This window comes from Microbulbifer harenosus (genome assembly GCF_005771435.1).
GTDB classification, from domain to species: Bacteria; Pseudomonadota; Gammaproteobacteria; order Pseudomonadales; family Cellvibrionaceae; genus Microbulbifer; species Microbulbifer harenosus.
The window spans coordinates 1-57,671 of the sequence record NZ_VANI01000008.1 but is presented as its reverse complement, the minus strand read 5'-3'; the positions used below and the strand labels follow the sequence as shown (position 1 = coordinate 57,671).

The window sequence follows — 57,671 nt, the reverse complement described above, 5'->3', positions numbered from 1 at the left end:
CGCCTCGGGGTGTGGCTGCACGGTGAGGCGGGCAACCGCGCCGCGGCGGCTGGCCAGCGCGGGTTGCTCGCCACGGATCTGCTGCCGCACGTCCGCGAGCTGGTGGACTGATGTCATGAGCAGGCAACCCGTGGAAAAAGCGTTGTACCTGGCCGACGAAGCGGCCACCGTTGCCGCCGGCGAGGCGCTGGGCCAGGCATGTATCGACACCGGTATGGCGGCGGGGTTGGTGATTTTTCTCGGCGGCCAGCTGGGCGCGGGCAAAACCACCTTCAGCCGCGGTGTGTTGCGGGCGTTTGGCCACCGCGGTGCGGTAAAGAGCCCCACCTACACTCTGGTGGAACCCTACGAATTTGCTGACTTCCGCGTGTATCACTTCGACCTTTATCGTCTGGGTGACGCGGAGGAGTTGGAGTACATGGGGGTGCGTGATTACTTTGGCCCCGGCAGCCTGAGCCTGGTGGAGTGGTCCGAGCGCGGCATTGGCGTGTTGCCGGTGGCAGACCTGCGGCTTGAGTTGCAATTGCAGGGCGAAGGGCGCGAACTAAAATTGATGGCGGGAAGTGACGCAGGGGCTGCGGTTTTGGCCGGCGCACACTTCGCGAAAATCTGAACCGCGCTTCACGGATTGAGGCCGGCCAACGAATCGACAGGGCAATAATAATGATCGGAGCAGGGTTGCCGGTGCGACTTTCAACCATTTTGTTCGCGTGGGCGCTCTTCATAGCGCTGCCGTCGTTTGCCGCGGAAGTGGAGGGCGTGCGCCTGTGGCGCGCCCCGGACCACACCCGTCTGGTATTCGATCTGGACGGCCCCGCGGAGCACAAGCTGTTTACCCTGCAGAACCCCGATCGGGTGGTGATCGACGTGAGCGGCGCAACCCTCGGCGCGTCGATGGACGATTTGCCCCTCGCGGAAACCCCCATCTCCGGCGTGCGCTACGCCACCAAAGACAAGCGCGATCTGCGCGTGGTGCTGGACCTCAAGCAGCCGGTCAATCCCCGCAGCTTCGCCCTGCGCCGCCACGAGTCTCTGCCTGATCGCCTGGTGATCGACCTGCACGACCGCGACAAGGTGGAAGAAAAGACCATCGAACAGGTGACTGACGAACGGAAAATCCTGATCGCCATCGACGCCGGCCACGGTGGCGAGGACCCGGGCGCGCTCGGCCCCGGCGGGGTGCGGGAAAAAGACGTGGTGCTGGCGATTTCCCGCGAACTGCACAGGGTCATTGGGCGCGAACCGGGTTTCACCGCAAAGCTGGTGCGCACCGGCGACTACTACATTCCCCTGCGCGACCGGGTGAAAAAGGGGCGTCAGCTGAAGGCGGACCTGTTTGTGTCCATTCACGCCGATGCTTTTACCCGCAAGGAAGCCCGCGGCGCCGGGGTGTATGTGGTTTCCTCCCGCGGCGCCACCAGTGAGACAGCGCGCTTTTTGGCGCAGCGGGAAAACGAGTCGGATCTGATTGGCGGTGCCGGCAGCCTGAGTCTCAGCGACAAGGACGATACCCTGGCCGGTGTGCTGCTGGACCTGGCGATGACTGCGACGATGAACTCGAGCCTGGATATTGGCAGCAGTGTGTTGAGCTCCATTGGCAGTTTTACCCATCTGCACAAGAAGAAGGTGGAGCAGGCGAACTTCTCGGTACTGCGCAACCCGGATGTGCCGTCGATCCTGGTGGAAACCGGTTTTATCACCAACCCGGACGAGGCGCGGCGTCTGCGCGATCCGTCGTTCCAGAAGCGCATGGCGGAAAAGCTCGGCGAGGGCATCGTGGCCCATTTCAGGTCGCGCCCGCCGGCGGGAAGCTGGCTCGCGTCCAATGGCAGTCGCACCGACCGCAAGCACACTATCGCCCGGGGTGATACCCTGTCCGGCATCGCGGCCCGCTACAACATTTCGGTAGGGGATCTGAAGAAGGCCAATGGCATGGAGACCTCTATGATTCGTGTGGGGCAGACGTTGACGATTCCTTCGGGTTAAGTCTGGTGGCCCCTTGCTGCGGCTCCGAGGCCTGTATCTTGCTGTCGTGGCGGCAGGCTGCTGGGTATGGGTTTTCAAAACCGCTGTGAACCCATCCCTGGGCGCTGCGGCGCAAACATCCTGTTTGCGACGCTTTTGAAAACCCATCCCCAGCATCCTACCTTCGCGTTGAAGTTAAGTAGTCGCAAGAAATTCGCATTTTTGTGCGAAGTACAGATATACAAAGTTAAGCAGGAGTGCCGGGTATCAGTTTTTGAAAGCGTCGGCGACAGGGACGTCGCCGACGCAGCGTACAGGGATGTATTCACAGCGGTTTCAAAAACTGATACCCGGTGCTCCGGCGCCACTGTAGAAATTCAGAACCTCGATTGCGTGGCCAGATCACGGCTTCGGGGTTAATCGTTAAACACCAAGACCCCGATGCCCGATAATATCCAGTTACTTTCCCCAAGACTCGCCAACCAGATCGCCGCCGGTGAAGTGGTCGAGCGCCCCGCGTCCGTGATCAAAGAGCTGCTGGAAAACAGCCTCGATGCCGGCGCCTCCAGGCTGGAAGTGGATCTCGACGGGGGCGGGGTCAAGCGCATCATGGTGCGCGACAATGGCAAGGGGATCGAGAAAGGCGACCTGCACCTCGCGCTCGCCCGTCACGCCACCTCCAAAATTCACGCGCTCGAAGACCTCGAAGCCGTTGCCACCCTCGGCTTCCGCGGCGAAGCCCTCGCCAGTATCTCATCAGTCGCCCGGCTCTCCCTCACCAGCAGCCGCGACGAAACCGGCAAAGGCTGGGTAGTGACCGCCGAAGGGCGCGAAATGGAAACCCAACTGGCGCCGGCGGCACACCCGCGCGGCACCACGGTCGAAGTGCGGGACCTGTTCTTCAATACCCCCGCGCGCCGAAAATTCCTGCGCACCGAAAAAACCGAATTCAGCCGCGTCGACGAAACCATCAAGCGCCTCGCGCTCTCCCGTTTCGATGTCTCCATCAGCCTGCGGCATAACGGCAAGGGTGTGCACAACCTGCGCGGTGGTACCACCAGGGCGGAAATGGAGCGTCGTGTGGCGCAGCTGTGCGGCCCCGCGTTTATGCAGAATGCCCTGCATATCGACATGGAGCGCAGTGGGTTGCGCCTGTGGGGCTGGGTCGCGGAACCGGCGTTTTCCCGCTCTCAGGCCGACCTGCAGTTTTTCTACGTCAACGGTCGTGCCATCCGCGACCGCGTGGTGAGCCACGCCGTGCGCCGTGCCTTTGCCGACGTGTTGTACCACGGTCGCCATCCCGCGTTTGTGCTGTATCTGGAACTGGACCCGGCGGCGGTGGACGTGAACGTGCACCCCACCAAGCACGAAGTGCGCTTCCGCGACAGCCGCCTGGTGCACGACTTCCTGTTCGGCTCCCTGCACCGGGCGCTGGCGGATGTACGCCCGGGCGATAGAGAAACCCAGCGTGAGGAGCAGGGCGAGGATCTCGTGCCGCAGACCTCCGGCATCGCCGCCGGTGAGTTCGCCGGGCAGGAGCGCATGGCGCTCGCGCCGGCATCCGGCACTCCATCGGAAACCGGTTTTGCAGGTTATCCACAGGGCGGTTTCGGCGAGCGCCGTTCGCCGGAGCGCATCCAGCAGCAGATGCAGGGGTACGGTGAGTTGCACAGGCCTTACGATGGCGGCGTGCGCGAGGCGCCGGTGCCGTCTGCTGCGTCTTGGTCGCAGTCCATGCCCGCCGAGTCCGCGAGCGGGACGCCGCCCCTGGGGTTCGCGGTAGCGCAGCTGCACGGTATCTATATCCTGTCCCAGAACGAACACGGCATGGTGGTGGTGGACATGCACGCGGCCCACGAGCGCATCGTGTATGAAAAGATGAAGGCCGCCCACGCCGCCGGTGGCATTCAGGCGCAACCGCTGCTGGTGCCGGTAAGCCTCGCGGTGAGCGAGCGCGAAGCGGACTGCTTTGAAGAGCGCGAGGAGGTGTTCACCGCGCTCGGCTTTGTGCTGCAACGCGCCGGCCCTGAAACACTCATGGTGCGCCAGGTACCTATTATGTTGCACGGCGCACCGGTGGAGCAGCTGGTGCGGGATGTACTCGCCGACCTGCTGGCGGAAGGCAGCAGCGACCGCATCGGCAATCGGATCAATGAGGTTCTCTCTACCATGGCTTGCCACGGTTCGGTGCGCGCCAACCGCAAGCTGAGCATTCCGGAAATGAATGCGCTGCTGCGGGATATGGAACGCACGGAGCGCAGTGGCCAGTGCAACCACGGCCGCCCTACATGGACGCAGGTCAAGCTGTCCGATATGGACAAATGGTTTATGCGTGGACAGTAAAAATCTACTGTGCGGGCACATGGCGGCGCCCATTCGCTACGGTTTGGAGATGTCAGGATGAGTTTGGGTGAGGTTCTTCCCCGTGCAATATTCCTGATGGGCCCCACTGCGTCGGGTAAAACCGATCTGGCCATGGCCATCAGCGAGCGCCTGCCGGTGGAGCTGATCAGTGTGGATTCCGCGCTGGTGTACCGCGGGCTGGATATCGGCTCCGCCAAACCCTCCCCGGAGGAATTGGCCCGCTACCCCCATCGCTTGATCGATATCTGCGATCCCGCTGAGAGCTATTCCGCCGGGCGCTTCCGCGAGGATGCGCTGGCGGCGATGGAGGAAATCACCGCGGCGGGAAATATTCCGCTGCTGGTGGGCGGAACCATGCTGTATTTCAAGGCTCTATTACAGGGCATGGCGGAATTACCACAGGCCGATCCGGCGTTTCGCGCGCTGATCGAGGCGCGTGCGGAGAAAGAGGGCTGGCCGGCGCTGCACCGGGAGCTGGAAAAAATCGACCCGGAACTTGCCGCCGAGCTGCACCCGAATCACTCGGTGCGCATCGAGCGCGCGTTGGAGGTCTACCACCTCACTGGCAAGACCATGACGCAATTGCGCGCGGAGCAGGAATGCACTTCACCACTTGCGCACTACCGGGTGCAGCAGCTGGCGATACTGCCGCGGGATCGCGCACTGTTGCACCAGCGTATCGCCCTGCGTTTTGAGCGTATGCTGGAGAGCGGTTTTATCGACGAAGTAAAAGCGCTGCGCGCGCGCGGCGACTTGCACAAGGATCTGCCGGCAATCCGCGCGGTGGGTTACCGCCAGGTGTGGGAATATCTGGACGGCGAGACCGATTTTGCACAGATGCGGGAGGCCGGCATTGCCGCCACCCGCCAACTGGCCAAGCGTCAGCTCACATGGCTGCGGGGCTGGCCGGAGCTGCATCCTATCTTTGCGCAGGACCCTGACGGTAAAATACGCAAATTCGATGAAATGTTGACAGAGGCCTTGAAATTTCTCGGTTGAGCAGCCATAACGTGAGGGAGCCGGTGAAGCCGGCCCAACTCAGTCAGTTATTCACAGAGCCTTGTTTATTTTTGGCTCTTTTTTATACGCCTCATTACCATGGCCGTCCTTAGTCCGCGGGATTCGCGGGCGCGATCGTGCGTCATCTGGCGGTTTATCTTTTGGCAAGGAGAAAAACGATGTCAAAAGGGCACAGCTTACAAGACCCTTACCTTAATGTTTTGCGTAAAGAGCGTATCCCGGTTTCCATCTATCTGGTCAACGGCATCAAGCTGCAAGGCCAGATCGAATCTTTCGACCAGTTCGTGGTGCTGCTGAAAAACACTGTGAGCCAGATGGTCTACAAGCACGCGATTTCCACCGTAGTACCCTCCCGCGCCGTGCGCGTACCGCTGATGAACCCGGCGGGTCCAGGTGAAGGCGCAGGTCCTGAGGCCGGCAGCGACACCTTCGGCTGAGATTGAATGCCGCGGTGTATCGGCCACCGGTGCTCATGTCGGGAAGCAAGAGGCGCCAAGGTATCCGAGCAGTGCGGTATTGACCTGAGCAGTGCAAATACAGACAGCGCCCCGGCTTGCCCGGGGCGTCTGTTGTTCGGTGCCGGTGACCTGGTGCTTTTTTGAACCCAAGAGAATAATCCTTGTTTTTTGATCGCCCGGAATCCGGTGAACTTGCGGTGCTGGTCCACCTGGAGCTATCCGCTATCGACAGCCCCGACGACCCCCGTGAATTTGAAGAATTGGCACTGTCTGCCGGTGCCGATCCGGTGGCCTTTATCTTCGGTACCCGCGCCACGCCAGATCCCAAAACCTTTGTCGGCAAAGGCAAGCTGGAAGAAATCAACGAGGTCGTGAAAAAGCACGGTGCCGAGTTGGTGCTGTTCGATCACACCCTGTCGCCGAGCCAGGAGCGCAACATCGAGCGCGAGCTGAAGTGTCGGGTGCTCGACCGCACCGGATTGATTCTCGATATTTTCGCCCAGCGCGCCCGCACCCATGAGGGCAAGCTGCAGGTGGAGCTGGCGCAGTTGCGGCACATGTCCACCCGCTTGGTACGGGGCTGGACCCACTTGGAGCGCCAGAAAGGGGGGATTGGTCTGCGCGGCCCCGGTGAAACTCAGCTGGAAACCGACCGCCGCCTGCTGCGCGCACGCATTGATGCCATTGAAAAACGCCTGGACAAAGTGCGTCGTCAGCGCGAGCAAGGGCGCCGCGCGCGCTCCCGCGCGGATGTCGCCACCGTCTCCCTGGTGGGTTACACCAACGCGGGAAAATCCACCCTGTTCAACCGCGTCAGCGATGCGGATGTCTATGTCCGCGACCAGCTGTTTGCAACCCTGGACCCGACCATGCGCCGGGTTGACCTGCCCAACGTGGGGGCGATGATCCTCGCCGATACCGTGGGTTTCGTCTCCCATCTGCCGCACCGGCTGGTAGAGGCCTTTCGCGCCACGCTGGAAGAGGCGGCAAGCTCCTCGCTGCTCCTGCACGTGGTGGATGCCGCGGCGGAGAACCGCCTGCACCTGATTGAGGAGGTGCAGCTGGTGCTTGAGGAAATCGGCGCGGCGGAACTGCCGCACCTGATGGTGTACAACAAAATTGATCTGCTGGCGGACATGGCGCCGCGCATCGACCGCGACGACCAGGGCGTGCCGCGCGCGGTATGGCTGTCGGCGGCCACCGGTGCCGGTTGTGACCTGCTGGTGGAGGCAATTGCCGAGCGCCTCGGCAACCAGATGGTAAGCGGAGCAGTGGTGATTCCACCGCAACACGCACGTCTGCGCGCGCAGCTGTTTTCGAGTAATGCAGTGCAGCGCGAGGATTATCGCGACAACGGCGACATTGAACTGCACGTGATGTTGCCGCGCTCTGAGCTACAGCGGTTGATGGCACCCTTTCGCGACGCCGCCAGTCCGCCTCAGTGGCTGCCGGAGAAACCGGAGCAGGAGCCCAAACCGGAAGACTGGGAAACCGGCTGAGAACGGACGTCGCGTAGAGACACTGCGTCGCGGGGGAAAATGCTAGAATTTCGCGACAGCTAACGATTGATAAATTGACAGAATTGGAGTGACCGATGGCCTGGAATGAACCGGGTGGTAATAACAAGGACCCCTGGGGTGGCGGCAATCGCAATAACGACGGCCCACCCGATCTGGACGAACTGCTGCGCAAGATGCAGCAGAAGTTGAATGGCCTGTTCGGTGGCAAGCCCGCCAGCGCGGACGACGGTCGCCCCGGCGGCGGCAGCTTCCCCTGGTCGCTGGTGCTTATCGTGCTCGCGGTGGTCTATGGCCTGTGGGGCTTCTATCAGGTGGATGCCAGCCAGTCCGCAGTGGTACTGCGCCTCGGTAAATATCACGAGACCGTTGGCTCCGGTCTGCACTGGAACCCGCCGCTGATCGACAATGTGACCAAGGTGAACATGACTGAGGTGCGCACCGAACGCACCACCGGCCAGATGCTCACCGAAGACGCCAGCATCGTAGATGTGGTGCTGCAGGTGCAGTGGCACATCGACGACGCGGAGTCCTTTGTGCTGCGCGTGGCCGATCCGCTGAAAAGTCTGCAGGAAGCCACTGACAGTGCTCTGCGCCACGTGGTGGGCTCCCAGACCCTGAACGGTGTTATTTCCCAGAACCGCAGCCAGGTTGCTGCAGATACCCAGCAGCGTCTGCAGGACTACCTGGATCTGTACCAGACCGGTATCCGCGTCGATGTCGTGAACCTCACCGACGCCAAGGCGCCGCGGGAAGTGCAGGACGCGTTCGATGACGTGGTGCGCGCGCGCGAGGATGAGGTGCGCCTGCAAAACGAGGCTCAGGCATATGCCAACCAGGTAATCCCGGTAGCCCGCGGTCAGGCCCAGCGCATGATCGAGGAGGCGGAAGCCTACAAATCCCGCGTTGTCGAGAGTGCTCGCGGTGAAGCTTCGCGTTTCGAGCAGCTCCTGACGGAGTACCAGCAGGCACCGGATGTCACCCGCGAGCGCATGTACCTGGACACGGTGCAGGATGTGATGAGCAATACCTCCAAAGTGATGGTGGATGTCGAGGGCGGCAATAACATGATGTATCTACCGCTGGACAAACTGGCCGAGGGCAGTGCCAGTACCGCCAGCCAGCGCACCCAGGTTTCTCCCCAGGTGATCGACGAGATTTCCCAAAGGGTCATCAACCAGCTGCGCACGGAAGTGAACAACACTCGCCGCGCCCGCGAAGTACGCTAAGGGAGACGAGCCATGAACAACAACAAGTCGCTTTTTGTCATCGCGCTGGTGCTGGTCGGCCTGCTGGTACTCTCCAGCAGCGCCTTCGTGGTCAAGGAGACCGAGAAAGCCGTGCTGCTGCGCTTCGGTGAACTGGTGCGCACCGACTATACCCCGGGCCTGTACTTCAAAATCCCCCTGGTGCATGAGCTGCGCAAGTTCGACGCCCGTATCCAGACTGTTGACTCCCAGCCGGTGCGGATGCTGAACAGCGAAAACAAGTTCATGATGGTCGACTCCTACGCCAAGTTCCGCATCGTCGACGTGGGCCGTTTCTACAAGGCTACCCGCGGTGACGAGCGCAACGCGGTGCGCCTGCTGGCAGAACAGATCAACAACCGCCTGCGCAACCAGTTCGGTGTGCGCGATCTGCACGAGGTGGTGAGCGGCCAGCGCGACCAGCTGATGGCCGACATCACCAAGAATCTGAACGAGACCGCACAGAAGGATCTGGGGGTGGAAATCGTCGATGTGCGCGTGAAGCGCATTGACCTGCCGCCGGAAGTCTCCGAATCCGTGTTCCAGCGGATGCGCACCGGCCGCGAACTGGAGGCCCGCGACCACCGCGCCAAGGGTCAGGAAGCCAGCGAGCGCATCCGCGCCAACGCCGATCGCCAGAAGGTGGTGATTGAGGCGGAAGCCTACCGCAAGGCGGAAGAGCTGCGCGGTGCCGGCGATGCCGAGGCGGCGCGGATCTACGCCGAGGCCTACAGCAAGAACCCCGAGTTCTACCGCTTCTCCCGCAGCCTCACCGCTTACCGGGAGTCCTTCAAGGACAAGAGCGATATGCTGCTGATGGCGCCGGACAGCGAATTCTTCCGCTACCTGAAAGACCCCGCGGGAAAATAAGCCGCATACCAATCCAGCCGGGACTGGCCACAGTCCCGGCAAATAGTGGTAAAATCCCTCAAACCGGGCCGGCGCCCGGTTTTTTTGTGTCGGTGCGGCGGACGCCAGTTTGCTGACTGCCCGGCCATTATGCCGTTCGCCGGGATTGAGGTTCCCGCGGTCGCCGAGACCGTGCTGTTATTTATCAAATACTGTCGAATGCCCACATCATGACCCAAGCTGAACGCTGGATGCTACCGGATGGCATCGCCGAGATTTTGCCCGCGGACGCCAAGCGGGTGGAAACCCTGCGCAGAAACCTGCTGGATCTCTACCATCGCTGGGGCTATGAAATGATCATTCCACCGATGGTGGAATTCGCAGACTCCCTGCTGATTGGCATGGGGCGCGATGTTGACCTCAGGACCTTCCGCGTGACCGATCAGCTTTCCGGGCGCAGTCTGGGTATTCGCGCGGACATCACACCGCAGGCGGCGCGCATCGACTCCCACAGCTTTCCCCGCAGCGGCGCCAACCGCCTCTGCTACGCGGGGCAGGTACTCTATACACGTCCGCGCTCGCCGATGGGGCCGCGCGCACCGATTCAGATCGGCGCCGAGCTCTACGGTGTGGAGAGCCTGCAGGGCGACATCGAAGTCATCAGCCTGATGCTCGAAACCCTTGGCACCGCCGGTATCCGCGAGATCCATCTGGACTTGGGGCACGTGGCGATCTTCCGCAGCCTCGCGGAAGCTGCGGCGCTCGACAGCGAGCAGCAGGCCGCGCTTATCGCGCTGCTGCAGAGCAAAGCGGTGGCGGATATCGAGCGCTGGGTGGAAGAGAATGTGGCCGACACGCAGGCGGCCAGCTGGCTGCGAGCCCTGCCGCGTCTCGCCGGCGGCTGCGAATGCCTGGCGCGCGCCCGCGAGCTGTTCAGCGGCGCGCCGCGGGCTCTGGTGAGCGCGCTGGAAGAATTGCAGCAGGTGGCCGATGCCGTGGCGCTCCGCTATCCGCAGGTGACCCTGTTTTTTGATCTCGGAGAGATGCGCGGTTACGACTACGAGACCGGGTTGGTGTTTGCCGCCTATTCCCCGGGTCACGGCCAGGCCCTGGCCAACGGCGGTCGCTACAATGGCATCGGCGCCGTGTTCGGGCGCGATCGCGCGGCCACCGGTTTCAGTACTGACTTGGTCGCCATCAACGCTCTGGGGCAGAATGGCGCCCCTGAAGCGGGAGCGATTCTCGCGCCCGCGAGCGATTGCGCCGAGCTGTGGCAGATCGTAGGCGCGCTGCGCGCCAGCGGTGAAGTGGTGATCAGCGCGATGCCCGGGGAGGGCAGCGACGACACCGAGACCCTGGCCCGCTGTGATCGCGAGCTGGTGCGGCAAGGTGACACCTGGGTGGTGGTGCCGCGCGCCTGAACCCTAGACTATCCAGTTGATTCAAGAATTCCAGGCCGCACGACGGGCGCGGCCGCTCTTTTCATCCGCCCGTCCAACGTTGAACTGACGACACGAGATTTACGCACATGGGCAAGAATGTAGTGGTGCTGGGCACCCAGTGGGGCGACGAAGGCAAGGGCAAGATTGTCGATCTGCTCACCGAGAAAGTCGCGCTGGTAGTCCGCTTTCAGGGCGGTCACAATGCCGGCCACACCCTGGTAATCAACGGTGAGAAAACCGTCTTGCACCTGATCCCCTCCGGCGTACTGCGCCCGGGCGTGGTCTGTCTGATCGGCAACGGCGTGGTGCTGTCCCCGGAAGCCCTGCTGAAAGAGATGGGCGAGCTGGAAGCTGCCGGTGTGCCGGTGCGCAAGCGTCTGCGCCTGTCCCCGGCCTGCCCGCTGATCCTGCCGGTGCACGTGGCCCTGGACCAGGCGCGCGAAAAAGCCCGCGGCGACAAAGCCATCGGCACCACCGGGCGCGGTATCGGCCCGGCCTACGAAGACAAGGTGGCGCGCCGCGGCCTGCGTCTCGGCGACCTGTGCAACTGGGACAACTTCTGCGCGCAGCTGAAAGAGCTGCTGGAGTACCACAACTTTGCCCTGACCCAGTACTACAAGGTCGAACCGGTAAGCTACGAGGATACCCTCAAGGTTGCCGAGACCTGGCGCGACGAGCTGGTGCCGATGATCACCGATGTGGCGGATCACCTGCACAAGGCGCGCGAGAACGGCGAACATATCCTGTTTGAGGGTGCCCAGGGCTCGCTGCTGGACATCGATCACGGCACCTACCCCTATGTAACCTCTTCCAACACCACCGCAGGTGGCACCGCCACCGGTTCCGGCTTCGGTCCCCTGTATCTGGATTATGTGCTGGGCATCACCAAGGCTTACACCACCCGTGTGGGCGGCGGTCCTTTCCCCACCGAACTGGGCTGCGATGTGGGCCGTCATCTGGGTGAAAAAGGTCACGAGTTCGGCGCCACCACCGGCCGCGCGCGCCGCACTGGCTGGTTCGATGCGGTGGCCGTGCGCCACGCGATTCGCATCAACAGTATTTCCGGACTGTGTCTGACCAAGCTGGACGTGCTGGACGGCCTGGAGGAAGTGAAGATCTGTGTCGGCTACCGCAATGCCGCCGGCGAGGAGATCCCGGTGCCGTTCGACGCCGCCGGCTGGGAAGGTGTGGAGCCGGTGTACGAAAGCATGCCGGGCTGGAGCGAGACCACGTTCGGCGTGCGCCGCGAAGCGGACCTGCCGCAGACCGCGCGCGACTACATCGCCCGTATCGAGGAGCTGGTGGGCGCGCCCATCGACATCATCTCCACCGGGCCGGACCGTGTGCAAACCATCGTGCGCGAATCCTCTGCGCTGTGTGAAATGGGTATCCACAGCCCGAGCGTCTGAGCGTCCTCCCTGTGACAGTTGGGACCGACGAAACCCGTCGGTCCCGTTCTCTCCTTGCCTGTCTTGCCTTTAAGGCGGTTAAATCCCGTTCATGAGACCGAGGTTAAGCTTACGGTCACAAATATCTGCCATACTGGCAGCGTATCCAGATCGGGAGTCCGCCATGTCCAGCACTGTGTCAGCCGCTGGCACGCGTTACAGCGTTGCCGAAGAAATCGCCAACAGTATTACCCACGGAGTCGGTGCATTGCTGGCGATCGCCGGGCTGGGCGTGCTGTGTGGATTTGCAGCGTTGCGCGGCGATGCCTGGCATATCGTCAGTACCAGCATTTACGCCGCCACTCTGATCCTGTGTTTTTCAGCTTCCACCCTGTACCACAGCGTGACCCACCCCACCGCGAAGCAGGTGCTGCGCACGCTGGATCACTCCGCCATCTTTCTGCTGATCGCCGGCACCTATACGCCATTTACGCTGGTGACCCTGCGCGGCCCCTGGGGCTGGTCGATTTTCGGGGTGATCTGGGGGTTGGCATTACTGGGGCTGATCATCCAGTTCACGCCGCTGAAAAAGATCCGCGCCCTGTCGATTACCCTGAGCGCGCTGATGGGCTGGGTGGTGATTGCAGCGGTCAAACCGCTGATGGAAAACCTCGCCACGGGTGGTCTGTGGCTGCTGGTACTGGGGGGGCTGTGTTACACCGGTGGCATCGCGTTTTACCTGTGGCGCAGTCTGCGCTTTCACCACGCCATCTGGCATTTGTTTGTGTTGGCGGGCGGTGTGCTGCATTTCTTTGCCATTCTGTTTTACGTGATTCCTCCGGCTGCGTGATTCCGGGCTTTCCCCTTCGCCGTTGAAAAGAGTGTCGGTCCGGTCACAGCCTGAGCGGCTGGCGCTTTTCCTCCCTTTCCGTTGACGGGCTTCCGTTCTACCCTTGTGCGAGCTGTTTCTGCCAAGGAGTTGTCATGGTCCAGTCCACCACGGCGTCGGTGCGCCGCTTCGGTTTTATTTCGTTTTTGTTTTCTGCGCTGCTGATGTTGCCGCTTTTGGCGAGTGCCGCGGCGGACCCGGGGTTTGAAAAGTGGAAGCAGGAATTCCGCAAGCAGGCGTTGGCCGAGGGGATTACTGCGGAGACGTTCGACCGCGCCTTCAAGGGTATCGACTCCCCGGATCAGTGGGTGCTGGACAAGGCGAGCTTCCAGCCGGAGTTTAAGGCGCCGGCGTGGCAGTACTTCGACAACCGCATCACCAAGTTTGCGGTGAAACGCGGGCGCGAGAAGAAGCAGGAGCTGCAGCCCTGGCTGGAAAAGATCGAGAAAAAGTTCGGGGTGAACCCGAATATCCTGTTGGCGATCTGGTCGATGGAGTCGAGCTTCGGTGCGATCCTGGATAACCAGAATGTAATGCGCAGTGTGGTGCGTTCGCTGGCGACTCTGGCGTATGCCGATCCCAAGCGCAAAAAGTTCGGTACCAATCAGCTGCTGGCGGCGCTGAAAATTCTGCAGAGCGGTGATATCGACGAGAGTCATCTTACCGGTTCCTGGGCCGGCGCCATGGGCCATACGCAGTTTATTCCCACCAGTTACCAGGCGTACGCGGTGGATATGGATGGCGATGGCAAGCGCGATATCTGGAACTCTGTACCGGATGCGCTGGCGACGGCGGCGAGTCTGCTGAGCAAGAATGGCTGGCGCAGCGGGGAGACCTGGGGTTATGAGGTGACGATTCCGGAGCGCAAGTTGCCGGCGGGTAAGTTGACGATTGCGGAGTGGGAGAAGCTCGGGGTGAAGCGGGTGCGCGGGCAGGCGTTTCCGCGTCCGGATGATGTGGCGGAGTTGAAGGTGCCGGCGGGGCGCGGTGGTCCGGCGTTTCTGGTGCTGAAGAATTTCTTTGTGATTAAGCGTTACAACAATTCTGACCGCTATGCGTTGGCGGTGGGGATTCTGGCGGATCAGATTGGTGGGGCGGAGCCGCTGACGAGGGATTGGAAGCGTCCGTTTACCAAGCTGGATCACGATGAGGTGGTGGAGCTGCAGACCAAGCTGAAGGAGAAGGGTTTCTACGACGGTGAGGTCGATGGCAAGGCCGGGGGCGAGACCCGCAAGGCGATTCTCAAGTTTGAGGAGAGCGCCGGGGTTGAGCTTCAGGGTTTCCCCAGCAAGGAAGTTCTGGAGCTTCTGCGCAAGAAATAACGAAGAGCTTTTTTCTGGCCCGCTGGCGGCCAGGCAGCGGGTGAAGCATTTCGAAACCGCTGTGAATACATCCATGTACGCTGCGTCGGCAACATCCCTGTTGCCGACGCTTTCGAAATGCTTCCCCCGCTACCTGTCCTTCACCTCAGGTTTAATCACTTCGTAAGCGAGGTTGCTGGGAGTTAGTAGTTCTCTTCCGGTAACAACGTATCCTGCAGCAATTCCAGATTTTCCAGTACCTCGTTCGGCTCATGGAAATACGCCACGTGGTACATCGCCTCGCCTTCCTGCACCAGCGGGATGTTCTGTTTGCCGATGATGATGCCGTCGGCGTCTGCCACTACCTTGTCGAGTTCGTTGCCGTAGAGATCGGCGATGGTGGCGAGGGTTTCGCCTTTGCGCACGTGGTCGCCGAGCTGGCGTTTGTGGTTGACGATGCCGCTGTCGCCGGCGCGCAGCCAGCCGCTGCGGCGGGCGACGAAGGGTTCGATGCCGTGGGGGGCTTTTCTCGGGGGGAGCATGTCCAGGTGGCGCAGGACGTTGAGGACGCCTTTGAGGCCGGCGCGGATGCAGAGTTCGTCGAAGCGCAGGGCTTCGCCGGCTTCGTACAGCAGGATACGCACGCCGAGGTCGGCGGCGGCCTGGCGCAGGGAGCCGTCGCGCAGGGTGGCGTTGAGGAGGACCGGGACGCCGAAGGCGGCGGCCATGGCGCGGGTTTGCTGGTCGTCGAGGTTGGCGCGGATCTGCGGGAGGTTGCTGCGGTGTACGGCGCCGGTGTGCAGGTCGATGCCGTAGTCGCATTTGGAAACGATTTGGTCGAGGAAGACGTGGGCCATGCGCGCGGCGAGGGAGCCGCGCGCGGAGCCGGGAAAGGAGCGGTTGAGGTCGCGGCGGTCGGGGAGGTAGCGGGACTGCTGCAGTACGCCGTAGACGTTGACCACCGGTACGGCTATGAGGGTGCCGCGCAGGGATTTGAGTGCCTTGCTGTTGATCAGGCGGCTGATGATTTCCACTCCGTTCAGTTCGTCGCCGTGCAGTGCGGCGCACACGAAGATGGTGGGGCCGGATTTTTTGCCGCGTTGCACGTATACGGGAATGGCCATTTCCGTGTCGGTGTACAGGCGCACGATGGGCAGTTCGATTTTGCGGGTTTCACCGCGGGCGACGGGAATGCCGGCGATGGTGATGACATCGTCCATGGGTTTTGGTTGTTTCCGCGTGTGTCTGACGGGTAATTGTAGAAGTGACTTTCCGCTTGATGGAAGTCGCGATGATGGATATCTGTAGTTTATGGCGGTTGGGGTTTCGGAACTGTCATCGGCTGCTGTTAGAATCGGGCGTGGTCCGGACCCTGCGCGTTCGGGATTTTGGAAACTGGATGTACGGATGGCAATGAAACCTGAATTAATGAAGATGGCCCTGATTCTGGGGCTGTTGAGCTGTGTTGGCCCCTTTGCCATCGATATGTACTTGCCGGCGATGCCGGTTATGGCAGAGGAGTACGGCGTGCCGACGGCTATGTCCCAGTACACTCTGGTGTCGTTCTTTATTGCGTTTGGCATATGCCAGCTGTTCTATGGCCCGGCCGCGGATATGTTCGGACGCAAGCCGCCATTGTATTTCGGGCTGGTGCTATTTCTGATTGCCTCTGTGGGCTGCGCGCTCGCGCCGACCATCGAGTGGTTGATCGCGCTGCGCTTTGTGCAGGGGATCGGCGCGGCGTCGGTGATGTCGATTCCGCGTGCAATCATCCGCGACCGCTACACCGGTACCGAGGCCACGCGCCTGATGACCACGGTTATGCTGGTAATTTCCATCTCCCCGATGTTGGCACCTCTGGTAGGCAGTCTGCTGATGGCGCCGTTCGGCTGGCCTGCGGTGTTCTACGGCGTGGCCTTGGCGACCGTTGCGAGCCTGTTTTTGATTCGCTTTGCGCTGCCGGAAACACTGTCGGTTTCCGCGCGTACGCCGTTGGAACTGAGCGCCATGTTTGATGCTTTCCGGGTGTTGTTGCGCGATGCATACTTCATGGGAATGACGTTGATCGGTGGCGTGGGAATGGCCAGTTTCTTTGCGTTTCTGTCTGTTTCCAGTTTCCTCTACACGGATTATTACGGACTTACCTCCACTCAGTTCAGCCTGGCATTTGCGCTGAACGCACTGGGTTTTTTCACCGCTAGCCAGTTTGCCGCCAATCTGTGTGAGCGCTTCGGCGGGGTGGCCGTCGTCAAGTGGGCCGTGGTGGGGTTTGCGCTCAGTGCGGCGGTGAATCTGCTGCTGAATCTGCTGGGGATGGACGATTTTGCGATTCTGGTGGGACTGTTGTTACTGGGCAATGCTTTTCTGGGCCTTGTACTTCCCACGACCATGGTGTTGTCGCTGGACGAACACGGTCCCATCGCCGGTACCGCCGCGTCTCTGGGTGGCACCTTGCAGATGATGCTGGGTGCTGCGGCCATCGGCATTGTCAGTGCGGTATTCGACGGCACCCCGCTGACGCTGGTGGCGGCCATCGCGATCTGTGGTGTGCTGGCGGCAGTGCTGTTTATGCTGACCTTGCGCCGGCCGGCAGAACCGGTACCAACCTGACGGCGTCTGAACTCCGAGATACAAAAAGCCCGGCACTGCGATCAGTGCCGGGCTTTTTCGTATCTGCTTGACGCTATTTCACTTCACCGGGTCAGAGCTTGAGCCACGCATCCGTCCAGTTGGTGCCGGTGCCGGGCGCGTAGTGATAGGCGCTGTTGATGTTGCACCACTGTCCCTCCGGGAAGGGGCGGCACTGGTAGCGGTTGCCGTCACTGCCTAGCACCACGGTTTCTCCCGGCACATAGCTGCCGATTCCCGCCGGGTACACATAGTCGTAATCCTCATTTCCAGTGGGAGGCTCATTGTCGTTACCAGGCTGGATGTCCACCTCATGGCTCACGTCCAGTCCCGCCTCGGTGTAGACACGGTTCCCCGAGGCACTGCGTGCCGGGGTGATGCTGTCGCTGGCCGGGTCGAGCACGCCGATGCGGGCATACTGGGACTGGGCGTTGACGGCGGAGGCAAACCCGAAGGCCCAGTCCGCGGCGGAAGCGTCCTGGCTGACGTCGTACACAATGCTTTCCAGGTCGTTGCCGCTGCTATTGAACAGGCGCAGGGTCACTTGGCTGCCGGCGGGCAGGTCCGACTGCGCCTGCAGGGCACCTGCGTCAACCCAGGCGCTGGTGCTGCCGCCACCGAGCACCACATCGGTACAGGTGTAAAAAGCCTCGGTGCTGTCGTTGCGCTGCCAGGTGGTGTAGATCACGTGCTTACCGGTGAGTTGCGGCAGCGGGCAGGTTAGGGTGTAGCGCTTGTCCGCACCTACCGGCACATTCCCGAGGCGGCAGAATTCAAACAGGTCACTCCATTTCAGCGGTGCGCTGCCGGTGTAGCCCTGGCGGGTGATATAGAAAACCCAGTCGCGGGTGCTGTGCGGGGCCGTGGCATAGAAACGAAAATCGAAGGTGCCGTCCGCTTTGGGGGTGATGGGGGTGGCCTGCCAATCACTGCGGGCCAGGTTCATACCGGCGTATTTGCTGCGGCCGCCGGCGCACAGCTGGCCGTCCGGCACCAGTGCCTGGTGCTTGCCGTCGGCGTTGGCCTGGTTTATCTCGTTCCAGTCGTAGAAGGGCTGCGTGCCGCCGACAGCCTTGGCGGCGGCGCAGGCTGGGTCGGAGGGGTTTTCCGGGTTGTTCAGGAAGCAGTTGTAGATCCGGCTCTCGGGGACTTCCATGGTGCCGTGTGCCTGGGCGGTCTGGCTGATGGCACCGAACAGCAACAGTGAGACGGCGGTTCCGAGGGCGGAGAACATGGGCGTTAGAGCACTGCAGCCCAGTTGGTGGGTGGCGGATTTCATGATGATTTCCTATTTATTGTTGTTGATCTTGTCGGGTTTGCGCTCGCACAGCGGGGCACGGGTATTCAATGACAACGCTGTCTTGCGTACGCCATGCTAATCCAAGCCGCTCCCCGACCAAGGGGAGCGGGCGCCAAAAAGAAGTACGATGGTGCTATTTCGATGGGGGGGATGGCGGATTTGTGACGCTTTCGTCGTCTGCTGCCGCCGCTGAGATTCCGTGGGAACCGCTGGTCATGGTGGCGGCACGCTGGCGGTAGCGCACCAGCAGGCGACACTGGCCGGCATCCAGTGGCGTTGCTGCGGCGCGGCCGTCTGCGGTGTGCCAGTAGCTGAAATCCCGATAGTACAACTGCGTTTCACTATCGAGGATGCCGTCGCTGCCGCGGAAGGTGCCAGGGCCGCGATTGTTCGCGGAGGGTTCCTGCTGCCGGTGCCAGAAAGGCGCTTCGTCCGGCGTGTTCAGTACGGCCAACAGGTGGCCGCCACTGCTGGCGAGATAGAAGTGCCGTTCGTCGCTGCTTGTTTTGCCTTCGCCCCGCCCGTGCTCATCGGTGTGTATCAGACGTGCCAAAGGCGTGTTTTCCAGCGGGTGGTGCAGGTAGTGGGTAATTGTCCTGTTGTCGCCGAGGCGGGAGGTTTCCTGCCAGAGGCCGATGCCTGTCCAATAGCTGGAAACCCGCCGCTGCCGGCGGGAGCGGCTGTGGCAGCCGGTTTTCGCGAGCCGGCGCCCAAACGGGTCGTAGCGGAAAAAAGTGCTGAAGTCGCCGCACTCCGCACTGTGCATCAGCCCCCAGCCGTTGAACTGGTAGTGGTAACGCAGCCGCTCACCGGTGTTTGTGCGCACTTCGCTGACAATATTGCCGTGCCGGTCGCAGTCAGCGGCTGCTACTTCCGAAGCGGCTTCGGCGCGCGCGACGATAAAGTCGGGTCGCAATTGAACGCCCGCGGTGGCCGCGTACCACTGAAAGCGGTCTCCAAGTGCGATTTGCTGGAGCAGACCGTGCGCGAAATGCCGCGTAACTTTATGCTTGCCGAGCGTCCAGTGTTCGACTTGTGTGTCGCCGTTTCCCTCGCCATTTTCTTCGGCAGTTGCAATACCCAGTTCGCCGCGCAGCAGCATTTCGCCATTGGTATCCATTCCGTAAAGCGCACCGCTGGCGGCAAAGATATAGGTTGTATTGATACTGTCGGAGGCGGACGTCCTGAGCCAGCCGCGGGCGTCGTAATCGTAATTGATGCTGAGACTTTCACGGCGGCTGTCGAGATTAATGTCGTGGTGCTCGGCGATCAGTCGGTTGCCGCTGTCGTAGCGGAAGCGCAGGTCGCAGTCATTGTTGGAGGCCTGCAGCAGGCGTCCGCGGTCATCGAAATGAAAATGGCAGTGTTGGCCGCTATTGTTGCGGATCTTTTCCAGGGCGCCGTCTGCGCGGTATTCGAGGTACCAGTGGTTGTCGCTGTCGCGGTACTCGCGCACGCGACCGTTCGAACCATACAGCCACTCCCGACGCCTGCCCGTGCTGTCGGTAAATTCCTGCAGCCGCCCGAAGCGGTCGTATTGCCAGTGAGCCTCGCTGCCATCCACTGCCAGTGCGGACAGCTGCCCGCGACGGTTGTAGTCAAGATTCCACGGACTGCCGTTGGCGAAACGCACATGACGAATCAGATTGCGTTCATCGCACTGCCATTGCAGCAAGCGCACGGTGCCGGTTACTGTGATTTCGTCGATGGCGCAGGGGCGGTGTTGCTCATCTCTGGCGATGCTGTAGGTACTTCCGGCCATATCCACCCGCAGCAGTGCTCCGTTTGTGTCATATCGCCAGTGGCGCGTTGGCAGGCGATGGCCGCTGCAACGGGTTAGTCTGCCCATGGGGTCGTAATCGAACTGATAGTGACTATCGCCGCGCTGCAGTGTTGTCAGCTGCGATTGTCCGTCCCAGTGCAGAATGGTGCGCCCCGACTCAGGGTCGGTGAGTTGGCGCAACTGCCCGCGCTCGTCGTATTCACATCGCCACTGCTGGCCGGCAGGGTCGGTAACTTGGGAGGGGTGCGGTTGTTCGCCGTAGCGGAATATCCAGCGCGTAGTTTCTGTCTGCGGTGCAGAGGTGGTAGCGCCCAGTAAGCGCCCCTGCGGGTCGTAGGCAAAACGCTGGTGGCGGCCGTCGCTTGTGCGCCGCAACAGTCGACCGAATTCATCGTGGCGGAACAGGGTGCGTCGGCCATCCGCGTCCTGGCGCAGACAGAGATTGCGGTAGTGATCGTAGAGGAAGCGGGTTTCCCGCTGTTCCTGTTGCTCCCGTATCAGGTCGCCGCGCTCATCGAATTGCCAGTGAATGTCGTGCTGGTCGTCGCTGCTCAGGGTGCACAGCCGGCGCGATGGCTGCCAGTGAAGTTCGAGTTCGAGAGCATTGTGCTGCAACCGGTGGCACCGGCCAATTCGGTCGAAGGCGAAGTGCATAGTGCCGGTGGGCGAAGTGAGTAGACGAAGTTGTCCGTTCTCGTACGCATAGCGTTCGCCGGTGTCGCCGGCCTCCGCGCGAAGTAGTTGCCGGTCTTCATCAAAGTGATAGCTGCATAGGGGCGCATCTCCGACCGCATGCGTGTTGACGATCCTGGTCAACTGCCCACCGTCGTAAACGAACTCCAGCGTACGTCCCCAGGATGTGATGATCCTGTGCGGCTGGCCATTGCGGTAATCCACGCTGAGCGTGTTGCCACAGGTGTCGCGAATTTCACTCAGTGGGGCACTGTGGCCGGTGCCGTCCGCGCGAAAAATTTTGTCCGCCATAGCAAATCCGCCAAGGCGAAAACTGTGCAGACTCTGGCGCAGCAAATACAGGCGCTCGCAGCGATTGAAGCTGGCTTGGCCGATAGCCGGCAGATCAAATGCAATGCTGCGCCCATCCGCGGTGTGCAATATCACCTTGCGCTCGGGTTCAGCAGCCGCTTCTGGCAGTTGCAGGGATTCGCTCAGGGTGTGCCGCCAACCGCAGCCGAGTCCCTGCGCAGCGTCTGCGCTCTGGCGATAAAAACGCTGCCAGCGAAAAGGAAATGGGCCGGGCAGTTCAAAATCGGTGCGCACAAACGCCAATTCGCCGTTGGCGGCGATGACATGCTCGGCAACCCGATGGCACTGCGTCAGCGGCGGAAGTAACTCGCCGCGGAAATTCTGCCCGGGATAATTGCAGAATTTCAGGGGGATGCCGGCGGGTAGGTGCAGCTGCGGTACCTGAGGCGCCTGCACGAGCGTGTACCGAGTTGCCGCAACACTCGGTGGCAGAGGCCACAGCGGATTCCGAATGCCAGTTGGTACAGGCGTTTCGTTTTGATGCTGGATCGCTTCGAGCCAGCGACAGAGCGCCACGGCATTGCCGGGATTTTCCGGTAGTGTGGGGGGCGAAAGTTCCGCGAGAACCGATGGAATAAAATCGACCAGACGATCCGGTGTCATGCCGTTTACTCATTACGTTCATGAATGCCGCTTATCATCCACTGTGGGCGCAGCGGCCAATGTAAAGTGATTGCGAAATCCGAAGTTGTGAATCAACGCTGCATTTTACGCACAGTAATATCTTCCTTGATTTTCGGTTTCAAGGTGATCGGATCTCCGGAAAACTCCGCCACAGCGTCGCTGCGGCTGCAGTATTCGATGATGCCGGCACTGATGTTATCGCGCCCTCCACACTGATTGGCATCTTCAATAAAGTGGTACACACACTCAAGTGCGGGGCGATAGGTGGCGAGTACTCGTTCTATGGTGTGGTCGTTCAGGTATTCGGTGAGGCCGTCGCTGCACAGCAGCAGCAGTGCGCTCTCGGTCAGGGTCCAGCTGTTGACGGTGGCTTCCACGCGCTCGGCGACGCCCAGAGCGCGGGTAATGTGATTTCTTACTTGGGACGATTGTGCCTGTTCGGGAGTCAGCTGGCCGGAATCGATCATCTCCTGCACCACGCTGTGATCGCGGGTGAGCCGCTGCAGCCCGTAGTTGTTCCACAGGTATGCGCGAGAATCACCGATATGCGCGACAATCAGAAAGTCCTGCCAGATGACAGCGGCGACCAATGTCGTTCCCATCTGCGAAAAATGCGGACGTGTTTGCTTGGTATCCAGTATTTTTCGGTTGGCCATTCCGATGGCTTCGACCAGCGCCGCGCGCAGCATCAGTTGCTGTTGTTGCGGCGAACAGGCGAGAAAGGTGGCATTAAGCAGGCCGTTCAGCTGGCTTTGCAGGGTGTCTGCGGCAATGGCACTGGCGATGGCGCCACCGCTGTAACCGCCCATGCCGTCGGCGACGACGACATAGGCAAAGGGGTGGTTCGGGTCGCTGTGGCAGCGAATGCTGTCTTCATTTTCCTCGCGTACCTGACCGATATCCGTACGCCCGTTGACAGCCAGCCTAATGGGCTCCATATCTGTCGCTGCTCCATGCCATGTACTGAAAAACGAGATTCCGTTCCGCTCGCGATCGAAATTCCGGTGATAGGGTATGGCAATGTTAACTTGCTAGCGCGGAAGGTTTGAATTTTTTTTGATTCATTTGCAATAATGCCAATCCCTTCCGGTGATGGATTTTCAATTGGTACGAACGTACAAATCAAAAAGGGATTTTTGGCACGATGCCTCGCCTTCCGAGACTCAATCTGATTGATATTCCTCAGCATATAGTGCAAGTGGGTCACAATAACCTGCCGTGCTTTTTTGACGATGAGGATTATCTGTTTTACCTGGCCAGCCTGCGCAGCGCGGCGGACCAGTATCGGGTTGAAGTTCACGCCTATGTGCTGCTGCCGAACATGATTCAGATCATCGCCACACCGCGGGTGCCGGAGGGCATCCCATCGATGATGCAGTCACTCGGGCGGCGCTACGTGCAGTTTGTAAACCATCGTTACCGGCGCTCCGGCACCTTGTGGGCGGGGCGTTACAAGTCGAGCCTGATTGACTCCGATGCTTACCTGCTGACTTGTTACCGTTATGTTGAGCTGCGCCCGCTGTATCTCGGGCTTGCGGATTCCCTCGGTGCTTATATCTGGTCCAGTTTCAATCACCACGCCAGCAGTGAAGCCAGTGATGTGATAACGGATCACCGCTTGTATCTCGAGCTTGGCGAGACACCGCGCGCGCGCGCCGAGGCCTACCGCAAGCTCTTCCGTTACCGCTTTGACCGCAGGTTGCTCGAATACATCGCCGAAACCATCAAGCTTGGGCAGGTGCTGGGCGGCGATGTGTTCAAAGACAAGATCGAGCAGATCGCCAATCAGCGGGTGCGCCCGCTGAAGCGCGGACGGCCGAAAAAAAATGTGAAAAAGACATCGGCAAAGCCGACAGCCCGCCTGTCGGAAAACAGGGAGTCTGGCGCTGATCGCAATGATAAAAAAGCGGCCGCCATTGAGATGGAACCAGGAATATGAACCGGGCAACAACAAGCACCGGGAGTGCCATTTTTGGCGAACCCTCCGCAATACCACAGGGAAATGACGCACGTGATGGTGTCAGGTTGGATGGCAATCGCCTGAAGGTTGCCATCCTTGGGGATTTCAGCGGCCGCGCCAGCCGCCAGCAGTTCGAACCGCAAACCATCGCCCGGAGACCAGCGTATCGTCTGCGCAAAGACAATTTTGACGCGCTGTTCGAACGCCTGCGGGTGGGCGTGCAGTTACCACTGATGGATGAACCCTTGTGGCTGCTGGAATTCGATGACCTGCATCCGGATTATCTCTATCAGCGGGTCCCGTTGTTTCGCCAATTTATCGAGCTGGAAAAGCAGTTGCTGTCTCCTGCGGAATTCGCGCGCGCCGCGGAGGAAATCCGCCAGTGGAGCCCTGAGCTTCGCGCACTGGATCAATCCTGCGAGACGTCGGCCGGTAGCGACCCTGCGCGCTCCATGCTGGATGCCATCCTCTCCGGCGAAACCTACCGCCATCAGTACCGGCAGAGTGCTGAGGGGCAGATAGATCAGCTCATCAAGGATATTGTCGCGCCCTATGTGCAGGCGAGACCGGATGCCAATCAAGGGGCGTACTTGAACGCGGTCGCCCAGGCCGCGTCGGAAGCCATGCGCAAGATCATGCACCACAGCGATTTCCGTCAGACCGAGGCCAGCTGGCGGAGCCTGCACCTGCTGTTGCGCCGGCTGGAGGATCACCCGGGGCTGGAGCTGCACGTCATTGATATCAGCAAGGAAGAAATCCTTGCCGATCTGGCGCAGGCGGAGAGCGACCTTGAGCAGTCGCAGCTGTTCCAGTGCCTGGTGTCGCGGGAGGCGGTCGCGGGCGGTGGCCCCTACAATCTGATTCTCGGTGACTTTTATGTGACCGACGAGGAGCGTGATCTGCATATGCTGATCGACCTCGCCACCATGGCCGAGGCCGCCGGCAGTGCTGTTGTTCTGGGTGGCGACAGCCGGTTGGCGGGTTGCGCGAGCCTGGCCGGCTCCATGGACCCGGACGACTGGCACTATCCCTTTGCCGCAGACTTTGCAGAAAGCTGGCAGGCGCTGCGGGAATACCAATCCTGTGAGCACATTGCCCTGGCTGCGCCCCGTTTTATGCTGCGCCTTCCCTACGGCGCAGATACCTCAAGCACCGAAGCCTTCGCCTTCGAAGAACTTACCCCCGAGCTCGGCCACCAGTACTACCTGTGGGGCAATGGCGCCTATCTGCTGGCGCTTTCTTTGTGCCGGGAGTATGTGACCGCGGGCCGGCCCAGCGGTGTGGGCGCCGCCCACTATGGCGACTTGCCACTGCATCTGCGCAATCTGCCTCAGGGCAAGTGGATGACCCCCTGTGCCGAAGCTCTGATGACCGACCGCGGCGCCGCGCGCTTCCAGGCCGCGGGGCTTTGCACCCTGCGCTCGGTGCAGGGGCGCGATGAAATTCTGCTGCCGAAATTGCAATCCCTGTGCGGAACGCCGCTCAAAGGGCCCTGGAGCTGAGTGATATGGACCTGCTGCTCTCCGTGGTTGCCGACCCCGATGGCGCCAACATGCTCAAACACACCAAACTGTTCAAAGCGGACGGCGGGAGTTTTGGTCGCGCCGACAACAACGACTGGGTATTGCCCGATCCGCAGAGAGTAGTGTCGTCGCGCCATGGGGAAATAGCCTTCTCCGGCAATCAGTACTTCCTGGTGGACCAGAGTACCAATGGCACTTATCTGAATCAGTCTGGCGAACCGCTGGGTAAGGGAAATCGCGCGCCACTTAATGACGGTGACGTCATCTCCGTAGGCGACTACCAGCTAAAGGTGAGCATCCGTCAGCCACAGCAGAATAGCGGCCTGCAAGTAGGGCTTGGCAGTGCGGACTTCCTCGATAGCGCCGATCGCACCACCTTCAGCTCCGCGGCCGCGGCAAAGATGCAGAGTGCCCAGGAGGCGCAGCAGCTGGACAGTTGGCTCGAACCTTCGGGTAATGCCGACAAGAGTCCGACCGGCGAATGGGGGTACCTGGTATCCGGCCAGTCTGCGGACTCATTTGACAATTTTCTCGGGCAGGAATCGCCAACCGATCCGCTGCAGGCGCTGAACACGCCGTCGAGTGGTGCCGGTAGTAGCTTCGATCCACTGGGTGGTTTCGACAGTGGCCACAGACCCGCACCAATGAATACATGGAGCGATGATGACGCCTGGTGGAAGGACGGGAGCGGGGAGGATCACGCGCCCGCACACAGCCACGCCATGCAGTTCAGTGCGAAGGCCCCGGCGCCTGCGCAGCCACCCGTGACGCCAGCGCCCGAGGCCAATCCCTTCGCCGATATGCTGGCTGAGCCTCCCGCGGCGCCCGCCCCGGCACCGGCGGCAGCCCCGGCGCCGGCTCCGCACAACCCCTTTGCGGAATCTTTTTCCGCCCTGGCCGGTGAACAGGTCCAGGGCGCGCCGGGATTTGATATGCCCGCGGCGCCGGCGCCGGTCATCGCGCCAGAGACGCCAGCAGTATCTGCGCCCAATGCGGTGCCCCCGCCCGCGGGTTTTGCAGGGGCCTCGCAGCAGTTTGCCCCGCTGCCCGGTACCGTGCAGGCTCCGCAACCGCAACCGCAACCGCAACCGCAACCGCAACCGCAACCGCAACCGCAACCGCAGGTTACCGGTCTGACCCAGTCTGCCGCGAGCGCGGCACTGGCGGAGAAACTGGGACTGACACTGACCACAGAGCAGAGCCGGCAACTGGATCAGCAGAGTGCGGAAATCGTGGAGGAGGCCGTATCCAGGCTGATTGATCTGCTGCGCGCGCGTACCAGCATAAAAAATGAGTTGCGTGTACAGCGCACCATGATCCAAACCGAAGCCAACAACCCGCTGAAATTCAGCGCCACCGCGCGCGATGCTCTGGGTGTCATGTTTTCCGGCAATGGTGCATTCATGGCGCCGGTCGAAGCCGTGCGCGACAGTTTCGACGATCTGTCCGATCACCAGGTGGCAGTACTTGCAGGGATGCGTGCCGGTTACGAGGCCATGTTGCGATTTTTCAACCCGGAACAAATGGTGCGACGCAGCGGTAGTCAGGGAGGTGTATTCGCCAGCAAAAGCGCGCGCAACTGGGAATACTTCGTAGAAATGTACAAAGACATGGTGAGCGATCCCGACGCCTGCTACCGAAAACTGTTCGGCGATGAATTTGCATCTACTTATGAAAGTCAGCTTTCAGAACTGAAGAACGCGCGCAGTTTCAGCAAAACCTGACTGTGGTGCACACGGACATAGCGCAGCCGAACAAATGGCGTGGGAAACCTGTAGTAAAAAATTGAAGACCGAAATGTCGCCGGCGGTGGCCGCGGCAACCAACCGAAACCGGAGGCCAATGTGAATATACAAAAACTGTTGCAATTATTGCTGGTGTCGCTACTTGCCATTGCGCTCAGCGCCTGTCAGACAACCCGCCGCACCCTGAATCTGGACACGAGCCTGGCGCTGGATGTCAACATCGCAAGCGATGTGAACCCGGATAGCGACGGTCGTGCTTCACCGGTAGTTTTGAGAGTGTTTATGCTCGCAGATGACCGGCAGTTTTCTCGCGAGGAATTTCTCAATCTATATGAAAACGCTCAGTCGCGTCTTGGCAAGGATCTGATCGACACCGTCATACTGAAAGAGTTTGCCCCCGGTGAGCAGCGTATCGAACAGTTGGCGCTGACCCCGGAAGTGAAATATATCGGTCTGCTGGCGGAATTCGTCCAGTATCAGCAGGCGGATGCGCTGATGTTGCTGCCGATCACCGATCACAAGAAAAATACCTATGCGATTTCTCTCGCGGGTACGCGCATGGCTTCTACCGAAGCACTGGATATGCGTCGCCGGTCGACGGCGGCAAACACCAAGAAGAAAAAAGAAGATACCGTAACAATCTCCAGCGCCGAATACGAACGCCTGCGCAAGGCGCAGTAGCGGAGACGGCTCCGGCCAGATTTCATCCCCACAGACAATAAATCCGCAAGGCAATTGCCTGGCGCCGCAACAAGGACAGCGTATGTCGGCGAACAACAAGGTTATCTGGAGCGAGGGCATGTTCCTGCGGCCCCAGCATTTCCAGCAGCAGGACCGGTATCTGGAACAACTGGTGGAGGCCAGAGTGGGCGCCCTTGGGCCCTACACCTGGGGGCTGCTGGAACTGGCGATTGACAGCGAACCGCTGGCTATGGGTAAAGTTTCCGTGTCGCGAGTGAGTGGCATTTTTCCGGACGGAACGCCGGTGCTGGCACCGGAACACGAACAATTGCCCAATGTACTGGACGTACCGGTCAACACTCGCGACGAGGTGGTGTATCTCTGTATTCCGATGAAACGCCCGGGCAGTCAGGAGTCGGTGCGCGACCAGGAGGACTTCCCGCAGGCGCGCTATCAGGCCAGTAACTTTGATGCCCGCAACAGCGCGTCCATTTCCGGAGAGGCGGCGAGAATCCAGGTGGGAAAACTGCGCACCTGTCTCAAGCTCGGCAGTGACGACCTGAGTGGTTATGCGGCCATCGGCATTGCACGTATTCGCGAGCGCCAGCCGGAAAAACCGGCGGAACTGGATGCGGAGTTTATCCCGCCGCTACTGAATACCGATGCCTCGGCGGTGATCAAGGCGTATATCGAGGAAGTGAAAGGGCTGCTGGATCATCGCGGCAGTGCGCTTGGGCATCGTCTCAGCGACAGCGGTCGCAGCGGTTCCGCGGAAATTGCCGACTACTTGTTACTGCAGGTGATCAACCGCTTCGAACCGCTGCTGAAGCAGATTACCGCACAGCCCCGTCTGCATCCCCACAGCCTGTACCTGGAGCTGCTGCAGCTGGCCGGCGAACTGTCCACCTTCACCTCCGCCAGCAAGCGCCCACCGGAAATTCCACGCTACGCGCACGACAATCTGCAGCAGAGCTACGCGGGGCTGTTTTCCGCGCTGCGTCAATCGCTCTCCACGGTGCTGGAGCAGACCGCGATCCCGATGGAGCTGGTGCAGCGCAAATTTGGAATATACGTCGCCCCGATTACCGATCCATCGCTGGTGAAGAGCGCCAGCTTCGTCATGGCCGCAAAGGCGGATATGCCCGGCGACCTGCTCCGCAGCCGTTTCCCCGGGCAGGCCAAGGTGGCGCCGGTGGAGGCTATTCGCGAACTGATCTCGGCACAGCTGCCAGGACTTTCGATTCGCGCGCTGCCGGTGGCACCGCGTCAGATTCCCTATCACGCGGGTTTTACCTACTTCGAGATCGAGCGTACCGGCGAACTGTGGCAGGCGATGCAACGCTCCGGTGGTTTCGCGGTTCATCTCGGTGCGGAGTTTCCCGGGTTGAATATGGAATTGTGGGCAATCAGGAATAACTGAACATGAGCAATGATGCCTATACGCCGCTGAGTGCGGGCGATCGCACCATAATGATCCCGACACCCGGGGCCGCAGGCGGACGCGGCCAACAACCGGTGCCGCCGCAGGGAATGCCTGCGGGTGATGGCGCCGCGGAACTGCGAATCCGCAACAGCCTGAATCCGCTGATCTCTGCTGCGTCCAAGCTGCTGGGGGCGATTGTCAAACTGCGCAGCACCATGAACCACAACAATGTACCGGATCTGCACAAGCGCCTTACACGCGAGATTCAGAACTTCGAACGTGAGGCCAAACAGTTGTCACTGACGCCGGAGACAGTACTGACCGCGCGCTATCTGTTGTGCAGCGTGGTGGATGAAATCGTACTGTCCACCCCCTGGGGCGCCGCCAGCGGCTGGAGCCAGCATTCGCTATTGAGCCTGTTCCACAAGGAAACGTTCGGCGGAGAAAAATGTTTCCTGATCCTGCAGCGCACTCTGGAAACACCTGGTTCTCACTTGCAGTTGCTTGAGCTTTTCTATCTGTGTCTGAGCCTTGGTTTCCAGGGCAAGTACCGGCTGGTACAGCGGGGCTACGAACAGTTGGAGCAGATTCGCGAGAACCTCTACCGCACCATTGAAAACCATCGCCCGGAGATGGAGCGTGACCTCTCCCCGCGCTGGAAGGGTTGTGTGGAGCGCAAAACACGCCTGATTCAGTACATCCCATTGTGGGTAATTGCCAGCGTGGTGTTAGGTGTACTGACTGTCACCTTCAGCGGTTACCGCTGGTGGCTGTATCACAGCGCGACACCGGTGGCGACAGAAATCCGCATGCTGGCGGATAAAGACCCGGAAAACTTTGCCGAGCCGCGCTGAACGCGGGAATTGATTGTCCCGGTGGTAAATGCGTCGGGATCTGGAGCATTGCATGAAACGCTTGGCCAATTTTTTTGCCAATAAATGGGTACTCGGGCTGATGGGGCTTTCCGCCCTGTCGCTGCTGATCTGGTTCGGTGCCGACTACATAAAATTCGGCAGTGACAACGCCACACTGTCCAGCGGTGTGCGTATCACCATCATCGTTTTTCTGTTTGCGATCTGGCTGGTGTGGAACCTGAGCCAGTGGCTGGTGGAGCGGCGCCAGAACCAGGCGCTGATCGAGAGTATTGAATCTTCAAAGGAGGAGGAGCAGGACCCCGACCAGGAGCGCAGCCAGGAAGAACTGGCAGCGTTGTCCGAGCGCTTTCGCGAAGCCATGCAGGTGTTGCGCAAAGCGCGTTTCAAGTCTCACCGCGGCAAGGTTTCGCTGTACCAGCTGCCCTGGTACATCATCATCGGTCCTCCCGGTTCGGGAAAAACTACGGCACTGGTTAACTCCGGCCTGGAGTTTCCGCTCGCCCGTAGTCATGGCAAGGAAGCACTGGGTGGCGTCGGAGGCACACGCAACTGCGATTGGTGGTTTACCAACGACGCGGTGCTGATTGATACCGCTGGGCGCTATACGACCCAAGACAGCCACCGCGTATACGATAACAGCGCCTGGAAGGCCTTTCTTGATCTGTTGCAGCGCTATCGCCGCCGTCGCCCGATTAACGGTGTGTTAGTGGCCATCAGCCTGCAAGACCTGATGGTGCAGACCACCGAGCAGCGCATACACCAAGCCAAGACTATTCGTTCGCGCATCAACGAGCTGCAACAGCAGCTGGGTATTCGCTTCCCCATTTACCTCACGTTCACCAAGTGTGATCTGGTAGCGGGCTTTAGCGAATTCTTCGACAACCTTTCACAGGCAGAACGCGAGCAGGTCTGGGGCGTAAGTTTTCCTGAGGAAACCAGTGCTGCCGCCGGTGCGCCGATTGAGGATTTTGCACGGGAGTTTCGCGCGCTGATTGAGCGGCTGAACCAGCGCGTACTGTGGCGTGTGCATCAGGAGCGCAATGTGGAGAGGCGTGCCCTGCTGCAGGGCTTCCCCGCACGTATGGAGGGATTGCAGACGGTACTGTGTGACTTTGTCAAACAGACCTTCAGCCCCAACCGCTACGACACTGTACCGATGGTGCGCGGGGTGTATTTCACCAGCGGTACCCAGGAGGGCAGCCCCATCGACCGCATGATGGCTACGGTGAGTGCTGACTTTGGGCTTGAGCGGGATGCCGCGCAGAAATTCCAGGGAGTCGGGAAGAGTTATTTTCTGCACCGCTTGCTGAAAGACGTGATTTTTCCCGAGGCAGATCTGGTGGGTGTCAATCGCAAGCTGGAGAGCGCCACGCGTTGGTTGCGCGGTGCGGTGTATGCCACCTCCGCGGCAGTATTTGTCGGCGCTCTGTTCCTGTGGACCGGCAGCCTCGCGCAGAACCGTCTGTATATGGGAGAGGTGCGCGACAAGGTGGCTGAATTCGAGCGGGTGCGTACTGAACTCGGTGCGCGCCGGGTGGCACCGCAGGACAGCCTGCGCATGCTTGAGCCGCTTTACACCGCGTCTCGTGTTTACCAGAAAGAGGAGCACCCGTGGCTCAACAATCTGGGGCTCTATGATGATCGCGTGGATGCGGCCGCGGACGCGCTCTATCAGCAGCAACTGAAGCAAACTTTCCTGCCGGCACTGCTGCGCATGGTGGAGAGCGATCTGTCGCGGTTCGACAGCAGCGACCCCGCGCTACCCCATACACTCAAGACTTATCTGATGTTCTTCACGCCTGACAAGCGCGATCTTACGGTTCTGACCGAATATTTCAGCGCTGGCTGGGCGCGTCAGCTGCCTGGGGAGGCCGCCAAGCAGGAACAATTGCTGGCGCATGTGCAGCGCCTGTTTGAAACACCGCTGCCGGAGAACCTGCAACCCAATGAGCGCGTCGTGGCGAGTGCGCGACAACAATTGCGTCGCATACCAGTGCCGCAGCGATTGTACGCACAGATGCAGCGCAGTGATTTCGGTACGACCGAGATTGACCTCTATGGCGAAGTGGGAGGCGATACCGCGCAATTGTTTGGTATCGATCCCTCAGACCGCCGTTTCCGGATTCCCTACCTGTACACCAAGGCTGGCTACAAGGAACTGGAGTTTGGTGCGGATTCTCCCCTGTTGGACCAGCTGGCGGAAGAGCGCTGGATCTACGGTGGCGATCTGAGTGGTGAGGACTTCAGCGATGAAGACCGGGAAAAGCTTGGGGAGGAAGTAAAACGTATTTATCTCAGCGAGTACCAGCAGCGCTGGCAGCAGTTCCTCGGGGGATTCTCCATCCGCGGTTTCCAATCCACCGCACAGGCCTTGGACGTACTATCCAAGCTCTCGGACCCGGTGTATTCCCCCTTGCTGGCGATAGCGGAGATTACCGCCGACAACACCAGCCTTACCGCGAGGCCGCAACTGCCGGCGGATGCTTCCGGTGTCGCACTGCCGGTGTCGAGCAATACACGTAGGCTGGGCGCCGCCGCGGTCAGCGGCGCGGCCGGGGCCCTGGCGGAACAATTTCAGCCTACGATCGTGGATCTCCGTTTCGAAGAATTGCAGCGCCTGACCCGCAGTGAAAAGGGCCGCCCGGCGCGCATTCAGGAATACCTGACCGCTGTCAATCAAGTGCAGGAATATCTGGCGGAGATCGACAGCGGCGTCGATCCGAATGAGGTGGCTTTCGGCAAAGCCAAGGCGCGTTTCAGCGGCGCCAGTGATGCGATCAAGCAGCTGCGTATCAAGGCGGCTAATGCGCCGGCGCCTGTCGACAGATGGCTTGAAGAAGTTGCCGATGGCAGCTGGTCTCTGGTGATGGCAAAGGCCAAACAACATGTCGACAAAGTATGGCGGGAACAGGTGTACGGTGCATACAGTCGCAGTCTCGCCGATCGCTTTCCGCTGCGTACAAACGTCGAACTCGATGCACCGGTGCTGGAATTCAACAACTTTTTCAAGCCCGGTGGCGTGGAGCAGCAATTCGTCCAGCAATACCTGAAGCCCTTTGTGGATACGCGCAGCTGGAAGGTGAAATCTCTTGAGGGCCGAAGTCTCGGAATTTCCGCTGGCGCCATTGCACAGATGCAGCGTGCGGAACGTATTCGCAAGACACTGTTCAGTGCGGGGGAGCAGGCCGGTTATGAATTCCGCATCGAACCGACAAAGCTCGACTCCGGTGTGCGCCTGTTTGCTCTGGAGCTGGGTGGGCAGCGTGTCCCTTACTCGCACGGCCCGCGCACCAGTAGCAAGCTGGACTGGAAAGGGGGCGAGTCCAATCGCGTGCGCATCATTTTTGAGGATCTGAACGAAACCATACACCGCCAGCATTTTGAGGGAGACTGGGCCTGGTATCGCCTGTTGCTCAACTCGGAATTGGAGCGTGGCCGCAGCAGCAATGAATACCTGGTGACCTTCCGCGAGTCCGGGCGCACGGCACAGTTCCGGCTCTCGTCAAGCGGTGCCAACAACCCGTTCGATCATACCCTCTTGGCCGGCTACCGCTGTCCGCAGGTGCTTTGAGGTGGTTATGGCAAATAAAGGACTATTCGGGAAGCTGCCTGCGCACGGCGACTTCGTACAGCGCGATCTTCCCGCAAGTTTCGTCACTCCATGGGACGAATGGTTGCAGCGCGCGGTCCACGGTTCGCAGGAACTGGTGGGCGAACGCTGGCTGGAGTATTACCTGACCAGTCCCATCTGGCGGTTTGCTCTCTCCGCCGGCGTTGTCAGTCAGAGCGCCTGGGCGGGTGTATTGGTACCGAGCGTCGACAGTGTCGGGCGTTACTTTCCGGTCACGATGGCGGTGTCGCTGCCCGCTGCCAGCAATCCGTTTGATATCCAGGTAAGTGCCGAGAGCTGGTATAGCGAGCTTTCCGAGCTCGCGGTGAGTGCGTTGCAGAATGCACTATTGGCAGATCAGCTGCTGGAGCGTTTCCCAGCGTTTTCCGAGCGGGCGTCTAAAGACATAAAAATGGAAGTGGACGAGCAGCTATTGAAGGCCAGTGGCGAATCTGTCATTGCCGATAGCTATCCGGCGATGCTGGAACGCCTGTGCAAGATGCAGCATGCAAGTTTCAGTGTGTGGTGGTGTGCCGGTTCACAATTTCTGGCGCCGATTACCATGTTGAGCCCGGGTCTGCCCGACCCGTCGGAATATGTGAGTATGCTGGGCGCACCCAAGTTCCACTGGTGATGAAGGTTTGATTGTCAAAACTCTTAAATTGGTATATCCGTACCAATAAAAAGCGGAGTTTTCCGCCGTGAGAAAATCAATTCGGTGTTCAACGGCAAATAGTTTTCGTTAGAATAACGAAATGATTTAACTGCAATCGGTACGATCGTACCTGTTAATGGAGTTTTGAAGGGCATCACTATTCTCTGATCCATGACATTGGATGCTGAAAATGGTCGGAGAGGATTGCAGTGGTAATACGACTGCACAACTTCGCTGCTCTGCTTGAGTATGCGAAGTTTGCATGGTGAATACAGGGAGAGAAACTCACAGTGCAGATGCGCGGTGGGATATTCAGGGAATGGAAATGTCCACCAGTTCTTATCAGGTGATTTTTACCGGTGTGCTTCGTCGCGGGGTCAGTCGCCGCGAAGGCATTAGCCAGCTGGCACAGCGATTGGGTCTGGATTTTGATCAGATCAAACGACTGCTGGCCGCTGCGCGCCCGGTTGTAAAGCGTTGTTCCGAGCAGTCTGAGGGCGAGCGTCTGGTACATGCGTTCTGGCAGGCGGGATGGAAAACGGAATTGATGTGCAATGGCCAGCTGCTGTTTGATGGCGACAACCGTTTTTCCCCGGCTGCTGAAGCGGGCGTTGCTGAGGCTAAAACCAAGGCAATTTTTTCGGAAGATCGGAGCTGTTCAGTACAGGTTCCGGAGAGTTGGCAATCATTCAAGGATCTGAATCGCAGTGCGGTAATCCAGTCTGGCAGCTTGAAGGAAAACCAGTTCCTGGTGGTGCTTTCACAGCAACGGGAGGATCTGCCGGCGGCATCGACGATAGCTGCCTATTGTGGCGCGCAACTGAAACAGTGTGCGGACAGGCTTTCTGGCAGTTCCATCCTTACACCGGCAACGCCGCTTGAGGAGGGAAATTTCTGCGGTTATGTCGGTGAAATTACTGCGAAAATTGATGCAGTGCCGGTGCAGTATCTGGTTGTCTGTTTTGAATGTGGGGCGCAAATCTACACCCTGTTTTTTTGGTGTGAGGAGCAGGACTACCGGTGTCGCAAGCAGAATTTTGAGCGCATTGCTTTTAGCTTTCGCGCAGAGGCGGTACCGGTGCCAACTGGGGTGGATCGGGACTGCGCCGCGCGGCAGGGGATGCTGTCCATTGCCTGATCCGCGATGTCAACAAACAAGGGCAGTTCGCCGCTGCCAAACTCAGAAAAGGAATTTTCATGGCACAGGCCAATGTGATCGATCTCGATACACTTCTGCAGGATATAGCCGGTGACCTTCCGCAGGGAGAGGATATCCGTGCCGATCGCTCCCCCACGTCTGACTACTACACGATTAAAGATGCCCGCAACAGTGCCCGCGCAGCAGAGCGATCCGCAATGTTCGACGACAGTGACGTTGACTTGCTGGCACCCTGGCGCGAGGTGGCAAAAACTGCGGAAAAGATTCTCAAGGAGAAAAGCAAGGACCTTGAAGTTGCCAGCTGGTATACAGAAGCTCTGATTCGCCTGCATGGGTTTGCAGGGCTGCGCGACGGCTTCCAACTGATCGAACGCATGATCGGCGGCTATTGGGATAACCTCTATCCAGAGCCTGATGAGGATGGTATAGAAACCAAAGTGGCGCCGCTCACGGGCCTCAACGGCGATGGCGCGGATGGCACCCTGTTGATGCCGATCCGCAATGCAGATATTACTCCGGAAGGAGATTTTGGCGGCTTTGCTTTTGTGCATTACCAGCAGGCCCGGGACGCCGACAAGATCGTGGATCCCGATGCAAAAGCTGCACGGGTTGAAACCCTCGGTTACAGCCTGGCCGATATTGAACAATGTGTGCAATCTGCCAGCGCGGAATGGGCGCAGGGCCTGATTGATACCATCGAGGAAGCGCTCACCAGTTACAAATCCATCAACGACGCCCTGCGCACCAGTTGCGGACAGGATGCACCGCCATATTCCAGTATTACTAGCCTGCTGGATGAAGTGCTGCGCACCACGCGTTTTATCTACAAGTCCCATCTTGAAACCCTCAACGCCATCGCGGCCGCAGCGGCGCAGAGTGGTGCTGCTGACGACTCCGCTCCGGTCACCGCCGTTGCAGACAGCGCGGTTGCGCTGCCAGTCGGCGCGCCCTCTGGAGTCATCAACAGCCGCGAAGATGCCCTGATGCTGCTCGAAAAGGCGGCAAAGTATTTTCGTACCTATGAGCCGCATACCCCCCTTGCGCCCGGACTTGAACGTCTTATCGGCTGGGGGCGTATGACCGTCGCGGAATTGATGACGGAACTGCTGCCCGACGATACTTCGCGGGCGATTTATTCACAGTTGACCGGTGTGCGCCTCGACGGCTCGGACAGTCAACGGTATGTCGCGCCTCCGGTTACGCAGAGCAGTGCTGAGCCAACCGGTAATTCTGAAGCAACGAGCACAGGTGAAGAGCCCGGGAGCGATGGCGGCTGGGGCGCGCAGCCAGAATCGACCACTACAGAAGCCGGCTGGTGAAGCCAGAGCAATCAACACGATTCCTGAATTGAGGAAAGGAGACCCTGATGTCCGAGAGTATTCACAACAAACTCAAGCGTGTACGTAAACCCCGCGTACATATTACCTATGATGTTGAAACCAACGGCGCGGAGGTCAAGAAAGAGCTGCCGTTTGTTACCGGTGTCATGGGGGATTATTCCGGTGACAACACGGAAAATCGCAAGGCGCTGAAGGAGCGTAAGTTCGTACAGATCGATCGCGATAACTTCAACGATGTGATGGCCAAGGTCAATCCGAAACTGGGCCTGCAGGTGGAAAATACGCTGGCCGGTGACGGCAGCAAGATGGCGGTTAATCTCGATTTTAACCACATGGACGACTTCTCCCCGGAACAGATTGTCGAGCAGGTGGAACCGCTCAAGCAGTTGCTGGAAGCGCGCAGCAAACTGCGTGATCTTTTGAGCAAGGCAGACCGCTCCGAAGAGCTGGAAAAAGTACTGGAAGACATCCTGAAGAGCACTGAAAACGTCAGCGCCATTTCAGAACAGTTGGGTCTTGGTGAAGACAAGGGAGATGATGCGTAATGAGCACCGAAGTTGAAAATGTTGCCGAACAGGCTGCGGAGGAGCAGTCCGTCAGTCTGTTGGAACAGGCTATTTCCGCCACCAAGCAGACCCAGCGCGAAGAAGCGCAGGACCTGATTGCCAACCTGACCCAACAGGTGTTGAAAGGTACGGTAACCTGGGATCGCAATCTGACCCAGACCATCAGCAAAGCGGTCAAAGCTATCGATCAAGCCATGTCCAGGCAGCTCGCTGCGATTATGCACGATGAAAAGTTCCAGAAGCTGGAAGGATCCTGGCGTGGTCTCAACCACCTGGTGATGAACAGTGAAACCAGCTCCACCCTGAAAATCCGCATGATGAATATCACCAAGCGGGAGCTGTTCCGGGATCTGGACAAGGCTGTGGAATTCGACCAGAGCCAGACCTTCAAGAAAATTTATGAAGAAGAGTTCGGCAGCGCCGGCGGTGAACCCTTCGGCTGCATGATTGGTGATTTCGAATTCACCAGCCACCCTGAAGACATCGAGCTGTTGAGCAAAATGTCCAACGTCGCCGCCGCCGGCTTCTGTCCATTCGTATCTGCCGCTGGTGCTGGTATGTTCGGTTTCAGCGACTTTACCGAGCTGTCCAAGCCGCGGGATCTCGGCGGGATTTTCGAATCGGGTGAGTACATCAAGTGGCGCAGTTTCCGCGACAGCGAAGACTCCCGCTTCGTTACTCTGGTCATGCCGCGTACGCTGGCACGTACGCCCTACGGCGCAAATACCAAGCCAGTGGAGTCATTCAACTACGAAGAGTTTGAAGTGGATGAGTCCGGCATGTCGAAACCCGCCGAGCACAACCAGTACTGCTGGATGAATGCCGCTTATGTCATGGGCACAACCATGACCCGTGCCTTTGCGGAAAATTCCTGGTGTACAGCCATTCGCGGTGCTGAGGGCGGCGGCAAGGTGGAAGGCCTGCCTACGCACCTGTTCAAGAGTGACGATGGCGATCTGGATCAGAAATGCCCGACAGAAATCGGCATTACCGACCGGCGCGAAGCGGAGCTCAGCGCCCAGGGCTTCCTGCCGCTTTGTCACTACAAGAATACCGATTACTCCGTATTCTTCGGTTCCCAGAGCGCTCAAAAGCCGAAGGTATTCGACAACCCGGATGCCACAGCAAACGCGGCGATTTCTGCGCGTCTTCCCTACCTGATGGCCACCTCGCGCATTGCTCACTACCTGAAGGTAATGGCGCGCGACAAAGTGGGCTCCTTTATGGAGGCAGGGGACTGTGAGCGCTGGTTAAACAGCTGGATTTCCCAGTACACCAACTCCAATCCCGATGCCAGCCCGGAGATGAAGGCCAAATACCCGCTGGCTGAAGCGAAGGTGGAAGTGAAGGAAATTCCGGGACAGCCCGGCTGCTACAGCGCGGTGGCATACCTGAAGCCATGGCTGCAAATGGAGGAGCTGACGACCTCCATGCGTATGGTGGCCAATATCCCGACCGCGGGATGATACACGGGAGGCCGCCGCCCTGGGTGGCGGCCTCTATGCCTGCCTGTCATTTCTTCTACCGCACCGGGGAGTGCCCGTCTTGCCTTCCACACACGCCAATATTTCCGGCGAAGCAGAGACGCTGCTGGGCGCGGCGCTGCTACATGGCAATCGCGATCCATTGCGAAGGTTTCTCGACGAGCCGGATGAACTGTTCGCTTTTGAATACTGGTTACGCGAGTTGTGTGTCTGCACTCACGCGACACAGTTCAGCGTGAGGCAGTGGCTAAACCGGATCATTGCGGAGCTGGACGAGCTCATCTCCGAGCAGTTGAATAGCATTCTGCACCACCACCGCTTCCAGACGCTGGAAGCGAGCTGGCGCGGTCTTTTTATGCTGGTGCATCAAACACCAAGTGCCGACAACATAAAGATCAAGCTATTGGATGCCAGCTGGAAGGACCTCTCGCGGGATATCGAACGGGCACCGGATTTTGACCAGTCGGGCTTTTTCCACCTGATTTACAACGAAGAGTTCGGTACCCCGGGTGGTGAGCCATTTGGTCTGCTGATCGGTGACTACTACATCGCGCACCAACCGTTTGAAGGCCACCCCTACGACGACGTGTTCACTCTTCAGGGGATAGCACATACCGCAGCTGCGGCGTTTGCGCCTTTTATCTGTGCTGCCACACCACAGCTGTTTGGTGTAGATAGTTTTGATGACCTCGCCAAGCCCATTGATTTTACCGAAGTGTTCCGGCAGAAACAGTACATCCGCTGGAACAGTCTGCGCGACCTCGAAGACAGTCGCTTTCTGGCGATCACCCTGCCTCAGGCATTGATGCGCGAGCCCTATGTAACGGGATTTTCCGCCTATCGCGGTTTGCGATTTCGCGAGGATGTCAGTGCGACGCACAGTCGGAATTATCTGTGGGGCAATGCCGGATTTGCCATGGGTAGCGTGCTGATCCGCGAATTTGATGAGGTGGGCTGGTTTTCGCACATCCGCGGCGTCGCCAGGGATTATCTCGGCGGCGGTCTGGTAACCCAGTTACCCACAGTGGGCTACGGCGTTGACAGCGATCCACAAATGGTAAAGATGACCACCTCCATTCTGGTCACAGACTTTGCCGAGCGCGAACTGAGTGAACTCGGATATACCTGTTTGTGTCACTGCTACGATACGCCGTACAGCGCGTTCAATAGCGCGCCGTCACTGCAGCGACCGAAGGTCTACCAGTCCAAGTCGGCAACAGCCAATGCTCGTATCAGCAGTATGCTGCAGCAGATACTCTGCGCTTCGCGTTTTGCGCACTATATCAAGGTCATGATTCGCGACAAGGTTGGCGCTTACATGAATGCGGCGGACTGCGAGCGGCAGCTGCAGCAGTGGATGGATGCTTACACTACCGGCCGCGAGGATTTGCCTTGGGAAATGCTCGCGCGTTATCCACTGCGCGAAGCGCGCGTCCGGGTGATGGATGAACCTGGAAAACCCGGCAGCTATCAGAGTGTCATACACCTTAAAACCCATTACACGGTGGATCACCTGGTATCTGAATTGAAACTAACAACGGCGCTGTCGCAAATCGGCGTAGGGACGGTCAGTTGATGGTCAGTAAGGAAAAACGACTGCTGGCGCCACTGCTGGATCGGTTATTGGCGTCGTCTGCGGACATGGATCTGTATCGCCCGCACCAGGTTCTGCGCCAGTTGCGAGAGGGGGTGCGGCGAGATCTTGAGTATCTGTTCAATACCCGTTACCGCTGCATGTCGGCACCAGAAAGTCATAGCCACCTTGAGAATTCCAATGTCAACTTCGGCTTACCGGATTTGTCGACGATAAACCTTACATCCGGCGAAAATCGTCGGAAGTTTTGCCGTGAAATCGAGCGGACCATCATGAATTTTGAGCCGCGCATCCGCTCGGTAAAGGTGACGACGCAACAAAACGTGGATGTGGAAGATCCCAGTATCCGGTTCAGAGTCGAGGCGGTGCTGCACGTCAATCCCGCGGCGGAGGTCATTGTATTCGACTCGGCACTCAATCCGGTTACCCAGCTGGTTGATGTATCGGAGGTCAGATAATGAGTGAGAAACTGCTCGACCTGTATGAGCGGGAGCTGGCATTTGTGCAGCAGACCGCCGCTGAGTTCGCGCGTATGCATCCCGCCGCTGCTTCGCGCCTGCAGCTGGATACGGATACCGTAGATGATCCTCTGGTAGGTCGCCTGCTATCCGGGTTTGCCTACATGAACGCACGCGTACAGCAGAAGTTGAATGATGACTTCCCGGAACTGACCGATGCGATGCTGGAAACCCTGTACCCGCATTACCTGCGGCCAATTCCATCCTGCGCAATCGTACAGTTCGAGCCGGAGTCGGATCTCGATGGTATCGTTCACATCGGCGCGGACACATTACTTGAAAGTGAAAGTTTTCAGGGACAGACCTGCCGGTTCACCAGTCGCTACCCAGTAGATATCTGTCCGTTCCGGGTAGAGTCAGCAACCCTGATGCCTCGGCCATTTATTGCACCGGGGTGCAACGAGATCCACGGCGCGAACGCGGTCCTCAAGCTGTCACTGAAAACATTCAGTATTGATATGCGTTTTTCCGAACTGAAGCCCGCAAAACTGCGCTTTTTTCTGCGCGGTCAGCCGAGCCATATCTACGACCTTTACGATCTGCTGCTGACCCGCTGCGTCAAAGTCGTGGTCGCTAATGGCGAGGGTGATCCGCACCCGGTAAAGCTGGAACCGGAAATCCTTCGCCAGGTCGGCCTTGAGCAGGATGAGGGGCTGCTTCCATACCCGGATACGGCATTTATCGGCTACCGTTTACTCACGGAATATTTTGCCTTTCCGGAAAAATTCCACTTTATTGACATCACCGCGCTGAACGACGCCATTGATGAGCATTACGCGGATACTCTGAATCTGTATTTCTATTTGTCCGAATCTCACGACGAGCTGGAAAAGCAATTGGCCCCCAGTATGTTCGCGCTCGGCTGTACACCCGTCGTGAATTTGTTTTCCCAGAGCGCCGATCCTATTCCGCTCACCCATACCCAGTACTCTTACCATGTGGTACCGGATGTAAGGCGTGCCGACGGCCTTGAGGTATATTCCGTCGACGACGTTAATGCCACTGCCGCCAGTGGCGAAACAACCCACTACAGACCGTTTTATGGCATTCAGCACAGCCAGCACAACCTTAAAAAAAATGCGTTCTGGTTTGTGCGCCGTCGCGATGTCGTAGAGGGGGAGCACCGCAATGAACCGGCGTCGGAAGTGGATATCAGCCTGGTGGACCTGGAATTCAACCCGCATCAGGTGAGCGACCAGACCCTCGATATCAGGCTCACCTGCACCAACCGCAATCTGCCGAAGAAGCTACCTACGGGGAACGCGCAGCCGTATTTGTCCATCGTCGACGGCGATGCACCGGCCAAACGGATCAGCTGTGTAGTACCGCCCACCACAACACTTCGCCCACCGCGACGTGACCGGGGCTATTGGCGGCTGATTTCCCACCTGAACCTCAATCATCTGTCAGTCAGCGGAAGCGGGGGGTGCGATGTGCTTAAGGAGATTTTCCGGCTGTACGACTTCCGAAATTCCGGAAGCACCAGAAACCTGATCGAATCTCTGCTGAAACTCGACGCACGACCGATCACCGCACCAATTCAGGTGGACACCAGCGTTGTATTGTGCCGCGGCACCGAAGTCACTATCGAATTGGATGCAATGATGCTCGCGGGAACCAGTCCACTGCTGTATGCCAGTGTGATTGAACGCTTTCTCGGACTCTACTGTTCGATAAATTCCTTTACCCGACTGATCGCTCGTTTGAGCGGTCGCGATGGAGAATTGAAGCGATGGCCGCCTCGCGCCGGCGACAAAGCCTTAGTGTAGTCCAACAGCTGCAAGAGGCTCCTTACCGCTTCGAATTTTTCCAGGCGGTGCGCACGCTTGAGCGCTCGGTGTTGTTGATCGGACATGACAATGCGGGTGCGCAAGCAAAGGTGGCATTCGCCACCGAGCAACTGGCGAGCGGTGCACCGCCCGGACGCGAGCTATTGCGGTTCTACGCCCAGTCATCACTGTCATTTATTGCGGCCGATGTGCTCAAGCTGAGTTCACGGGAACTCAACAGCGAAAGTAACGATCAGCAGGACAAATCTGCGGGAATGGCGCCGGACGTATTGGAGCAACCGGCCGCACACCGTCGCGAGCAAGAGCTACAAAAACAGTGGTGCATGGAGGTCGGCTTTGGAGGGCTGATCGGGAGTCAGGGTGTGATGCCCTACTACATGACAGAGGTGGTTCAGCGCGAACTGAAAGAAAAGAATGCGGCGCTGAAAGATTTTCTTGATATTTTTCACCACAGAAATATATCTCTGTTTTATCGCGCATGGCATAAGTATCAGCTGCCGGTCAACTACGAGAGTGCGCGTCTGCGCAACACGCGAGATCTAGACGCATTCAGCCAGGCGCTGGCATCCGTTGCGGGGCTTGGCACCAGTGAAATGCGCTATCGCCTGCCAATGCCGGACGAGGCGCTCTATGGCATGGCGGGACACCTCGGCCGTCAGCAGTGTTCTGCCGCGGCACTCGCCAGCATGATCCGGCAGTACTTCGGTTTGCAGGTCTCCATCGAGCAGTTTCAGGGGCGCTGGGATGCATTGCCGGAAGATGTTCTGACCCGTCTGCCTGGGCCTGAGGCACCGCTCGGTGTAAACAATCGTCTGGGTACCGATACCATTCTTGGTACGCACTGCTTTCAGGCGCAGAACAAGTTCCGTGTAGTGATTGAGCCTATGGCCTATGAAGAGCATATGGCCATAGCCCCTGGCAGCGAAAAGTTGGAAGCGCTGAAATCTTTTGTGCAGCTATCGGCGGGAATCGAAATGGATTTCGAGATTTCGGTTTCCCTTTATACCGGGCAGGTCGCACCGGTGCAGCTGGCCACCGATAATGACAATCAGCCTTTGCTCGGGTGGAACACCCATATGTCCAGCGATCACCAGTATGACGAGCGGGTGGAAATCAATCTGAGCGCGGATCATGTGTCGCCGGATGAAGTACTTCCGGCGGCATGACAATCAGTTCGTAGTTCATTGATAACAACAAGGATTCCAATAAGGGAATACATGCCATGATCAATATAGATCTCAAACGGCTCGTGGACACCATGACGCCATTCATGCGCGACTCTCTCGAAGGCGCGGCAGGATTGTGCCTGGCCCAGAGCCAGTACAATGTTGAGTTGGAACACTGGCTGCTGAAACTGCTGGATCAGTCGGATACGGATTTCTACCATCTGCTGGAAAAGCACGACGTAAACCCATCGAATGTTGCCCGGCAGTTGGCAACCGCGATAGCACGCTTCAAATCCGGCAGCAGCCGCCCTGCGGCACTGTCGCCTACGATTGTCGAAGCGGCCAAAAACAGCTGGATGCTCGCGTCTATCGATTATGGCCACCGTGCGGTGAGCTCCGGGCATCTGCTTGCAGCACTGTTGTTGGATGAATCCTCCCGGCGCCAGCTGCTGGAGTCCTGCCCGGAGTTAAAGGCCGTTGCCCCGGAATCCATTCGCGAAACCGCCCGTGCGATGTTCGGTCGCAGCGGTGAGTCCTCAGCACTCAGTGGCGCGGTTGACAGTGGCGACGGTGCGGCGGTGGCTGCAGTCGCGAGCAAGGCCCCGGCGCTCGACAAGTACACCGTCAACCTTACCGACAGGGCCGCTAAAGGAGAGATTGACCCGGTACTGGGACGCGATGAGGAAATTCGTCAGTGCATTGATATCCTCACCCGCCGCCGACAGAACAATCCGATTCTGACCGGTGAAGCCGGGGTCGGAAAAACCGCGGTGGTGGAGGGGTTTGCCCTGCGAATCGTCAGCGGTGATGTGCCGGAACCTCTGCGGGATGTCAGCGTAAGAACTCTGGATCTCGGCCTGCTACAGGCCGGCGCGAGCGTAAAAGGGGAGTTTGAAAACCGCCTGAAATCCGTGATTGAAGAGGTGCGCGCATCGGCCAAGCCCATCATCCTGTTTATTGACGAGGCGCATACAATGATCGGCGCGGGAGGCAAGGAGGGGCAGGGTGACGCCGCCAACCTGCTGAAGCCTGCGCTGGCGCGCGGCGAGCTCCGAACCATTGCGGCCACCACCTGGGCGGAATACAAGAAGTACTTTGAACGCGATCCTGCGCTGACCCGCCGCTTTCAGGTGGTAAAAGTGGAGGAGCCCGATGAAAACAAAGCAATTGATATGATGCGCGGCATTGCCGGCACCCTCGAGAGTCACCATAAGGTCCGCATTCTGGATGAAGCGGTAGTGGCGTCGGTTAAACTCTCCCACCGCTACATTCCCGGCCGCCAATTGCCGGACAAGTCTGTAAGTCTGCTGGACACCGCTTGTGCGCGGGTGGCTTTGAGCCAGTCGGCCACCCCCGGCGCCATCGAAGATGTGCAACGCATTATTGCCAGCGCGAGCAGAACCATAGAGAAACTGCAGCGGGAAAATGCCGCGAGCGGTGTACACGAGGAGTACCTGCAGGAGCTTCAGGCACAAAAGCTGGAAGCGCAGCAACAACTTGAGAAACTGCAGAATCAGCAGCGCCAGGAACTGGAGCTCATCGCGCAGATTCAAGCACTGCGTGACCAAATCGATGAGGAATTTGCCCGGCTACAGGATGATGGATCCGTAGATCCGTCGCTGTTGGGGGATCTGAAACAACAGTTGCAAAACCTCAGCAGCGAATTGCGTGAAGTTCAGAGCGACACACCGCTGATGCAACCCGCGGTGGATGAGCAATCCATCGCCGAAGTGATAGCCAACTGGACTGGCATTCCCGTCGGGAAAATGGTCAGCGACGAAATCGCCGCCGTACAGAGTCTTGCCTACCGTCTGAACAAACGGGTGATCGGCCAGCCACATGCGCTAGAGGCCGTAGCACAGGCGATCCGCACATCGCGCGCGGGCCTGACTGATCCCCGCAAGCCGGTGGGTGTATTCCTGTTCTGTGGCACGAGTGGTGTCGGTAAAACCGAAACTGCGCTGGCGCTTGCGGATGAATTGTTCGGCGGCGAGCAGAGTATCACCACGATCAACATGTCGGAGTTCAAGGAGGAGCACAAGGTATCCATGCTACTAGGCTCGCCTCCCGGGTATGTGGGCTACGGCGAGGGTGGCGTGTTGACCGAGGCGGCTCGCCGGAAACCTTATTCGGTAATCCTGCTGGACGAAATGGAAAAGGCGCACCCTGGTGTACAGGATATTTTCTACAACCTGTTCGATAAGGGCACCATCAAGGACGGCGAAGGTCGGGATATCGACTTTAAAAATACCGTGATCATTATGACGTCTAACGCGGGTGAAGACGCAATCCGAGCAATCTTCAATCAGGTGGAAGAAAAACCAGAACCGGAAGTGTTGCTCGACAACATCCGCCCGCATCTGCTGCAGAAGTTCAAACCGGCCTTCCTTGGGCGTGCCAATGTAATTGCATACTACCCGCTGGACGATGAAAACCTGGTTGAAATTTGCCGCATCAATATGCGACGTATAGAAAAGCGTGTCAAAGAGCACTACGGTGCAGCCTTCAGCTACGACGAGGATGTGCTGATCAATATTGTAGCTCGCTGCCAGGAAGCCGATACCGGCGCGCGTAATATCGAGGTCATCCTGAACCGGACATTGCTGCCTTCACTTGCCAGTGAATGTCTGGACAAGATGGCGAAAGGTGAGGAAATTTCCAGTGTGCATATCGGCGCGTCGGAGGAGGGGGATTTCAGCTATCGCGTGAATGGCTAATAATATACTGGAAAAACGATAAAGCCCTGCACTGCAGGGCTTCTCTTTATCCGCCGATCAATACCGTCGGATATCCTACGACGATTTTTCCACCGTGTGCCGTAGAATCCCCCATGCGTGCCGCAGGTTTATTGCAGATGAGCACCGTGGTACTTCCCATCACAATGGAATCGGGTGGCCCTACGCAGGTACAGGTGCTGCCGACGGTCGCCGACGGCATGCCGCCGATAATCACAGTGGGACCGCCGGGGCTCAAAATAGGCCCGCCAACGTGGGGTACCGTACCTGTCACCATGGGGCAGACATGCAAATCCGTGATGCGTGATGCAGGCTTGCCCATATTCAGCTCTCCACCAATTGATTTTCAGTGGCACGCGCTGCTGTCTTTCCGTTACCGCCCCGTGCCAGATCCAGTCCTTGCTGCAAAAAGCGCTGAAAGGATTTCTCCGCATTTACTGGGTTGGAAAGTACCGCCGCCAGGGTGACGCTGCCAGCCACGGCATGGGCGTAGAGATGGGCGGGCGGTTCGATAGCGGGTTCCCCCGGGTCAGACAGGCTGCCATGGCTCCAGGCTGCAGCCGTTGCGGCCCAGCTGGCCGGCGTCTTGTAACGGGTTTTTTCCGCGTACCCTTTGCAATTCAGGCGGCGCTCTTCAGTGGGGCTCTTCACCCAGCTCTCCGCTGCTACGAGAGCGCCGGTATTGTCTTCATCCGTTTGGGGGCCGTGAATATCTCTGGCGCAGAGGCAGGCCCACCAGACAGATTCTCGCTTGGGTAAGCCAAGCGCCAGAAGCTTAACGGCATCGGCGAAAAACCCCGCTTCCATTAGCTGATTGATACTGATCTCCGGTGCGGTATCAGGTATCACATAGCCGCTGGCTTCCTCGCTGATATCCACGTACTGGAGTAATTCTGCGGCTGTCGCCGCCTGAATTTTTATCAGATCCGTCATTGCACAACCTCATCAATTGATTTTGGTAAGTCCGCCTTTCAGCGTGAGAATGCCACTGGCAGCGACCTCCGCCGTAGCGTCTCCCTTACATGAAAGCGTAGTGCCCTTGATGGTGATACCCGATGGCGATATTTTGATGCTGTTGCCCGCAACTTTGAGTTCAATGGAAGCGTTGGAACTGATCTTGATAGCATTAGTGACGCTGATTGTCTGGCTACCACCAATATCCAGTTTCTGATTACCGCTATCGAGCTTGATTGTCTGATTGCCTTTGTTGAGCGTTACAGACTCATTACCCTCGGTAATGGTCAAGGTGCGGTTTTTCTTGATCTCCAGCGTCTGGTTGTTATCAATTTTTCCCGACTGGTCATGATGGATTAGGAAGTTGTGGTCCTTTCCTGCCTCCATATAGATTTCTTCTTCTCCCCCTTTGTCGTCAAAGCGGAATTCATTGAACTTGCTACTTTCGTACTGGGTTTTCCAGCCGCTTTGAGTGGCGGTGTAATTGGGCCCGTTGTTGTCTCCGTTGTACACGGCACCGGTGACCACCGGTCTTTCCGGATCGCCATTGATGTAGCTGATAACAACCTCTTGGCCAACGCGCGGGACAAAGTTGGCACCCCAGCTTTTCCCTGAAAAGGACTGCATTACCCGAACCCAGCAGCTGTTCTGGGACGAATTCCAGGGAAACTTCACCTTGACCTGAGTAAACGGGTCCTTTGATCCGGATGATTCGCTCGCTTTTACACTGACTACTTCAGCGACCTGCGGGTAGAGTATCTTGTTGCTGCCGACAAAAGGATCTGGTCGCGGTGTGATCTTTTCAGGAATACAAGTGAACGTATTGCGGAAATACGATTCTTCGCTGTTGCCATCCGTAGCGTTGATTCGCACCGAGGTCAGCAGATATTTTCCCTTTTCTGATTTGATAGTGTGCTCTAGTTGGAAGCACCCCCCTGCCGCCAATGGCGGGCAGTCACTACTGCCGTGGCCTACGTCAAAGCGACTTTCCTGTGCTTCTATCGCCCGCTTGGCTAGGGCGCCATGATAACTATCGCTGAATTTGTGTTGGTGTTCGCGATCCACCTCAAAGTGGTTCAGGCCGTAAAGACTCTGGATATAGCTGTCGACCCCATTGAGCTTGCTGGCCGTTTTTACGCTCTTAAGGTTGTCTTTGTCGACGGTAAACTCGTTATAGTCCCGAAACTCAAAACCGCCACCATGATAGTGAAAGTCCCGATGCCAGCTGCTAACCGAATTCTTGCGTGGATGACTTCCGCCGCCGTCGTACTCGATTTTTTCTGACGCACAGTCATAGAAATCTTTGTGCTCATCACAGAGGATCAGCTCGTGACTGCCGTCGGCCTGTTTGAAGTAGTAGGAGATACCCTCCTGAGCCATCAGGCGGGTTATAAACTGAAAGTCGGTTTCATTGAACTGTACGCAGTACTCCCGGGCGATATACTCTGCGCTTAGCTTCTCGCTGAACTTGATTTCCTTGCCATACTTGGAGAGTACTTCCTTAATAATGTCTTTTGCGGACTTCTTCTCGAAGATCCGGTTTTCACCTGCCAGATTGGTAAACCAGAGACCAGGTTGGATCACGGCAATATACTGGCGCATTCCTTCCGGGTTCACATCGTGCATGGAAAAATGCGTAATAAAGCCGTCAATGTGACGCTCGGTTTCGCTGTAGTGAATACTCGCGGTGAAGGGCTTGCCGACGATATCGGATTGCGCGATATCGTGGTTGTCTGACAGTAGAGAAATCTGATACCGGTATGGTTTGGATATATGTTCTTCGCCAGTTAACGCGGTGGCTATAAAGATATCTTTGCCCAGCGGACATTTCGTCCGGATCATGCGTTTTTCTTGATTAATAGAAGACATATCAGGCCCAATTCCCTATAGGTGCCGGCTTCCTGAACGCGCACTTTGGAGGCACGCATTCGACTGCAAGTTCAACGGTGTTCAACGGCAAAGGCCGGAGGCGCAGTGGACTACTGCGCGCCCGGCCCGGTACAACAAATTTCCGATTAGAGCGGAGTTGCAGTGGTGAGATCGTACCCAACACGCATGTTTTTCGGATTCTTGTTGGTTTTGTCGGCGTGATTCAGCTCGGCTTCGATCTTCGCAAAGCTCAGGGAGAGCGATTCGGAGGGGGCACCGCCGGCTGAGGCCGTCATGCTGTAGGAGGACACCAGCACGTCTTCCAGTTTGTAAACGGCGTATTTTTCAACAGATTTGGCGCCGGTTTGAACCACGTGGATTTCAACTTTAACGCCTTCGTCGCCGGTTACAGAAGCTTTGAACAAACCACCGGATGCAGCGTCGATACGCTTGGTTACAGTCACTTCGCTGATGCTGGGGCGAGTGGCTTCACGGTTGGCAACGGCACCGGCTTCCATGGAAACGCCGCGGCCAACACCGAAGTTGAAGCTGTCAACTTCGATCCAGTCTTCATAGCCCTTTGCGGTTACGTTGCCGGCAGGCGCCTTGTTATTAAAGTTCATGTAAATAGCCATTTTTAATCCCTCAATATGGTATGGACTTTTTGGTGGTGAATCCTTTACCACCGCGAATGCAGTAGCTCAGGTGATGCCGATCTGGCAAGCGAAACGAATTTAAGCAGACGAAGATTGAAAAAAAAACCGGTAATTTCAATTATTTAATCGACTCTGGCACCAATTTAATGCGCCGAAAGTCGCCTGCCGTTGCAGTCACGTAAGTTCCGGTATTCGACTCCGGCACCATTTTTCGAAATATTATTTTTATCACTACACAGCGGTGTCAGGTTTGACTCTGGCATGTTTTTAAATGCTTCGCAGGCGGTGCCGTCATGTCGGTGTCTATATAGGTAGCGCGTACTTGGTACGCGTGTACGATATTTGGGGTGTGCCGGACCGTTCTGTAAGCGCGTGTAATGGATTTAATTGCGTTTCAGTGAGGACTTCAATTGTTGTGCCAATGTGCGTTGGTTATAATTTGCCGCTTTAAGCAATCTGGCTGTCTGCACTGCAAACACAGACATCTGTGACGCCTGTCATGTTTTGACGGCTGCAGATGTGTGGTGGCGCGATAACCTCGCGATGATGTTGTGTCGCGTTGTCGTAAAGATGTCTTAATCCTGGCAGTGACGGGAAGCACTGCATATCTGCACCAGGGAGATGGTTGTGAATGACAAAACCCGCATAGTCAAAAAGGCCGGAGAGGCGTTGTCGGCATGTGACGATTCCGATGTAACGGTTTTTGTCGGTCATGAGCGAACCGGTGCCAATGATCACCCTCCTGTCGGTGTAAATCCGGGATTGATTCCAACTGGCCCGGGCGCAGCTTCCGAGGCGACAGCAGACGCAACCGTCATTGTCGACTCTGTGAGCCCCGCGGGCCAGCTGCCCAGGCCCCGCGAAGCCGTTCATTTCGAGCCGTCCACTTCCCGTGAGGGCGCCGTTACAAAAACGGTGATCAAGGGGCGCTTCGAACTCGACAAGCTTCTCGGTGTCGGTGGGATGGGGGCTGTGTACAAAGCGTTGGATCGCCGCAAGTTGGAGGCCAGTGACAGCGATCCCTACGTGGCCATCAAACTTCTGAATGAAGATTTCCAGAAGCACCCCGACGCGTTTATCTCCCTGCAGCGCGAAGCGCGAAAATCCCAGACGCTGGCACATCCCAACATCGTGACCGTGTTCGACTTCGACCGCGAAGGCGATCGGGTATTCATGACTATGGAGTTTCTCGAGGGGGCGCCGCTCGACAAACTACTGCGGGAGCATGCAGACGTTGGCCTTGAAAAGGAGCGTGCAGCGTCCGTGCTGCGAGATGTCTCTCAGGCACTGATTTACGCCCACTCCCACAGAATTGTGCACTCGGATTTCAAGCCGGGAAATATTTTCGTCACCCGCAAGAAGGGGGCGAAAGTTATTGATTTCGGTATTGCCCGCGCGGTCTCGGAAGGCGGGATCGCCAGCAAAGCCGGAGAGAAGACTATATTCGATGCCGGTACTCTGGGGGCATTGACTCCCGCGTATGCCAGCCTCGAAATGCTGAATGGCAGCGAACCCCAACCCTGTGATGATGTGTATGCACTGGGTTGTGTCGCTTACGAATTATTCAGCGGTCGCCACCCTTTTGGCAAAGTTCCCGCCGATAAAGCATTTGAGCAAAAGCTCAAGCCAAAGCGCATCCGTTCTCTGAGCCGTCGCCAGTGGCGGGCTATTGAGTCGGCGCTCGCGTTCCAGAGACAACAGCGGACTGCGACGGTAGAACGATTTGTTCAGCAGTTCTTCGGCAAAAGAGGCTGGAAATGGGCATTTGGCAGCTTGTTTGTGGCGACGCTGGTCGCGGGTGGGATCGGGTATACCCACCTCGAGCAGGAGAATACGGCGGAGCAGCAGCGGGTCAAGATCGAGCTTGAGAAAAAACTACAGCAGGAGCTGCTGGAACGCCGTATTTCCGACAAGCGTGAGGCGATCAACCGATTACTGGGGCTGAGTGTCCTGACGCCGTCATGGGAGCGCGATCTGCGTGTGGAGTTGCAGGAATATATCGAGCTGAACCCGCAAGACAGCCAGTTTCCTGACTCCGTGCACCGCCAGGTTTCGGACTTGTTTATTGCGGCATCTACCGGGCAGTTGACACTGGGAAATCTTGAACCGGCAGAGGAAATGCTCGGGCGAGCAGCCAGCTGGAACGAACAGGTGGAGGGAGCTGATGAAATCCGTGCGCAACTTGCGCAGGAGCGCGAGGAGCTGCGCCAGCGTCTGGAGGCAGAGCGTCTCGCCGCAGAGCGCGAAGCGGAACGTCTGCGTCAGGAGGAGCTCAGGGCTCAGCAGCGCATTGCTGCTCAGGAAAAACAACGCCAGATCAATCTTGTGCTGGATGATATGGAGAGCGCGCTGCGATGTGATTTTGGTATGCAGGTTGCTGCGGTTGGGGAGGGGTTGAACCGCCTTGCCAGTATTGATCGGGCAAAGGCACAGGTGTTGAGGCCTGTGGTAGCCGATGAGCTGAGCACCTGTTTTTCGGGGCTTGCTCTGAAAAGTCCAGAGCACACGGAAGCACTTCTTAAACAAGCGCAGGCACTGTTGCCGGCACAGCCGCAGCTGGCACAGCTTGATATTGATTACTGTGCACATCTTCGCCCCGGCAGTGGTGCGCGCGGCGATCGCTACAGTTGTGCGGACCCGATGCGCTCTGGTGGGCGTGGACCGGAGCTGGTTGTCGTCAATGGCGCCGGCGGTCGCCCTCTGGCCGTAGGAAAATATGAGGTATCCAACGCGGAATTTGCGCGCTTCTGTGGGATCCTGGGGGCGTGCGGTGATCTCGACCTTGGCTCGGGAGTACTGCCGGTGAACCGTATCAGCCGTGATCAGGCGGAACAATTTATTCAGTGGTTGAGCAGCGAGACCCGTCGCAACTATCGGCTGCCGTCCGAGTCTGAGTGGTTCGCGGCCGCCAGCGCCAACGGCGAAGCGGAAGTATCCGATCGCAATTGCTATCTGCGTTATGGCGGTATCGAAAAAGGTCGAGAGCTTGTTGCCACGAATACAGGAACCGCAAATGCCTTTGGCATTGTCAATGCTGTCGGCAATGTACAGGAGTGGGTGCTGGGGGTAGATCAACAGCTGATTGCCGCGGGCGGAAGCCGGCAGGATGCGATGAGTCGTTGCCTGGTTACGTCAAAAACGCTACACAGCGGCACACCGGACGAATTTACCGGATTCCGGGTAGTAAGAGACCTGGTGCGTTGATTGCCGGGTAAGACTTCCGATCAGGTTCTGAAGCGAGTGCGCCGTCCGGAGATTTGCACTGGCGCCTCGCAATCGAGTATTGAATGTTCCAAGGGGGGAATGTGGCGTTGAAGAACAAAGGACTGTTGTGGGGCTCAGTGTGGGGGCTCTTGTTCTCATCCTCGGTGGTCGTTGCCGATGATGGCGACAGTGGCTTCAGAAGCCGTGTCAAACAGGCGTTTGAGCAGGACATCCCCCACGTTGATGATGCCGACGTTGCGGAGGAATTTGAACGGCGAGCAAAGGAGGCCCGTGACCCTAACCTTGACACCGATATCCCGGAAGTGTCTGGACGGGAAATTGGCCCGCGTATTTCCGTGCGCGAATTCCGCTTTCACCGACTTGTGGAATATCCGGAGTTTGGGATCGAACGGAAAATAATCGAGGAAAAGGCTGAAGAGCTGCGTGTGAAGTACATGCAGGAAGACAAGGTTGTCGCCGCGGGATACACCGTCGAGAACCTGAAAGAAATCGCCCTGTTGCTGGATGGTATGGGCGCACGTTATGCGCCCGAGAGCCTCGGGCCCAGGGAACTGCGCAAACTGGTCAATGTACTTGAGCGTCAGAATGCGCAGCGTGGATTGAGTTATGTCGATCTGGAAGATATCGCCGCGGAGTTGACACGGTTTTACCGGCAGCAGGGGCTCTTCCTCGCTCAGGTCCAGATTCCCGCACAGGAAGTCAAGGACGGTATTGTGACGTTTTCAGTGCAGGAGGGCATCCTTGGTCAGATATCCGTGCATGACAATAAGGAGTACAAGGAAAGGCAACTGGCCTCTGCCTTTGCAGGCCAGCAGGGAAAACTGGTCAATCACAAGGATATCGAGGAGTCACTTTACCTCCTGAATGACCTGCCGGCCCTGAATGTGACCGGCTACTTCAGCCCCGGTGACAATCCGGGTGAGACCCGCCTCAACTTGAAAGTGCGGGACGAAAATTCCTGGCGCCTTGTCACCCGTATGGACAACCACGGGTCTGTCTTTACCGGTGACAACCGGATTTTCACGTCGGTGGATTGGTTCAACCCTCTGGGTATCGGCGATGAACTGACGGTGGGTTATCTGAAATCGGCGGGTATCGACAGCTTTGATTCCGGCTTTGGTTCGAACCTGGGGCAATTCAAATACAGCCTTCCGGTATTCAGTCCCAGGACCCGAGTACAGGTTTCTGCGGACTATAACCAGTTCAAAATCCAGAATGAGGAGGATAAGGGCGATGTTATTAACATGCTGCAACTGGAAGGCATCAACGAAAGCTACGCCCTGAGTGTGGAGCATAAATTCAAGCGCTCCCGTGACTTCAATGTTTCCGGATTCTTCAGCCTGACGGATAAAAAATCCGAGATTACATCCATAGATGGAATTCTTGATCAGGATAACCATGCAATAGGTGGTGAAATGGGGGTATATCTGGATCACCTGTCAGGTGGCGTTATTCCCATGCTGAACGTGGTCAATGCCAAGGTGCAATATGGAGAGCTCGACAGTTATTTCTCTCAGTTTGGGGCGGGACTAGAACGCGCATCGGACTTTGAGAAGTTTGCCGCGGAAACTAGCTCTCTGTTGTTCGTGCCTATGCCCTTTGCAGACTCCAAAGCCAGGCTGATCTTAAAGAGCCGCTGGCAGTACAGCGAGGATGGCCTGCCTGCATTTGAACAATTCTCTCTCGGCGGTGCCAACGGTGTGCGCGCATTTGATGTACGCGATTTTTCTGCCGACCAGGCGGGATTGATTTCCGCGGAGTGGTACCCTGCCTTCCCCGATGCGATCAATCCGAGAATTTTCGGCAATCGTCTGAACGATATGTTGCAGGTTGCGCTAATCGCCGATGCAGGTTACGGCGTGGTCAATAATTTCGAGGCCGAGCTCGCCAACGACTGGGCCGCATTTTCCGGCGCAGGGTTTCTGTTCAAGTTCAGCTGGAGCGAAAACTGGGCAAGCCAGCTTTCTGTGGCCTGGCCAACCATGTCCAAATCTTCCATCGATGGTGCCGGCGATAATGCAGATGATCCGACGGTTTATGCGGACTTCTCCTATTTCCTGCAGTAACACACTTCTTGTCAAACGAATCCGGCGGTGTAAGTGACACCGCCTCGCAGATAATCGGCAAAATATCATGAACATGAAGAAAAGTTCTCTCGCGATCGCAGTGGAAGTGGCAAAATTGACATGCCTTGGTTTGATTACAACCAACTCGGTCGTGGCTGCGCCTGGAACGATAAACTCTGCGACTGGGAACGTAAGTGAGATTGAATCGGGCAGCGATGCTATTTATCAGATTGACGGAAAATTTGGAAAGATAGACTGGGATTCTTTCGATGTTCTTGAGGGCGACAGCGTTACCTTTCGCTTTGGAGGGAATCTCAACGATACCCAGGCATCCTCTATTATTGTTAATAAGGTTCTCACGGGCACGACAGATATCAGTGGAAATGTTATTTCCAATGGTCATGTAGTATTGGTCAATCCAAGGGGAATTCTTTTTAGTGAAAATTCGTCGGTAAACGTTCAGGCGCTTACTCTTTCGGCGCTCGATGGCAATATATCTGGCGTCGGCGAAAACTTTACATTTGAAATTCTAGAGAATGTTGAGGGCGATGTAGGTGTCGTCAACACGGACGGACAAATTATAGCGCCAAACGGCGTGACCCTTATCGGCAAGAGTGTTAAGAATTTCGCGGATATAAATCAGGGCGTTGCGGGTGACCTGATCGCCGGTAATGTGAATTTTTATTCTGCCGACAAGGCCGTACTTTCCCTGGATGAAAATGGGCTCATTGGGGTTGAAATAACCAGGGATGAATTTGTTGAAGAGTTCCAAAGTGATTTCGCGGAATACGCAATTCAGAATACTGGAAACATCAATGCAGCAAACGTGGTTATGGAGGCCAGAGTAGCCGATGGATTTACCCAGGCCGCGATCAATAATAGCGGTATCATTACCGCGAGAGGTATAACTGAATCTGGCGGTGTGATCCGCCTGTCCGCCTCATCTTACGATGGCGAATCGGTTGCGGCGGTAAACCTAACTGGAAGTAGTGAGCTGATTGCTGAGTCGGCGCCTAGTCCGGAAGGTGGGGCAGGAAAGATTGAGCTGATTGCCACTGACGAAGTGGTAAATGAGGGATCAATCCATGCCATCAGGGGGGATAGGCTCTCCGGAGGGCTTGTTGAGGTTTCCGCGGCGAGAGGAATGAGGAACTCTGGCGAAGTACAGGCCGGTGCTTTTAGCCTTACTGTTGGAGATTCTACAGATGAAACGGATTCTTCCAGTGTGCTTGGCAGCATCACATCGGTCGATACGATTGAAATCACCAATGTCGGGGGCATAGCGCAGTTTGATATTAGTGGATTGTCTACAAGCCAGAATCTGAAAGGCGTCATCGACGGGGGCACTGGAAATCTGGTCGACGGTGCGCTGTCTGTATCGGATACGGATGGCGAAATCGCCCAGATCCATGGTGCCAGCCAGATCACGGCGGCAAGCGGTTCCAGTATCGAAGGTACCGCCAATGCAGACGAATTCACCCTCACCGCCTCCGGTCTCAGTTATCTGGACGTTGAATTTTTAGGCATCACCAGCATAGACGGTCTGGACGGAATGGATGTGCTGATTGGCCGGGACGGCCAAGACTGGAGTCTGGAAGGTAGCCCGGTTGATGGTTTGAGTCTTGAACGGATTGAAGTCCTTCAGGCCACAAATGCGGGCTTGTTGGGAACGAGCGGTAACGATGTCATTACATTCACGGCCGAAAATGAGGTGAAAGCCGGTGACTTCATTTACCGTAATTTAACAGGTGTGAACGGCGGTAGTGGCAACGATACGGTGATTTCCGGCAATGATCAGGATTACATCCTTAACGCGAATGGCAGCGTTGATCACGCCAATGTGAACTTTACCCAATTCGAAGAGTTTCAGGCGGGAGGCACCGGGAATATTGATGCCAGCAACTTCTCTGCAGGACTGGCGCTTACCGGCAACAACGGTGAAGTGGAAGCTGGCGAAATAACCTTCAGGGGTCTCTCAACCGCTATCGCTGACAGTCTGCGGGGCAGTGCCCAGGCGGATAATTTCGTCGTGCAGGCCAACAATGTGATTGAGGCGCGGGGCATTGATTTTTCCGGTGTAACGACAATCACCGCTGGCGGCACAAACAATATCGCCACCGGATTAGCGGCAGTCGACTGGCGGCTGCAAGACTCGGACAGTGCAAGCAACAGTGGAATCCGGTTCGATGGCTTCCGCAACCTCGTCGCCAACAATGCGGGCCTGGTGGGCACGGCCGGCGACGACACCTTCACCCTGA

42 protein-coding genes (1 of these 42 running past the window's edge) are annotated in these 57,671 nt (G+C 58.0%); 34 read left to right on the top strand and 8 right to left on the bottom strand.

Annotation, left to right across the window (positions count from 1 at the left end; genetic code table 11):
• From FDY93_RS07760 to FDY93_RS07700, 13 genes are all read left to right on the top strand, one after another.
• On the top strand, nt 1–111 hold the final stretch of the coding sequence (locus FDY93_RS07760; protein ID WP_138235189.1) for an NAD(P)H-hydrate dehydratase. 1,404 nt of this gene lie to the left of the window's left edge; only the last 111 of its 1,515 coding nucleotides appear in the window; the start codon falls outside the window, past its left edge; the stop codon is at nt 109–111.
• Between the two features lie 4 nt (nt 112–115).
• Entirely contained in the window at nt 116–613 is a 498-nt protein-coding gene (gene tsaE, locus FDY93_RS07755) for a tRNA (adenosine(37)-N6)-threonylcarbamoyltransferase complex ATPase subunit type 1 TsaE (RefSeq protein WP_138235188.1), read from the top strand.
• A gap of 50 nt (nt 614–663) precedes the next feature.
• Complete coding sequence (locus FDY93_RS07750) at nt 664–1,986, top strand: N-acetylmuramoyl-L-alanine amidase (protein ID WP_138235187.1); 1,323 nt, start codon at nt 664–666, stop codon at nt 1,984–1,986.
• Nucleotides 1,987–2,406: 420 nt separating this feature from the next.
• Complete coding sequence (gene mutL, locus FDY93_RS07745) at nt 2,407–4,308, top strand: DNA mismatch repair endonuclease MutL (RefSeq protein WP_138235186.1); 1,902 nt, start codon at nt 2,407–2,409, stop codon at nt 4,306–4,308.
• 57 nt (nt 4,309–4,365) lie between these two features.
• A complete protein-coding gene (gene miaA / locus FDY93_RS07740; RefSeq protein WP_138235185.1) occupies nt 4,366–5,328 on the top strand; it encodes a tRNA (adenosine(37)-N6)-dimethylallyltransferase MiaA in 963 nt (320 codons plus the stop codon).
• Nucleotides 5,329–5,507: 179 nt separating this feature from the next.
• On the top strand, nt 5,508–5,786 hold the full coding sequence (hfq, locus tag FDY93_RS07735; RefSeq protein ID WP_138235184.1) for an RNA chaperone Hfq: 279 nt from the start codon (nt 5,508–5,510) through the stop codon (nt 5,784–5,786).
• A gap of 182 nt (nt 5,787–5,968) precedes the next feature.
• Nucleotides 5,969–7,306 (top strand): ribosome rescue GTPase HflX, encoded by a 1,338-nt coding sequence (gene hflX, locus FDY93_RS07730; protein WP_138235183.1) that lies wholly within the window; start codon nt 5,969–5,971, stop codon nt 7,304–7,306.
• Between the two features lie 95 nt (nt 7,307–7,401).
• On the top strand, nt 7,402–8,553 hold the full coding sequence (hflK, locus tag FDY93_RS07725) for an FtsH protease activity modulator HflK (RefSeq protein ID WP_138235182.1): 1,152 nt from the start codon (nt 7,402–7,404) through the stop codon (nt 8,551–8,553).
• 12 nt (nt 8,554–8,565) lie between these two features.
• Nucleotides 8,566–9,441 (top strand): protease modulator HflC, encoded by an 876-nt coding sequence (hflC, locus tag FDY93_RS07720; protein ID WP_138235181.1) that lies wholly within the window; start codon nt 8,566–8,568, stop codon nt 9,439–9,441.
• Between the two features lie 209 nt (nt 9,442–9,650).
• Entirely contained in the window at nt 9,651–10,841 is a 1,191-nt protein-coding gene (locus FDY93_RS07715) for an ATP phosphoribosyltransferase regulatory subunit (protein ID WP_138235180.1), read from the top strand.
• 107 nt (nt 10,842–10,948) lie between these two features.
• Nucleotides 10,949–12,271, top strand: a complete 1,323-nt coding sequence (locus tag FDY93_RS07710; protein WP_138235179.1) for an adenylosuccinate synthase — start codon at nt 10,949–10,951, stop codon at nt 12,269–12,271.
• Nucleotides 12,272–12,434: 163 nt separating this feature from the next.
• Nucleotides 12,435–13,100 (top strand): PAQR family membrane homeostasis protein TrhA, encoded by a 666-nt coding sequence (gene trhA, locus FDY93_RS07705; protein WP_138235178.1) that lies wholly within the window; start codon nt 12,435–12,437, stop codon nt 13,098–13,100.
• A 134-nt stretch (nt 13,101–13,234) separates the two neighbouring features.
• Entirely contained in the window at nt 13,235–14,461 is a 1,227-nt protein-coding gene (locus FDY93_RS07700) for a lytic murein transglycosylase (protein ID WP_138235177.1), read from the top strand.
• Between the two features lie 182 nt (nt 14,462–14,643).
• Here the strand turns inward: FDY93_RS07700 and FDY93_RS07695 are convergent, their stop codons facing one another.
• The gene (locus FDY93_RS07695) at nt 14,644–15,660 is read right to left on the bottom strand and encodes a succinylglutamate desuccinylase/aspartoacylase family protein (RefSeq protein ID WP_138235176.1); all 1,017 of its coding nucleotides are present in this window, start codon (nt 15,658–15,660) and stop codon (nt 14,644–14,646) included.
• A 193-nt stretch (nt 15,661–15,853) separates the two neighbouring features.
• Between FDY93_RS07695 and FDY93_RS07690 the strand changes: the two genes are divergently transcribed.
• Nucleotides 15,854–17,050 carry a multidrug effflux MFS transporter gene (locus tag FDY93_RS07690; RefSeq protein ID WP_138235175.1) on the top strand — a complete coding sequence of 399 codons (1,197 nt, stop codon included), beginning with the start codon at nt 15,854–15,856 and terminating at the stop codon, nt 17,048–17,050.
• Between the two features lie 91 nt (nt 17,051–17,141).
• On the opposite strand, the gene FDY93_RS07685 is transcribed toward FDY93_RS07690, so the two are convergent.
• From FDY93_RS07685 to FDY93_RS07675, 3 genes are all read right to left on the bottom strand, one after another.
• The gene (locus FDY93_RS07685) at nt 17,142–18,347 is read right to left on the bottom strand and encodes a lytic polysaccharide monooxygenase (protein ID WP_220446134.1); all 1,206 of its coding nucleotides are present in this window, start codon (nt 18,345–18,347) and stop codon (nt 17,142–17,144) included.
• Nucleotides 18,348–18,501: 154 nt separating this feature from the next.
• Nucleotides 18,502–21,591 (bottom strand): DUF6531 domain-containing protein, encoded by a 3,090-nt coding sequence (locus FDY93_RS07680; RefSeq protein WP_171018933.1) that lies wholly within the window; start codon nt 21,589–21,591, stop codon nt 18,502–18,504.
• Between the two features lie 299 nt (nt 21,592–21,890).
• Nucleotides 21,891–22,757, bottom strand: coding sequence for a Stp1/IreP family PP2C-type Ser/Thr phosphatase (locus FDY93_RS07675; RefSeq protein WP_138235173.1), 867 nt, complete (start codon nt 22,755–22,757; stop codon nt 21,891–21,893).
• A gap of 260 nt (nt 22,758–23,017) precedes the next feature.
• Between FDY93_RS07675 and FDY93_RS07670 the strand changes: the two genes are divergently transcribed.
• The 17 genes from FDY93_RS07670 (at nt 23,018) to tssH (ending at nt 46,625) form a co-directional block, all read left to right on the top strand.
• Complete coding sequence (locus tag FDY93_RS07670) at nt 23,018–23,758, top strand: transposase (RefSeq protein WP_246068507.1); 741 nt, start codon at nt 23,018–23,020, stop codon at nt 23,756–23,758.
• Nucleotides 23,755–25,281 carry a type VI secretion system contractile sheath domain-containing protein gene (locus FDY93_RS07665; protein WP_138235171.1) on the top strand — a complete coding sequence of 509 codons (1,527 nt, stop codon included), beginning with the start codon at nt 23,755–23,757 and terminating at the stop codon, nt 25,279–25,281. Before FDY93_RS07670 ends, FDY93_RS07665 begins: the two co-directional genes overlap by 4 nt.
• A 5-nt stretch (nt 25,282–25,286) precedes the next feature.
• Nucleotides 25,287–27,026 (top strand): type VI secretion system-associated FHA domain protein TagH, encoded by a 1,740-nt coding sequence (gene tagH, locus FDY93_RS07660; protein WP_138235170.1) that lies wholly within the window; start codon nt 25,287–25,289, stop codon nt 27,024–27,026.
• A 120-nt stretch (nt 27,027–27,146) separates the two neighbouring features.
• Nucleotides 27,147–27,728, top strand: coding sequence for a type VI secretion system lipoprotein TssJ (tssJ, locus tag FDY93_RS07655; protein WP_138235169.1), 582 nt, complete (start codon nt 27,147–27,149; stop codon nt 27,726–27,728).
• A gap of 82 nt (nt 27,729–27,810) precedes the next feature.
• Nucleotides 27,811–29,148, top strand: a complete 1,338-nt coding sequence (tssK, locus tag FDY93_RS07650) for a type VI secretion system baseplate subunit TssK (RefSeq protein WP_138235168.1) — start codon at nt 27,811–27,813, stop codon at nt 29,146–29,148.
• Nucleotides 29,149–29,150: 2 nt separating this feature from the next.
• Complete coding sequence (gene icmH, locus FDY93_RS07645) at nt 29,151–30,005, top strand: type IVB secretion system protein IcmH/DotU (protein WP_138235167.1); 855 nt, start codon at nt 29,151–29,153, stop codon at nt 30,003–30,005.
• A 52-nt stretch (nt 30,006–30,057) separates the two neighbouring features.
• Complete coding sequence (gene tssM / locus FDY93_RS07640) at nt 30,058–33,597, top strand: type VI secretion system membrane subunit TssM (RefSeq protein ID WP_138235166.1); 3,540 nt, start codon at nt 30,058–30,060, stop codon at nt 33,595–33,597.
• A gap of 7 nt (nt 33,598–33,604) precedes the next feature.
• Nucleotides 33,605–34,270, top strand: coding sequence for a type VI secretion system-associated protein TagF (tagF, locus tag FDY93_RS07635; RefSeq protein WP_138235165.1), 666 nt, complete (start codon nt 33,605–33,607; stop codon nt 34,268–34,270).
• A gap of 346 nt (nt 34,271–34,616) precedes the next feature.
• A complete protein-coding gene (locus tag FDY93_RS07630) occupies nt 34,617–35,429 on the top strand; it encodes a hypothetical protein (protein WP_138235164.1) in 813 nt (270 codons plus the stop codon).
• Between the two features lie 59 nt (nt 35,430–35,488).
• Entirely contained in the window at nt 35,489–36,769 is a 1,281-nt protein-coding gene (tssA, locus tag FDY93_RS07625; protein ID WP_138235163.1) for a type VI secretion system protein TssA, read from the top strand.
• A 47-nt stretch (nt 36,770–36,816) separates the two neighbouring features.
• Nucleotides 36,817–37,335, top strand: coding sequence for a type VI secretion system contractile sheath small subunit (gene tssB, locus FDY93_RS07620; RefSeq protein WP_138235162.1), 519 nt, complete (start codon nt 36,817–36,819; stop codon nt 37,333–37,335).
• Nucleotides 37,335–38,822, top strand: coding sequence for a type VI secretion system contractile sheath large subunit (tssC, locus tag FDY93_RS07615; protein ID WP_138235161.1), 1,488 nt, complete (start codon nt 37,335–37,337; stop codon nt 38,820–38,822). Before tssB ends, tssC (FDY93_RS07615) begins: the two co-directional genes overlap by 1 nt.
• Nucleotides 38,823–38,892: 70 nt before the next feature.
• A complete protein-coding gene (tssC, locus tag FDY93_RS07610) occupies nt 38,893–40,416 on the top strand; it encodes a type VI secretion system contractile sheath large subunit (protein ID WP_421654307.1) in 1,524 nt (507 codons plus the stop codon).
• Nucleotides 40,416–40,892: a type VI secretion system baseplate subunit TssE gene (gene tssE / locus FDY93_RS07605; RefSeq protein ID WP_138235160.1), complete on the top strand. Its 477-nt coding sequence runs from the start codon at nt 40,416–40,418 to the stop codon at nt 40,890–40,892. The genes tssC (FDY93_RS07610) and tssE overlap by 1 nt, the downstream gene beginning before the upstream one ends.
• Nucleotides 40,892–42,721 (top strand): type VI secretion system baseplate subunit TssF, encoded by a 1,830-nt coding sequence (gene tssF / locus FDY93_RS07600; protein ID WP_138235159.1) that lies wholly within the window; start codon nt 40,892–40,894, stop codon nt 42,719–42,721. The genes tssE and tssF overlap by 1 nt, the downstream gene beginning before the upstream one ends.
• Complete coding sequence (tssG, locus tag FDY93_RS07595) at nt 42,685–43,908, top strand: type VI secretion system baseplate subunit TssG (protein WP_138235158.1); 1,224 nt, start codon at nt 42,685–42,687, stop codon at nt 43,906–43,908. The genes tssF and tssG overlap by 37 nt, the downstream gene beginning before the upstream one ends.
• Before the next feature lie 56 nt (nt 43,909–43,964).
• The gene (gene tssH, locus FDY93_RS07590; protein ID WP_138235157.1) at nt 43,965–46,625 is read left to right on the top strand and encodes a type VI secretion system ATPase TssH; all 2,661 of its coding nucleotides are present in this window, start codon (nt 43,965–43,967) and stop codon (nt 46,623–46,625) included.
• Between the two features lie 46 nt (nt 46,626–46,671).
• Here tssH and FDY93_RS07585 read toward each other — a convergent pair whose 3' ends face one another.
• From FDY93_RS07585 to FDY93_RS07570, 4 genes are all read right to left on the bottom strand, one after another.
• Nucleotides 46,672–46,920, bottom strand: a complete 249-nt coding sequence (locus FDY93_RS07585) for a PAAR domain-containing protein (RefSeq protein ID WP_240914372.1) — start codon at nt 46,918–46,920, stop codon at nt 46,672–46,674.
• A gap of 47 nt (nt 46,921–46,967) precedes the next feature.
• Nucleotides 46,968–47,576: a DUF6931 family protein gene (locus tag FDY93_RS07580; protein WP_138235155.1), complete on the bottom strand. Its 609-nt coding sequence runs from the start codon at nt 47,574–47,576 to the stop codon at nt 46,968–46,970.
• A 12-nt stretch (nt 47,577–47,588) separates the two neighbouring features.
• On the bottom strand, nt 47,589–49,466 hold the full coding sequence (locus FDY93_RS07575; RefSeq protein WP_138235154.1) for a type VI secretion system Vgr family protein: 1,878 nt from the start codon (nt 49,464–49,466) through the stop codon (nt 47,589–47,591).
• A gap of 146 nt (nt 49,467–49,612) precedes the next feature.
• On the bottom strand, nt 49,613–50,101 hold the full coding sequence (locus FDY93_RS07570) for an Hcp family type VI secretion system effector (RefSeq protein WP_105102826.1): 489 nt from the start codon (nt 50,099–50,101) through the stop codon (nt 49,613–49,615).
• Between the two features lie 648 nt (nt 50,102–50,749).
• Between FDY93_RS07570 and FDY93_RS07565 the strand changes: the two genes are divergently transcribed.
• The 3 genes from FDY93_RS07565 to FDY93_RS07555 form a co-directional block, all read left to right on the top strand.
• Nucleotides 50,750–53,326 carry a protein kinase domain-containing protein gene (locus tag FDY93_RS07565; RefSeq protein ID WP_171018932.1) on the top strand — a complete coding sequence of 859 codons (2,577 nt, stop codon included), beginning with the start codon at nt 50,750–50,752 and terminating at the stop codon, nt 53,324–53,326.
• A gap of 107 nt (nt 53,327–53,433) precedes the next feature.
• Nucleotides 53,434–55,413: a ShlB/FhaC/HecB family hemolysin secretion/activation protein gene (locus FDY93_RS07560; RefSeq protein WP_246068505.1), complete on the top strand. Its 1,980-nt coding sequence runs from the start codon at nt 53,434–53,436 to the stop codon at nt 55,411–55,413.
• 67 nt (nt 55,414–55,480) lie between these two features.
• Nucleotides 55,481–57,671, top strand: a 2,191-nt coding sequence (locus FDY93_RS07555; protein ID WP_138235151.1) for a two-partner secretion domain-containing protein, incomplete at its 3' end; no start/stop codon positions are given.

Bases quoted from the DNA above. Each gene is read 5' to 3' on its own strand.
- hflC (WP_138235181.1), top strand. From the start codon at position 8,566: ATGAACAACAACAAGTCGCTTTTTGTCATCGCGCTGGTGCTGGTCGGC.
- tagF (WP_138235165.1), top strand. From the start codon at position 33,605: ATGGCAAATAAAGGACTATTCGGGAAGCTGCCTGCGCACGGCGACTTC.
- FDY93_RS07685 (WP_220446134.1), bottom strand. From the start codon at position 18,347: ATGAAATCCGCCACCCACCAACTGGGCTGCAGTGCTCTAACGCCCATG.
- tssE (WP_138235160.1), top strand. From the start codon at position 40,416: ATGGTCAGTAAGGAAAAACGACTGCTGGCGCCACTGCTGGATCGGTTA.
- tssA (WP_138235163.1), top strand. From the start codon at position 35,489: ATGGCACAGGCCAATGTGATCGATCTCGATACACTTCTGCAGGATATA.
- tssH (WP_138235157.1), top strand. From the start codon at position 43,965: ATGATCAATATAGATCTCAAACGGCTCGTGGACACCATGACGCCATTC.
- tssK (WP_138235168.1), top strand. From the start codon at position 27,811: ATGTCGGCGAACAACAAGGTTATCTGGAGCGAGGGCATGTTCCTGCGG.
- mutL (WP_138235186.1), top strand. From the start codon at position 2,407: ATGCCCGATAATATCCAGTTACTTTCCCCAAGACTCGCCAACCAGATC.
- tsaE (WP_138235188.1), top strand. From the start codon at position 116: ATGAGCAGGCAACCCGTGGAAAAAGCGTTGTACCTGGCCGACGAAGCG.
- FDY93_RS07630 (WP_138235164.1), top strand. From the start codon at position 34,617: ATGTCCACCAGTTCTTATCAGGTGATTTTTACCGGTGTGCTTCGTCGC.
- tssM (WP_138235166.1), top strand. From the start codon at position 30,058: ATGAAACGCTTGGCCAATTTTTTTGCCAATAAATGGGTACTCGGGCTG.
- FDY93_RS07585 (WP_240914372.1), bottom strand. From the start codon at position 46,920: ATGGTGACAGGTACGGTACCCCACGTTGGCGGGCCTATTTTGAGCCCC.
- FDY93_RS07695 (WP_138235176.1), bottom strand. From the start codon at position 15,660: ATGGACGATGTCATCACCATCGCCGGCATTCCCGTCGCCCGCGGTGAA.
- tssB (WP_138235162.1), top strand. From the start codon at position 36,817: ATGTCCGAGAGTATTCACAACAAACTCAAGCGTGTACGTAAACCCCGC.
- FDY93_RS07675 (WP_138235173.1), bottom strand. From the start codon at position 22,757: ATGGAGCCCATTAGGCTGGCTGTCAACGGGCGTACGGATATCGGTCAG.
- FDY93_RS07690 (WP_138235175.1), top strand. From the start codon at position 15,854: ATGAAACCTGAATTAATGAAGATGGCCCTGATTCTGGGGCTGTTGAGC.
- trhA (WP_138235178.1), top strand. From the start codon at position 12,435: ATGTCCAGCACTGTGTCAGCCGCTGGCACGCGTTACAGCGTTGCCGAA.
- tssG (WP_138235158.1), top strand. From the start codon at position 42,685: ATGGCCGCCTCGCGCCGGCGACAAAGCCTTAGTGTAGTCCAACAGCTG.
- miaA (WP_138235185.1), top strand. From the start codon at position 4,366: ATGAGTTTGGGTGAGGTTCTTCCCCGTGCAATATTCCTGATGGGCCCC.
- hfq (WP_138235184.1), top strand. From the start codon at position 5,508: ATGTCAAAAGGGCACAGCTTACAAGACCCTTACCTTAATGTTTTGCGT.
- FDY93_RS07665 (WP_138235171.1), top strand. From the start codon at position 23,755: ATGAACCGGGCAACAACAAGCACCGGGAGTGCCATTTTTGGCGAACCC.
- FDY93_RS07710 (WP_138235179.1), top strand. From the start codon at position 10,949: ATGGGCAAGAATGTAGTGGTGCTGGGCACCCAGTGGGGCGACGAAGGC.
- FDY93_RS07575 (WP_138235154.1), bottom strand. From the start codon at position 49,466: ATGTCTTCTATTAATCAAGAAAAACGCATGATCCGGACGAAATGTCCG.
- FDY93_RS07580 (WP_138235155.1), bottom strand. From the start codon at position 47,576: ATGACGGATCTGATAAAAATTCAGGCGGCGACAGCCGCAGAATTACTC.
- icmH (WP_138235167.1), top strand. From the start codon at position 29,151: ATGAGCAATGATGCCTATACGCCGCTGAGTGCGGGCGATCGCACCATA.
- tssF (WP_138235159.1), top strand. From the start codon at position 40,892: ATGAGTGAGAAACTGCTCGACCTGTATGAGCGGGAGCTGGCATTTGTG.
- hflK (WP_138235182.1), top strand. From the start codon at position 7,402: ATGGCCTGGAATGAACCGGGTGGTAATAACAAGGACCCCTGGGGTGGC.
- tagH (WP_138235170.1), top strand. From the start codon at position 25,287: ATGGACCTGCTGCTCTCCGTGGTTGCCGACCCCGATGGCGCCAACATG.
- FDY93_RS07715 (WP_138235180.1), top strand. From the start codon at position 9,651: ATGACCCAAGCTGAACGCTGGATGCTACCGGATGGCATCGCCGAGATT.
- FDY93_RS07750 (WP_138235187.1), top strand. From the start codon at position 664: ATGATCGGAGCAGGGTTGCCGGTGCGACTTTCAACCATTTTGTTCGCG.
- tssC (WP_138235161.1), top strand. From the start codon at position 37,335: ATGAGCACCGAAGTTGAAAATGTTGCCGAACAGGCTGCGGAGGAGCAG.
- FDY93_RS07700 (WP_138235177.1), top strand. From the start codon at position 13,235: ATGGTCCAGTCCACCACGGCGTCGGTGCGCCGCTTCGGTTTTATTTCG.
- FDY93_RS07570 (WP_105102826.1), bottom strand. From the start codon at position 50,101: ATGGCTATTTACATGAACTTTAATAACAAGGCGCCTGCCGGCAACGTA.